At 39.9% G+C, this 57,671-nt stretch carries 50 protein-coding genes; 9 read left to right on the top strand and 41 right to left on the bottom strand.

The annotated features are described in order from the left end of the window. Nucleotides 1-573: 573 nt before the first annotated feature. Nucleotides 574-861: a helix-turn-helix domain-containing protein gene (locus BN35_RS07045; protein ID WP_028901254.1), complete on the bottom strand. Its 288-nt coding sequence runs from the start codon at nucleotides 859-861 to the stop codon at nucleotides 574-576. A gap of 12 nt (nucleotides 862-873) precedes the next feature. Next, nucleotides 874-1,176 carry a helix-turn-helix domain-containing protein gene (locus tag BN35_RS07040; protein ID WP_025072914.1) on the bottom strand — a complete coding sequence of 101 codons (303 nt, stop codon included), beginning with the start codon at nucleotides 1,174-1,176 and terminating at the stop codon, nucleotides 874-876. Between the two features lie 376 nt (nucleotides 1,177-1,552). On the opposite strand from BN35_RS07040, the gene BN35_RS07035 reads away from it, so the two are divergent. The 5 genes from BN35_RS07035 (at nucleotide 1,553) to BN35_RS07015 (ending at nucleotide 6,410) form a co-directional block, all read left to right on the top strand. Then, on the top strand, nucleotides 1,553-2,977 hold the full coding sequence (locus BN35_RS07035) for a virulence-associated E family protein (RefSeq protein WP_044071335.1): 1,425 nt from the start codon (nucleotides 1,553-1,555) through the stop codon (nucleotides 2,975-2,977). Nucleotides 2,978-3,159: 182 nt separating this feature from the next. Continuing rightward, nucleotides 3,160-4,134: a toprim domain-containing protein gene (locus tag BN35_RS07030; protein WP_025073231.1), complete on the top strand. Its 975-nt coding sequence runs from the start codon at nucleotides 3,160-3,162 to the stop codon at nucleotides 4,132-4,134. A 2-nt stretch (nucleotides 4,135-4,136) separates the two neighbouring features. After that, complete coding sequence (locus BN35_RS07025; RefSeq protein ID WP_025073230.1) at nucleotides 4,137-4,571, top strand: DUF3408 domain-containing protein; 435 nt, start codon at nucleotides 4,137-4,139, stop codon at nucleotides 4,569-4,571. A 362-nt stretch (nucleotides 4,572-4,933) separates the two neighbouring features. Then, on the top strand, nucleotides 4,934-5,359 hold the full coding sequence (locus BN35_RS07020) for a plasmid mobilization protein (protein WP_025073229.1): 426 nt from the start codon (nucleotides 4,934-4,936) through the stop codon (nucleotides 5,357-5,359). Then, nucleotides 5,349-6,410, top strand: a complete 1,062-nt coding sequence (locus BN35_RS07015) for a relaxase/mobilization nuclease domain-containing protein (protein ID WP_028901025.1) — start codon at nucleotides 5,349-5,351, stop codon at nucleotides 6,408-6,410. Before BN35_RS07020 ends, BN35_RS07015 begins: the two co-directional genes overlap by 11 nt. A gap of 474 nt (nucleotides 6,411-6,884) precedes the next feature. Here BN35_RS07015 and BN35_RS07010 read toward each other — a convergent pair whose 3' ends face one another. From BN35_RS07010 to gmd, 34 genes are all read right to left on the bottom strand, one after another. Then, the gene (locus tag BN35_RS07010) at nucleotides 6,885-9,041 is read right to left on the bottom strand and encodes a GDSL-type esterase/lipase family protein (protein ID WP_248616662.1); all 2,157 of its coding nucleotides are present in this window, start codon (nucleotides 9,039-9,041) and stop codon (nucleotides 6,885-6,887) included. A gap of 120 nt (nucleotides 9,042-9,161) precedes the next feature. After that, nucleotides 9,162-10,832, bottom strand: a complete 1,671-nt coding sequence (locus BN35_RS07005) for an alpha-amylase family glycosyl hydrolase (RefSeq protein WP_025072194.1) — start codon at nucleotides 10,830-10,832, stop codon at nucleotides 9,162-9,164. A gap of 139 nt (nucleotides 10,833-10,971) precedes the next feature. Continuing rightward, entirely contained in the window at nucleotides 10,972-11,856 is an 885-nt protein-coding gene (fabD, locus tag BN35_RS07000; protein WP_028901024.1) for an ACP S-malonyltransferase, read from the bottom strand. A 47-nt stretch (nucleotides 11,857-11,903) separates the two neighbouring features. Then, complete coding sequence (locus BN35_RS06995; protein ID WP_025072195.1) at nucleotides 11,904-13,073, bottom strand: glycosyltransferase family 4 protein; 1,170 nt, start codon at nucleotides 13,071-13,073, stop codon at nucleotides 11,904-11,906. Nucleotides 13,074-13,085: 12 nt separating this feature from the next. After that, complete coding sequence (locus BN35_RS06990) at nucleotides 13,086-14,204, bottom strand: nucleotidyltransferase domain-containing protein (protein WP_025072196.1); 1,119 nt, start codon at nucleotides 14,202-14,204, stop codon at nucleotides 13,086-13,088. Further along, nucleotides 14,201-15,256, bottom strand: a complete 1,056-nt coding sequence (locus BN35_RS06985; RefSeq protein ID WP_025072197.1) for a glycosyltransferase family 4 protein — start codon at nucleotides 15,254-15,256, stop codon at nucleotides 14,201-14,203. The genes BN35_RS06990 and BN35_RS06985 overlap by 4 nt, the downstream gene beginning before the upstream one ends. Beyond that, on the bottom strand, nucleotides 15,253-16,146 hold the full coding sequence (locus BN35_RS06980; protein WP_028901023.1) for a glucosamine inositolphosphorylceramide transferase family protein: 894 nt from the start codon (nucleotides 16,144-16,146) through the stop codon (nucleotides 15,253-15,255). The genes BN35_RS06985 and BN35_RS06980 overlap by 4 nt, the downstream gene beginning before the upstream one ends. A 22-nt stretch (nucleotides 16,147-16,168) precedes the next feature. Further along, nucleotides 16,169-16,993: a glycosyltransferase gene (locus BN35_RS06970; protein ID WP_028901022.1), complete on the bottom strand. Its 825-nt coding sequence runs from the start codon at nucleotides 16,991-16,993 to the stop codon at nucleotides 16,169-16,171. Between the two features lie 504 nt (nucleotides 16,994-17,497). Next, complete coding sequence (locus BN35_RS06960; protein ID WP_025072201.1) at nucleotides 17,498-18,010, bottom strand: acyltransferase family protein; 513 nt, start codon at nucleotides 18,008-18,010, stop codon at nucleotides 17,498-17,500. 659 nt (nucleotides 18,011-18,669) lie between these two features. Continuing rightward, nucleotides 18,670-19,986, bottom strand: coding sequence for a UDP-glucose dehydrogenase family protein (locus tag BN35_RS06955; RefSeq protein ID WP_025072202.1), 1,317 nt, complete (start codon nucleotides 19,984-19,986; stop codon nucleotides 18,670-18,672). A gap of 112 nt (nucleotides 19,987-20,098) precedes the next feature. Next, nucleotides 20,099-21,136 (bottom strand): NAD-dependent epimerase/dehydratase family protein, encoded by a 1,038-nt coding sequence (locus BN35_RS06950; protein ID WP_025072203.1) that lies wholly within the window; start codon nucleotides 21,134-21,136, stop codon nucleotides 20,099-20,101. 206 nt (nucleotides 21,137-21,342) lie between these two features. After that, nucleotides 21,343-22,479, bottom strand: a complete 1,137-nt coding sequence (locus BN35_RS06945) for a glycosyltransferase (protein ID WP_028901021.1) — start codon at nucleotides 22,477-22,479, stop codon at nucleotides 21,343-21,345. A gap of 119 nt (nucleotides 22,480-22,598) precedes the next feature. Beyond that, entirely contained in the window at nucleotides 22,599-23,393 is a 795-nt protein-coding gene (locus tag BN35_RS06940; RefSeq protein ID WP_025072207.1) for a hypothetical protein, read from the bottom strand. Between the two features lie 12 nt (nucleotides 23,394-23,405). Further along, nucleotides 23,406-24,821, bottom strand: coding sequence for an MBOAT family O-acyltransferase (locus BN35_RS06935; RefSeq protein WP_025072208.1), 1,416 nt, complete (start codon nucleotides 24,819-24,821; stop codon nucleotides 23,406-23,408). Nucleotides 24,822-25,009: 188 nt separating this feature from the next. After that, on the bottom strand, nucleotides 25,010-25,894 hold the full coding sequence (locus BN35_RS06930) for a glycosyltransferase family 2 protein (protein ID WP_025072209.1): 885 nt from the start codon (nucleotides 25,892-25,894) through the stop codon (nucleotides 25,010-25,012). 222 nt (nucleotides 25,895-26,116) lie between these two features. Further along, on the bottom strand, nucleotides 26,117-27,082 hold the full coding sequence (locus BN35_RS06925) for an ATP-grasp fold amidoligase family protein (protein ID WP_028901020.1): 966 nt from the start codon (nucleotides 27,080-27,082) through the stop codon (nucleotides 26,117-26,119). A gap of 112 nt (nucleotides 27,083-27,194) precedes the next feature. After that, nucleotides 27,195-27,320, bottom strand: a complete 126-nt coding sequence (locus BN35_RS14125) for a hypothetical protein (protein WP_257009486.1) — start codon at nucleotides 27,318-27,320, stop codon at nucleotides 27,195-27,197. Between the two features lie 31 nt (nucleotides 27,321-27,351). After that, the gene (locus tag BN35_RS06920) at nucleotides 27,352-28,428 is read right to left on the bottom strand and encodes a glycosyltransferase family 4 protein (RefSeq protein ID WP_025072211.1); all 1,077 of its coding nucleotides are present in this window, start codon (nucleotides 28,426-28,428) and stop codon (nucleotides 27,352-27,354) included. Nucleotides 28,429-28,459: 31 nt separating this feature from the next. Next, the gene (locus BN35_RS06915; protein ID WP_036893354.1) at nucleotides 28,460-29,530 is read right to left on the bottom strand and encodes an EpsG family protein; all 1,071 of its coding nucleotides are present in this window, start codon (nucleotides 29,528-29,530) and stop codon (nucleotides 28,460-28,462) included. Beyond that, nucleotides 29,530-30,507 (bottom strand): glycosyltransferase family 2 protein, encoded by a 978-nt coding sequence (locus BN35_RS06910; protein WP_025072212.1) that lies wholly within the window; start codon nucleotides 30,505-30,507, stop codon nucleotides 29,530-29,532. Before BN35_RS06910 ends, BN35_RS06915 begins: the two co-directional genes overlap by 1 nt. After that, a complete protein-coding gene (locus tag BN35_RS06905) occupies nucleotides 30,495-31,613 on the bottom strand; it encodes a polysaccharide pyruvyl transferase family protein (RefSeq protein WP_025072213.1) in 1,119 nt (372 codons plus the stop codon). The genes BN35_RS06910 and BN35_RS06905 overlap by 13 nt, the downstream gene beginning before the upstream one ends. After that, nucleotides 31,601-32,551, bottom strand: coding sequence for a glycosyltransferase family 2 protein (locus BN35_RS06900; RefSeq protein WP_025072214.1), 951 nt, complete (start codon nucleotides 32,549-32,551; stop codon nucleotides 31,601-31,603). Before BN35_RS06900 ends, BN35_RS06905 begins: the two co-directional genes overlap by 13 nt. Further along, complete coding sequence (locus BN35_RS12810) at nucleotides 32,541-33,605, bottom strand: acyltransferase family protein (protein ID WP_025072215.1); 1,065 nt, start codon at nucleotides 33,603-33,605, stop codon at nucleotides 32,541-32,543. Before BN35_RS12810 ends, BN35_RS06900 begins: the two co-directional genes overlap by 11 nt. Then, entirely contained in the window at nucleotides 33,605-34,672 is a 1,068-nt protein-coding gene (locus BN35_RS06890) for an acyltransferase family protein (RefSeq protein WP_036893352.1), read from the bottom strand. The genes BN35_RS12810 and BN35_RS06890 overlap by 1 nt, the downstream gene beginning before the upstream one ends. A 30-nt stretch (nucleotides 34,673-34,702) precedes the next feature. Further along, nucleotides 34,703-36,136 (bottom strand): lipopolysaccharide biosynthesis protein, encoded by a 1,434-nt coding sequence (locus tag BN35_RS06885; RefSeq protein ID WP_025072216.1) that lies wholly within the window; start codon nucleotides 36,134-36,136, stop codon nucleotides 34,703-34,705. Further along, a complete protein-coding gene (locus BN35_RS06880; RefSeq protein WP_051275183.1) occupies nucleotides 36,136-37,098 on the bottom strand; it encodes a glycosyltransferase in 963 nt (320 codons plus the stop codon). The genes BN35_RS06885 and BN35_RS06880 overlap by 1 nt, the downstream gene beginning before the upstream one ends. A gap of 20 nt (nucleotides 37,099-37,118) precedes the next feature. Beyond that, entirely contained in the window at nucleotides 37,119-38,507 is a 1,389-nt protein-coding gene (locus BN35_RS06875) for an ATP-grasp domain-containing protein (RefSeq protein WP_025072218.1), read from the bottom strand. After that, nucleotides 38,504-39,193: a WbqC family protein gene (locus BN35_RS06870; RefSeq protein WP_025072219.1), complete on the bottom strand. Its 690-nt coding sequence runs from the start codon at nucleotides 39,191-39,193 to the stop codon at nucleotides 38,504-38,506. Before BN35_RS06870 ends, BN35_RS06875 begins: the two co-directional genes overlap by 4 nt. A gap of 159 nt (nucleotides 39,194-39,352) precedes the next feature. After that, on the bottom strand, nucleotides 39,353-40,465 hold the full coding sequence (locus BN35_RS06865; RefSeq protein ID WP_025072220.1) for a DegT/DnrJ/EryC1/StrS family aminotransferase: 1,113 nt from the start codon (nucleotides 40,463-40,465) through the stop codon (nucleotides 39,353-39,355). 63 nt (nucleotides 40,466-40,528) lie between these two features. After that, nucleotides 40,529-41,083, bottom strand: a complete 555-nt coding sequence (locus tag BN35_RS06860) for a plasmid pRiA4b ORF-3 family protein (protein WP_081411432.1) — start codon at nucleotides 41,081-41,083, stop codon at nucleotides 40,529-40,531. Nucleotides 41,084-41,169: 86 nt separating this feature from the next. Beyond that, nucleotides 41,170-41,382, bottom strand: a complete 213-nt coding sequence (locus BN35_RS06855) for a hypothetical protein (protein ID WP_025072222.1) — start codon at nucleotides 41,380-41,382, stop codon at nucleotides 41,170-41,172. Between the two features lie 9 nt (nucleotides 41,383-41,391). Further along, nucleotides 41,392-42,624 (bottom strand): hypothetical protein, encoded by a 1,233-nt coding sequence (locus BN35_RS06850; RefSeq protein ID WP_025072223.1) that lies wholly within the window; start codon nucleotides 42,622-42,624, stop codon nucleotides 41,392-41,394. An 80-nt stretch (nucleotides 42,625-42,704) separates the two neighbouring features. Next, the gene (locus BN35_RS06845) at nucleotides 42,705-43,916 is read right to left on the bottom strand and encodes a GDP-L-fucose synthase family protein (protein ID WP_025072224.1); all 1,212 of its coding nucleotides are present in this window, start codon (nucleotides 43,914-43,916) and stop codon (nucleotides 42,705-42,707) included. 89 nt (nucleotides 43,917-44,005) lie between these two features. Next, nucleotides 44,006-45,064 carry a GDP-mannose 4,6-dehydratase gene (gene gmd / locus BN35_RS06840; protein ID WP_025072225.1) on the bottom strand — a complete coding sequence of 353 codons (1,059 nt, stop codon included), beginning with the start codon at nucleotides 45,062-45,064 and terminating at the stop codon, nucleotides 44,006-44,008. 1,186 nt (nucleotides 45,065-46,250) lie between these two features. Here gmd and xpt point away from each other — a divergent pair. The 3 genes from xpt (at nucleotide 46,251) to BN35_RS06825 (ending at nucleotide 49,313) form a co-directional block, all read left to right on the top strand. After that, on the top strand, nucleotides 46,251-46,826 hold the full coding sequence (xpt, locus tag BN35_RS06835; protein ID WP_025072226.1) for a xanthine phosphoribosyltransferase: 576 nt from the start codon (nucleotides 46,251-46,253) through the stop codon (nucleotides 46,824-46,826). A 19-nt stretch (nucleotides 46,827-46,845) separates the two neighbouring features. Continuing rightward, the gene (locus BN35_RS06830) at nucleotides 46,846-48,222 is read left to right on the top strand and encodes a nucleobase:cation symporter-2 family protein (protein ID WP_025072227.1); all 1,377 of its coding nucleotides are present in this window, start codon (nucleotides 46,846-46,848) and stop codon (nucleotides 48,220-48,222) included. 218 nt (nucleotides 48,223-48,440) lie between these two features. Further along, complete coding sequence (locus BN35_RS06825; protein ID WP_025072228.1) at nucleotides 48,441-49,313, top strand: sigma-70 family RNA polymerase sigma factor; 873 nt, start codon at nucleotides 48,441-48,443, stop codon at nucleotides 49,311-49,313. Nucleotides 49,314-49,398: 85 nt separating this feature from the next. Here the strand turns inward: BN35_RS06825 and BN35_RS06820 are convergent, their stop codons facing one another. The 5 genes from BN35_RS06820 to ileS all read right to left on the bottom strand — a co-directional run bounded on the left by BN35_RS06820 (nucleotide 49,399) and on the right by ileS (nucleotide 56,863). Further along, nucleotides 49,399-51,093: a dipeptidase gene (locus BN35_RS06820; RefSeq protein WP_025072229.1), complete on the bottom strand. Its 1,695-nt coding sequence runs from the start codon at nucleotides 51,091-51,093 to the stop codon at nucleotides 49,399-49,401. Nucleotides 51,094-51,132: 39 nt separating this feature from the next. Beyond that, nucleotides 51,133-52,056, bottom strand: coding sequence for a DUF4296 domain-containing protein (locus BN35_RS06815; protein ID WP_028901016.1), 924 nt, complete (start codon nucleotides 52,054-52,056; stop codon nucleotides 51,133-51,135). Beyond that, nucleotides 52,049-52,702: a lipoprotein signal peptidase gene (locus tag BN35_RS06810; protein ID WP_025072230.1), complete on the bottom strand. Its 654-nt coding sequence runs from the start codon at nucleotides 52,700-52,702 to the stop codon at nucleotides 52,049-52,051. Before BN35_RS06810 ends, BN35_RS06815 begins: the two co-directional genes overlap by 8 nt. A 37-nt stretch (nucleotides 52,703-52,739) precedes the next feature. Continuing rightward, entirely contained in the window at nucleotides 52,740-53,120 is a 381-nt protein-coding gene (locus tag BN35_RS06805; RefSeq protein ID WP_025072231.1) for a TraR/DksA family transcriptional regulator, read from the bottom strand. Nucleotides 53,121-53,182: 62 nt separating this feature from the next. After that, a complete protein-coding gene (gene ileS / locus BN35_RS06800) occupies nucleotides 53,183-56,863 on the bottom strand; it encodes an isoleucine--tRNA ligase (RefSeq protein WP_028901015.1) in 3,681 nt (1,226 codons plus the stop codon). Nucleotides 56,864-57,316: 453 nt separating this feature from the next. On the opposite strand from ileS, the gene BN35_RS06795 reads away from it, so the two are divergent. Continuing rightward, nucleotides 57,317-57,671: transposase (locus tag BN35_RS06795; RefSeq protein ID WP_044071334.1), on the top strand; the 355-nt coding region annotated here is incomplete at its 3' end.

Here is a 57,671-nt window from a genome sequence, read left to right as displayed (position 1 = left end):
TTGAATTGCAATTATTGCTGTCCGGTAAAACTCAAAAGAGCATAAATATCCTCCCCGAAGCCAGTAAAATTGGACTTTGGGGTTTAGTACACTCGGCATGAGATTATCTAACGGGTGGAAGTCCCGAGTAAGCCCTAATAGCGGGAATTACATAGCCAAGAGCAAGTGTGTTCATCGTGAGTTGGAATCTGAAGGAAGCTGGCGGCAAACATCTGACCTAATGAACAGAAACTTTATACAAGGCATATGCCCATGGATGAGATTGCATGACAAATCAAAATCCCATAGCTATTCGGAATGGTTGGTGGAGTATACTTGAGCTTAGCGAAAAAATGAAGTAGGTATAAGATGGAAAGATAATGTTCTTATCCGAGGATGTCTCACGGACGTCTCAAATAGTTGTTTTTACGAAAGAAGCGGAGTAAAGCTTGTCGTGAGAAGTCAACAGACGCCATAGTAGGGAGTACTCGATAACGCTCCATGAAGGGCTGAACCTATATATTAAACGATAGTAATTGAAACATACCTTATGAAGGCAAGAATGCAGAAAACATTATCCCAAGTTAATGGTTATCACTTATAATTCTCCTCTAACAGCCTTTCCAAATCCGACTCCTTATAAAGTATCTTCCCTGCAAACTGCATATAGGGGATAATTCCTTTGTCCCGATAATCCTGCAAGGTACGAGGGCTGATATACAGCCGCTCACATACTTCCTTGCTCGTTAGGAAATGCTCACCTCCAAACAGCGGTTTATGTGTCTGTGCCACTTCCTTAATCCGTCTGTTCACTCTTTCAAGTGTGGACAGCACCACCTGCATATCATTCGCTTCCATATTCAAGTCCTTTATTGACTCCATTGTCATCTTGTTTTATGTGTTATTCTTAGATTTAACTGTTTTAGGCTTCTCCGATTTAGTCTGCAGCAGCCGCTCCACGTCCTCACGCTTGTAATAGCACTTATGCCCGATTTGGGCAAAGGGCAACACACCCGTATCACGATAGTGTTGCAAGGTGCGCTTGCTGATGTTGAGCAACCTGCACACATCACCATTGTGCAGCCAGTCCGTGTGTCTGCTTCGTTCCCCGAATGCCTTGTGGCAGGTCTCGGCAAGGCTGAGAATCTCGTTCCTCAGCTTTGCCCAGTTTGAATCCGTAATGATAAAATATCCCATAGTTTTATTATTGTTTTGTTTGTATTTCTGTCTTGTTGGTTTAATAAAACCTTTGTCCGTTTTGCGTTTCACCGCATATTTCTGCCTGCAAAAGTAGGGAGTGTTTGTCATACTTCAAAGCACAAGGGAACAGTAGGGAAATACAAGGAAAAACAATGAAAGGATAAAATGATTGTCGCTCTCTTTCTTTGTCTCTTTACTCCATTTTATCATATCCTTTTAGCCAACGCAATACGATGCGTATTGTAGCAAATTAGCACCTGCCTTTCTTGCATTCTTTACACACTTGTCCTCTTGTTTGGGGCTTAAATCCATACTTTCCAACAGTTTCTTGTCAAAAATCCGTGAGAAATTCATTGCCAATTTGCGCAACATTATGCAAGCACTCTTTGAATGCTTGGAACTTTCCAGTTCTCTTCATAACTTCACTCTCGGAAACCAAACCAAGCATATAATGAAAAGGAACGCAGATAAAGGCAATTCAGTGGACGAAAATAATACGCCCAAGCAAAGGAAGACTTCCTCCAAAAATGGTGAGATAGAAACCTATCTCTCCTCTTATTATGAGTTTAGGTACAACACGGTGTTGGGAAGAACTGAATACAGGGGCAAGAGCGATGCTCACTTCTTAAAAGTGGGTCGCTATGAAATCAACACGCTCCGCAGGGAACTTGACAACGATGTGGGGATTATCACATCTTCCGACAACCTCTATTCCATTATAGAGAGCAGCTTCTCTCCACGTATCAACCCTATACAGGAGTATTTCAAGGGATTGCCCTTGAGGGATATTGGTAATATCTGTGGTAATAATAGTGGCAATAGCGATAGTTGTAATCATGACAGTAGTGGCAATAATGAAAACAATTGCTGTTGTGATATTTCTTCCCTTTCACTGAAAGCCATTCCTGACTTGGCAAGTTGCGTTGTGGTGCGTAACTCTGACAAGTGGCTGCCGTACCTCACCAAATGGCTCGTGGCAGTGGTCGCCAATGCCATGGACGACCGTGAGTGCCGAAACCACACCTGTCTCGTGCTGACGGGCGAGCAGGGAAAGTTCAAAACCACGTTTTTGGATTTGCTCTGTCCGCCAGCCTTGCACGGTTACAGCTACACGGACAAGATATATCCGCAGGAGAAGGATACGCTGACTTATATCGGGCAGAATCTTATCGTGAACATTGATGACCAGCTCAAAGCCCTCAACAAGCGTGACGAAAACGAACTCAAAAACCTTATTACCTGCCCGATGGTCAAGTACCGTATGCCCTACGACAAGTATGTGGAGGAACACCCCCACTTGGCGAGCTTCGTTGCATCGGTAAATGGCAATGACTTCCTTACCGACCCCACAGGCAGCAGGCGCTTCTTGCCCTTTGAAGTGCTTTCCATAAATATTGAGAGAGCAAAAGCTATCTCGATGGACAATGTTTATGCGGAAGCCAAAGCCCTGTTAAAGTCAGGTTTTCGCTATTGGTTTGATGATGACGAGATTGCCGAACTATATAGAGAGAGTGAAGACTTTCAAGTACAAACTGCAGAGATGGAGCTTTTGTTGCGTTGTTTTGAAAAGCCAACGGAGAATGAAAGTTATTCGTTAATGACCACTACGGAGATACTCACTTATTTGGGTATTTATACTCACCAGCCACTTGTTGCCAAGCGTATGGGTGAAGCCTTGAAGAAAGCAGGATACATAAAGGTGAGCAAACGAAGAAACGGTGGTAGCCCCATCTATGTCTACAAAATTAGGAAAATCTTGCCCTGCCCGCTCCTTCAAACTTGTAGTAGCCAAATGTAGTAGAATGTGTAGTGTTGTCTTATACTACAAAGTAACACTGATTATCAATCACTTATCACAAAATAGTATGTAGTAAGAAGAAAGATGAAAAAGTTTGGAGGGGGAAAACTTTGGAAACAGTAAAACCATAAAAACAGACAAATATAAATAATTATCATTCAACCCATTAAAGTATCAAAGCAATGAAAGAAGAAGATTTATCACGCATCAAGCAATACCCCATCGTGGAGTATCTTGAAAGGAAAGGCATCAAGCCTGTACGTAGGACACCTTCCTATGCGCTGTACCGCTCACCACTCAGAGAGGAAACGCATCCGAGTTTTAAGGTGGACACACAGAAGAACCTCTGGATAGACTATGCCGAAGGTAGGGGCGGAAGTATCATTGACCTCTGTATGCGTTTGGAGAGCTGCACGCTATCGGAAGCCATTTGCCGTTTGGAACAAAACGCTTCCGATAATATAACATATAGTTCTCGTAAAGACTTCGTGCCAAATAATTCCCAGCCTGTGATGGCTGTAAATGGAGCAAGGAGACTGATAGAAATATCAGACACCCTGCCACCACATTTACAGGAATATCTTACGAAGGAACGCTGCATTGACATGGAAAAGGCTATACCTTTCCTCAAATGTATCAGCTATGAGGTAAGGAGCAGACTCTATCAAGCCATCGGCTATGCTAATCTCTCTGGCGGCTATGAGCTTCGTGACGACAAGACGTTCAAGGGAACGATTGCCCCGAAGGACATTACTCCGATATTCACGGACAGAGCGGAGCCAGTATGTATCTTTGAAGGCTTCATGGACTTCCTCTCCTTCCTTTCAATGAAAGAAGAGATTACCAACCACTGCCTTGTGATGAACTCCGTGAGCAACGTGTCAAGGACTATCCGCTATTTGAATGACCAACATCTCACCCATATCCGTGCCTTCCTTGACAATGATGAAGCAGGACGGAGGGCTGTTCAAGATTTCATAAAGGCAGGCTTCCATGTTGAGGACATGAACATACATTACAAAGACTTCAAGGATCTCAACGAATATCATGTCAGCCGTGTCAGTGAGCAGCAGAAACGGAAAGCGCAGAAACAGACACACATATCAATTACAGGACAAAACAAGAAATCAAAACAAGTCAAACTTAAAATGAAATAGAAATGGAAAAGGAAACTATGATGGGCGACAAAGACCTTTCATGGTTCTTGGGTATGGAAGATGAAACAGAGAACGAATCTACTTCACAAGAAGCAACTGCGGTTCCTGAAAGAGAAAGACGAACAAACAAGCAGGACACAGAGAATACTGCGCACTCTGAGCCTGCACAGCATACAGAGAACGCAACCGTTCAAAGACGCATCAGTGCCAGGATGAGAAAGGAGACGCTCGAAGCCTACAAGCAGGCCTACCTTGTTCCAACAAAACTAAGCAACCGAAAAGCGGTCTATCTGAGCAGGGAAACGCAGGAACGTGCCGACTTCATCGTGCGCAGGTTAGGCGACAGGGGCAGCAACCTTTCAAGTTTCGTGGAGAACATCGTGCGCATTCATTTGGAGGAGTATGGTGAGGACATAGAGAAGTGGAGAAAGCTGTGAGGCACAGGAAAAGGGGGCGAGGACTTTTGGGAAAAGGGGATATTATTCCACTCAAAACCCTCAACCCTTTTTTAGAGAACATAACAACAGACATTTGTCAAACATACTGAATGATGGGAACACCACGAACGCAGTTAAACACAGAATGCACGGCATTCACTTTTCAACTACAAAACGCCTTGTGCGTAAACGTTTCGTTAGCTGATATTGCAAGACGTCAGTTTGTACCCACAAACTGCCCTTGCTCCCCTCGTCAGACTATCGGGGAGATAAGACCGTAATCACTCCGTTCTCATCGGTCAGTATTTAGGAATTAAGAGATAATAAATCATCTACAATGATAAACTTTCAAGGAAACTTATATGAACAGATATAAAGGAAAAGCTGCCCGATGGCAGCAACAGGATAAAGAAGAACAGCGGATGAACAAAACGGAGTTCATCAAGGTAAGATGTACCAGTGAAGAGAAGAAGCGTATCAAATCAAGAGCGGAAAGCACGGGACGGAAATTCTCCGATTATTGTCGGGAAATACTCCTTAACGGAGAAGTAACAGCCGTTCCCAAGATGACAGACAATGAGAGGGAAGCCATTGTCATTCTCCAACATACAGGAAGGTTCTATGGGCAGATTTCCAATCTCATCAAGCTCAAGGACGAAGATTGGCTACATATCACAAAGAACCTATCGCTATGTGCCAAAGAAGCATTTAAGCGGTTTTACGACCCGCATTTTCGGGTGGATGATGAAATATATAAGGTCTTAAATCTGACAAGAAATGATAGGTAAATGTAAGGCGATAGCGCACGGCAGCACGGCTTTGGACTATATTTTCAGAGAAGGCAAGCTCGGTTATCGGCTTGTCTTCCACAATCTTTGCAGCAGGGAGCCAAAGAGCATCTATGAGGAAATGAAGGTGGTCAGCGACTACAACAGCCGTTGCAGGAACAAGTTTCTCCGTATCGAAATCGGTATTGCACCGCAGGACGAAAAAAAGCTGCCTGTGTCCGAACTTATGCGGATAGCCCATTTGTTTGCCAAGCGAATGGGACTTGACAACCACCAATGGGTGGCAGTAACGCACAAGGACACCGACAACAGACACATTCACATCATCGCCAACCGTATCAGCCTGTACGGAGAGGTCTATGATACCACCTTTGTGAGCAATAGGGCTGCAAGGGTGGCAGAGGAAATCAGCAGGGAGAAAGGCTTGACCATTGCAAAAGAGGTCAAGGCAGAAAGGAAACACCAAAAGGAAAAAGCCAGCCCTACAAGAGAGCAAACAAAGCAGCAGGTGCAGAAGATTTGCTACACCTTGCTTGACAAGTACAAAGGAACAGGCGTCACGGGGCATTCCATGTTCCTTTATGAATTGAACAAAAACGGCATTACCATAGAGCGTATGAAGAACAAGCAGGGCAAGGTATATGGCTTGAAGTTCTCATACGCAGGGCAATCCTTCAAGGCTTCCGAAATCGGCAGGGAGTTCGGCTACCATTCCTTGCAGAAGAACTTTGAAACAACCAACAAGGAAGAATCAAGGAAACCACATCTAACAGTACAAGAGCCTACAGAAAAGAAAGAACAATCAGATACAGGCTACCAACTTGTACCTCCAAGCCGCTCCTCTATCTCACGAGACAATGATACCTCACAAGGGCAGAATCCCATTGGTGCAGTGGCAGACACCATCGTTAGCGCAGCCGATGAAGCGGTGGAAGGGTTAGGCGATTTAATTACACCAAGTACACAAGGCAATGACTTAACCGAAGCTGCATGGCAGCGCAAACTCAGATACCAAGCTAACAGAAAGAAGAAACGTGGAAGGGGAATATAAACATAGCATACAAAAAGTGCATAATAAAGAATATCTCATCAAAAACGCTTGCTATTCGGTAACAAAGTATTATCTTTGCAAACAGAATAACAAGCGTTCTTTGTTAGGCAGAAAACAGCGAAGCCAAGTAGTTCGCTCGTTTCCAAATCGTTACCAGTTTAGTTGTACAAACAAGGTAACTTCTTTATTCTCAACGAGTTGTGTTTTAAGAATTATCTAGAGGCACTATTGCATGCGAATAACGCCTCTGATACATGTTTCCAAGCTCATTAAGGCAATGTTTTGACTTAAAGAGACGTCTATTTTGTTAAAATCAGCGCAATTTTGTCCATTGCTTGCCTATTAAAATTTTCTATTTTGAAGATTTTCGATGGCCGTTTTTTGGTAAAATGATAGGACAAAAACAACGAATCTTCTTACCAAGAAAGGTAAAACTTTTTACTTTCACAGGCTCGTTTGCTGAAACTGTTGCTGTTATTTCATTCGAGACCTGCAAGGCTGTGTAGTCACCTCACCTCGGAAAGTAGAGGCAGGAAGCCCGTCACCATTGACAAGATTGGCACGAGTGTACGGCTGCCAACCGTAACGCACAAAACGAGGTTCCCTGACCTTGTCGGATTGAAGAATCACTAACTTTCCCTTAATCTCTGCATGAGCAGGATAAAACAAACCATCGTATTGGGCTATCTCAAAACCATCAACAGGCTTACCGTCAGAGGTAGACAGTTTGTCAGCATCACTAAACGAGACAGCGACCTTGTTTCCCATCTCACGCCAAGCACACTTAAACAGCGGACCACACGGCATGAGTGGGCGATGATAGGTGTCACCCAATGCCCACCGAGCCAGTCGCTCGCCTATCTCCTGTTTATGGGTTGGATGCACATTGAGCGAATCACCAAGGTCGGAAGATACTGCCATGCCCGTATTGGGAATTTGCTGCATCAACCTTCGCTGACTGTCACGAAACCAAGTCCACGACGGTCGGTCAAGACTTGATAGCTGCACAAAATAAAACGGCATGCTGGCATTGTTCCAATACTGCCGCCAAGAATCGACCAACAGCTTGAACAGCGTTTCGTGTGCCTCTATGTTATGGGCGTTCGACTCGCCTTGATACCAAGTCACCCCCTTAACAGTATATCGCTGCAAGGGCAAGATACCGCTCTCGAACAAGTAACAAGGTTCGTACGGATGCCTTACGCCTACTCCCTTTGCTTGTGCGATGTTCTTGGCAGCCCGCTGTCGCACCCACGGTTGAATGAAGTCGTTGTGCAGCCAGTTGTTGAGAATAGCAGGAAAACGTGACTCCAATGTATGCCGATCAATCCAAGACTCGGTAGGCGAACCACCCACTGCATTGCAGATAATCCCTACAGGTACTTGCAAACTGTCGCGCAACATACGACCGAAATAATAAGCCACAGCCGAAAAATTTCGCACCGCATCGGGTGACGCAACTGTCCATGACGAGGAACGATAATACTGCAAATGGTTCAACGAATCAAGTACCAACTTGTTCCACTCCACATCAACCGTTTCCCAATTGGGCTTCATGTCGTAGAGACGCAAATCCTCATCATCAGAAAGGGGAATATCCCGCTGGGCTGTGGCGGCTTGGTGCATCATGAAAGCCATGTTCGACTGTCCCGAACAAAGCCACACTTCGCCTATCGCCACATCGTGGAAGATACGCTTTTGCTTACCAGCACTTACGGTGAGTGTCGTGCTCCGTTCGGCTTTCTGAGGCGCAAAGGTAACCTGCCAGTTGCCCAGTTGATTGGCACGAGTTGCTTGGTACAGACTTCCTAATTTAACTTTGACTGTCGCTCCTGCATTGGCTATACCATGAATCGTTATGGGTACATCTCGCTGCAATACCATATTGTCGGTATAAATGGCTGGCAGGTGCAAGCCACCATAATTGCCTGTAATGCTGCCATAAACCACTTTTGCCATGATACCAGCACCTTCCGCATTGGGATGTAAGGCATCGGGCAACAAAAAAGGATAAGGATATAAAGGCGCATGAAAATCAATCAGTTCGCTGCCACTGATTGCTGCCACAGTCTCAATGCTTGCCTGTATCTGCTCGTGCCATTGTTGCGTTCCTGAGATAAAACGCGGATGTCTGTGTGCAATAGGCGACAATCTTGCCAAAATGATGCGCACCTTTGGGTTGGCTTGACGAAGTGAGTCGATAAGAGCCAAATAATCGGTCACAAATTCGTCACGATAGTTGGGCCAATTTCGTGGGTCGGTGTCATTGATGCCTAAATGAATAACGGCAATATCGGCGTGAAATGCCATGGCGTCGCGGAACTCTTGCTGCTTGAAATAAGGGCGATGACCATGTCGAAGTAAGGTAGCTCCGGGTTTTCCAAAATTCCCAACGAGATATTTATTGCCCAACATCGCCTGTAGCTGTGCGGGATAAGAGTCTTTATCACGATTGGCGATGCCCGTTCCGTATGTAATGCTATTGCCCACGCAAGCCACACGAACTGGTGGCACTGTTGGCTTTGCATCTGTGTGAAGGACTACGAAGCACGAAAATAAAAGCAAACATGCTAAAAGTAGCTTTGACTGATGATTTTGAAGATGCATGGTGATGAATAGTTGTGTACGCATTTTGTTAGGTTGATGAAGTTTGTAGGAATGCCACAAAACGACAGTAGGTGCTCAAAATGAAACGTTTAGTTTTCATCTTGAACACCTACACACTCGAATGATTGATGGCAAGCGCCTATATTATACTTGTTGGATTTCATAGATTCTGCCACCATAGCCAGGAATTTGTGCTACAAACGGCACGGAAGCTGACCACTCTGCACGCTGTTCTTGGTGCGTCAATAGGTCCACCGCCTTGCATGTAGCCTGCCGCATGTGCAGAAAGTCGAAAGCATGTTGGGGTATGTTGACATGCACCCGCTGTTGATTGGGCGAAAAGTTCACGACAATCAACAAGAGTTGCTCTGCCGATTTACGCAAGAAGACATACTGCTCATCGGGATTGAACAATGCCGAGTGCTGAGTGTTGGCATACATCAAATCGAAGAACTGTCCTTGCGCAATGGCTGGCTGATGACACAATTGCAGTATTTTCTGATACATTTCGGAAAGGCGTTGACTGCGCTTGTCCATTTTTTCTCTTTGATAATATCCTTCGATGATAGACTTTACCGCCCAGTAGTCGAATATGGTTGTCCTACCATCAAGTCCACTGAATCCCTCTGCATCCATGCCTCGCTCGCCAAGCTCCTGTCCAGCATACACCATGACAGGATTGGTGTGCAACCATGCGCAAACCATGAAAGCCGGCAAGGCACGCTCGGCACTACCACAAAAGAAGTCGCTGGCAATGCGTTGCTCGTCATGGTTTTCCAAGAAATAGAGCATCTTTGGCAAAATATTATCTACGGATTGCCATTGGCGGGTAATGTGATGGGCGGGACGTTTGCCACACACGATGTCGCGCAAACAGTCGTACATGCCCACCTTATCGTACAGATAGTCAAATCCTGAAGCGATATACCCCCGATAAAGCGTGGGATTGTACACCTCACCAATGATGATGACGTGAGGATAGGTTGACTTGAGCTTATCAATACCGTAATGCCAAAATGCCGTTGGCACCATCTCTGCCATGTCACAGCGGAAGCCGTCTACTCCCCTGGAAGCCCAAAACAGCAAGATGTCCGTCATCTGTCGCCATGTGTCGGGCATGGGGTCGAAATGTTCACTGCGTCCTCCAGCATCGGTGTAATCAATGCCATAGTTCAGCTTGATGGTCTCGTACCAATCATTAGCTGAGGGCGAAGCATTAAAACAATCGTTACCCGTGCATTTGGCAGGATACTCACAATAAGGTTCGCTGGCATCTTTGCACAAATCAATGGCAGGTTCAAAGGGATAGCCTGGGCAATAATAAAAATTGTTGTGAATGTCAAAGTGCTTGTTTACATCATCGTTCTCCCCCAAGTCTCTCACTCCCTTAGGTTTGCAAATGGAGTGGTATTGTCGTGCCACATGATTGGGGACGAAATCGATAATCACCTTCATGCCTGCCTCGTGCGTACGCTTCACCAATGCTTCAAACTCGTTCATACGCTTCGACACCTGCACGGCAAGGTCGGGGTCGACATCATAATAATCGGTAATAGCGTATGGCGACCCAGCCTTCCCCTTGACAATGGCTGAATGTTGACGAGGGATACCGTAGGTAGAATAATCGGTTGTCGTTGCATGGCGAACAATACCCGTGAACCACACGTGCGTGAACCCCATGTCGTAAATACGATTGAGTACGGTCGTAGAGATGTCGTTCATCTTCCCTACTCCATTCTCTTCCATCGAACCATGTGGCATGCGGGTCATGTTTTGATTACCAAAAAGGCGAGTAAAGATTTGATAAATTTGCATGTAATCTTTCCTTATCCCTCCCTGTGAGGAGAGTTGTTTTTCGATAATGTTAACGTTGTTGAGAGGTAAGAATAGAGCTTTGTCATCCAGCCAAATGGCAAGATGACAAAGCTCAATATAGTTTAGACACTCCTTTCGTTTAGATGCCGTGGACTGTCACTTCCTTGCTGATGCGTCCTATCATGCCCTGTAAAGCCTTGCCAGGTCCACACTCGGTAAAGTCGGTAGCACCATCGGCAATCATGTTCTGCACCGTTGTTGTCCAACGAACGCTACTGGTCAGTTGTGCGATGAGGTTTGCCTTAATCTTGGCTGCATCGGTATAAGGTTTCCCGTCTACATTCTGGTACACAGGACATTGAGGCGTATTTACTGTGGTAGCCTCTATCGCCTTTTGCAACTCGTCCTTGGCAGGCTGCATCAATGGCGAGTGGAATGCACCTCCCACCTTCAAAGGCAACGCACGCTTGGCTCCCGCAGCTTTTAGTTTTTCGCAAGCCTCCTCAATACCTTCCTTATCTCCAGAGATAACCAATTGCCCTGGACAGTTATAATTAGCTGGAATGACAACTTTGCCTTCTTTGCTCACCTCTTGACATATCTCTTCTACCTTTTCATCTGGCAAACCAATGATAGCAGCCATGGTACCAGGATTAGCCTCACATGCCTTCTGCATTGCCATGGCACGAGCATAGACCAATTTGAGACCGTCTTCAAAACTCAAAGCACCAGCTGCCACCAATGCAGAGAACTCACCCAAAGAGTGACCTGCCACCATATCGGGCTTGAACGCATCACCCATACAGAGTGCTGAAATGACACTGTGCAAGAATACCGCAGGTTGTGTCACCTTGGTTTCCTTGAGTTGCTCATCAGTACCAGCAAACATGATATCGGTAATGCGATAGCCCAACACCTCATTGGCTTTATCAAACAACTCCTTTGCTGTTTGGTTATTTTCATAAAGTTCTTTTCCCATTCCTACGAACTGGGATCCCTGACCGGGAAATACAAATGCTTTCATACTTGTTTTTTTGTTTGATTAAATCTGATGTAAGCAGATGCGCCAAGCTAATGGCGGTCTACAAATTTTCTAATACTCATAAAGAAACAACCTGCCTCAATGTGAGACATGGATGCAATTCGTTTTAATATTTTATAGGGCATGCGTTGGTGATTCAACCCTCGCACAATGTAATAAAAACCTACCGTATTGAACACACCTATCACGACTACTACCAACAATTGGACAGTGGCAGAAGCTCCTAACTGATAAGAGATAAACCAACACAACACATTAAAGGCATTGAGTGCTAATACCGACACGGTTGTACCGATATGCGAGAAGCCTATTTCTATAAACAAATGGTGAAGATGCGACTTGTCTGGATGGAATGGAGAGCCTCCCCTCAACATGCGCAGAAACATGACGCGCAAGGTGTCGAAAACTGGAATGGACAGAGCGGAAAGCGTAAAAGCCACTACCCCCATGTTAGGATAATTATAGGCCACCATGGATTTGGTTTCCAAAATATGAAAAACAAAAATACTCATGAGAGTGCCCAGCATGAGCGTTCCACTGTCGCCAATGAACATCTTTGACGTTTTGCCGAAAACGTTGTGCAGGAAAAAAGGAAGCAAGGAAGCCACACATATCCAAGCCAGCACGGTCATCGAGCCGTAACCCGATGTCATAAAAGCATAACCGAAGAGGGCGCAAACGAACATGCAAAATCCAGAAGAAAGTCCGTCTACACCATCAATCAAGTTAATGGAATTGATGATACCGACACCCACAAACGAAGAAAGCGCAATGCCAACATATTCATTCAGCTGGTGTATGCCTAAGGCACCATGAAAATCGTCAATAAATTTATGCTCGGTAGATATCAAAAACAAGATTACACAGAACTCGACTATCAGTCTTAACCATGCGCTCAATCCTATAAGATCATCAAACGTGCCTAAATACATCATCACCGTAATGGCAACGAACGCAGGAAAAAAGATGTAACTGTCAAAGACTGCACTCGTCAAGCCCACCCCCAATACAACTCCCCAAAAGACAGCAATACCGCCCAATACGGGAACAGGTGCTTTCTGCAGCTTGCGAGCATCGGGATTGTCAACCATTCCTTTTTGTTTGGCAAGTTTAACGATTAGGGGATGAATCCAAGTCACCAACGCAAATGCACTGATAAAAGGAATGACAATGCCTAAAAGAAGAAACTTCAAATTCATAATGTTCTCTACTTAAAATCTTGTTCGCTTGATGCCACTTTTCAAATAACCTGGAATGTTGTAGATGGTCTCGTGAGGAAACATGAAGAAGTTACGCAGGATTTTACTCATATTTCCAGTAAAAGCCTTACATCGGCGCACATAATAATTCTTGGATTTACTTTTTGTGCGTACATCGTGATAACCAAAGTTTCCCGAGTCCAACACATAGCGCAGCACCTGTTTGCCCATGTCCGCATACCTCTCATTATAAAGTGGCATCTTGTCTTTGGGGTATCCCAAGAAGTCAACAGCCATGGCGGCAAACACGTTCCAAATCTTCTCTATGCCCAAATACTTTACGTCATGCGCCAACCGCTCTTGGTCAATATCTGTATGGTGTGCATAAAGCAGGCGCATCCAGTCTGCTATCTGCCTCAAACCTATTCCGCCACCAAAATAATGTCTTGTCAAGTGTACAAAGACAAAAACAAGGTCCAACCGCAAGGGAGGCAGCACGGCAAAGCCACCCCCAATACAGACCTTTCTTTCCTTCTCCTTACGAAATACCACATCACACCAAGCGGGGAAACGCTGTTCCAAGGTTTTATTCACATACGGATTGATGCGACCATGCAGCTCCACCACTACATGGCGATACTGAAAGACAGCCTCCATTGTATCGGTGGTGAGAGGCTCTATCATCTTCATTTTTTGTTGAAACAACTTGTAAGCCTCGGCTATCTGTCGCGTGTCGGGAATATATAGGTCGACATCTCCCGACTGTCTTGAAAGTGGATCACGATAGTTTTGTGCCACCCCTTGTCCTTTCAATAAGACAGGAACGACACCAATATCTTCCAGCAAATGATATATCTCGGGGATGGCAGCATTCATCGTTTCGTTGTTTTTCCTAACGGTGAGCACATACGTTATCAGCTTCATCTTCAATGGCTGTGGCATCTCTGTCACTCTCAATAGCGAAATGCCATCAGACACATTGCCTACAACAGCTTGTTTCCCTGCCATGCCCAGCACGGCTTTCCAGTCTATATGCTTACCTACAAGGACGTCTTTGTGGGCAATCTCTCCCCACACTCCTGCTTTGTACAGTTCAAGGAAAACTTTTTCTGTATCCGTAAATGTCGTCATTTGCGATTCTTATTTTGCACAAGCTGCAGATACAAGGCGTGATACGCCTCGTACATACTCACAGAAGGGAACTGCTCGCATGCCTTTCGTTTGGCACGAAGTGGCTTTTCTTCCTCCATTTCTGCTTGTAGGATTTTCTGTACCAAATCATCCGAACGTCCTGATTGATAATAGGTAATCTCATCATCCGCATATTTTTCTTTCATTCCTCGAATGTCTGCACACACTATCTTCTTTCCGTACATGGCTGCTTCTGTCAGTGCCAAGCAAAAGCCCTCGCTCAAACTTGTCTGCACATACACGTCCATAAGTGACATGTATCGATGTCCTTCGGGGACAAAACCCGTGAACATTACCCTTTTGGAAATGCCCAATTCAGCACACTGCCGTAGAAGAGGTAAGCGCAAGTTTCCTTCACCAATCACCAACAGGCGAAACCTGTCTGGCAACTGTGCAAGGGCTTGTATCAACTGTTCCACTCCCTTTATCTTCACCAAAGAGGCACATGTACCTATGAGCGTGTGCCCTGCCTTGAATTGCTGCACCTGTTCTTCTTCCATGACGGACAGCCTACCCTGTGGCATGTCAATACCATTGTAGCAACGAGTCAGTTTCTGTGCGTTCACCCAGCGTGAATAATAACCAACGGCATCATTGCTGAGCACCACTACCTTATCCAACGTCCTGACAGAAGCCAAGAACAACAGACTGAAAAGAGAACCTGCCATTCTACCAAATCCGACCCGAAACTCTTCCCATATATAACAATGTACCGTGGTTACAAATGTTGTTTTCTTGCCAAACCACGGCTTGTAAAAGGTAAGATACAAATTGGGACGAATACCATGGGCATGAACAATATCGTAGTGGGCAAAGTTGATGGGACGGTATCCGTCTATCTTCTCCGTGGGGAAAAGAGGTTCAAAGATGTTTTCATCAAAGTAAAACACCTTGCACTCATGACCATGCTCAACCATTTGCTTCGCCAGTTGCATGACCACCGACACAGGACCTGCGTGCCTCAGCGCAGAAACCACATAAGCTATCCTCACCTCTTGATAACGCAGAAATGCTTTTTTAATTGTACAGCCACCCGAGCAATATGCGGATGTTGGCACGCAGCCATGTCTACCACCGTCACGCCTTTATATCTATTGAGCGTGTGCATGCGCGACAGCTGGTTGGCTGCTGGCGATGAAAGTCGGCATACTTCATGAAATGCGAGTCTGCCAGTCTCATCTCTTGTTACCTGTTGTATGACGATGCCCTGCCAATAATAGAGCTTTCCGTCTTGTGCAGGACGATATAGTCTACCGTCACATTCAAAAAAAGTCCCCGCATTGCGAGCCGTCTTGTCTGCAAAAACGTATGACTCTCGTCGCACCTCCTCTTCTTTGGCATTATAAACAAACGTATGCAATACAGGATTGTCATACGGCAGGAAAGTTCCCAACAGCATCTCCTCCCCAAACACATCCGTAAGGACGGCATCCGCCAAAGGTTGTGTCGACACTACTTTCTCTTTACGGCAACTGTACGTCTTCTGATCAAACTCATACAACGTAAGTCCTTCGCCAAAAAGATTCTCGGGCATGATGTACACTTTGCCATTCTTGTGCACGATGCAGGGAAAGCTAAGATGTCGTGCCACATCCAAAACAGGCGTGAGCGTCTTCAGTTCGAGTGTGTTGCGCTCCACTATCAACAACGATATACGACCACGTCTCAAGTGTATGTCATAATCCTCTGCCAAAAGCAAGATTTCGTCATCCGTTACCTCCAACACAAAGGGGTCGGCAAACCATCGGTCGGTGTAGGAATGCCGAAGCATACGAACAGAGAAAGATGCACCATGTACCAACTCCTCCAACGACTTGTCGGGAAATCCGATGTTCCATTGTTTCTCTCTGACAAGATGGTTGTATATACGTCCCAAAAGCATCCGTAGAAGCGAATATTTAGCTTTATTTTCGCAGAAAGCGTTGATACACCCAAGTTCTCACACTGTTGGGCAGAAGGAACTGTACGGTGCCACGCACCATATCATTGTATATCATCTTGGGAAGGGATATGAGTCCGTGTTGCCACATCCACTTGTTCAAGGCAAGCACATCCTTGTAATACGCCATGCCGCCTCTTCGTGCAAACTGGTCTCTGCCCGAACGCACGTTCACCACAATGTCGGGAATGTTGCGAAACTTGCATCCAGCCTCAATCATGCGCGCCCAAAGATAATAATCTTCTTGCTTGAAATCCTGCTGATAATTGCCGGCACGCAGCAGTTCGCTTTTCTTCATGACAACCGTAACATGATTCACGCCGCACCGCGACTGCATAAACCGCTTGATGCCGCTGTCATCCAAAGGCAATATGCGCTTGCTCACCACATGCTCGGGCGAGTCGACAAACTCGGTTATCATCCCCCCTACTACCGCCAACTCATGGTCTTCCTCAAAACATCTCATCTGCTTCTCAAAACGGTCGGGCAACGAAATGTCATCGCTGTCCATGCGAGCAAGATAATCATACTGTGCCTTTTCCACGGCAATGCGCAACGCTCCACCCAATCCTCTGTTCTTTTCCTGATAATAAGCATGCAAGTCCGCAAACCGAGCTTTCGTATTCTCCACCACATCTATCAATGATTGTGGTACAGGACCGTCGGCTATCAGCACAATCTCGTCTGGCACCAGCGTTTGATGAATGATGCTGTCCAAAGCCACCTGCAAATATTCAGGGTTGTCGTTCTTATAAATCGACATGATGACAGAAAACTTCAACTTACTCATGCTCTTTTATTTTTTTTAGTCCCAGCGTTCATCATTATCTACCAAAAACAAATCCTAACCGCATTGCATACAATGCCTTTGAGATGTACACACAAAGGATAGCTATTATCACGGACAACAAAGGACTTATTAAATACTCCAACGCTACTAAGTTATTTTCTACCATATAATTGCCAAACATTTTAAGATTGAAAGGCATTATCAAGAAATAATGAATTACATAAATCTGCAATGTGCTCGTCCCTATCAAAGTTCCAGTCCACTTCAGTACACTTTTTGCCCGTGAAGTCTTACCCTTGTATTGTTGTTCTAACCAAACAAACAAAAACAAAAAGAATAAGCACAAAGGTAAACCAGTTAAAATCGTGCACACCTTCAACAATATTTCATTCTCCCCACCTATTCTATTAAGGGTTATTAACGAAGCAATACTTAATATTGCAAACACAGGTATCAGCTTATTGACATGCCAATGCTGCCATTCCTTGTTTTTCAAAAACACACCTAATGAAAAGAAAGGCACAAAGCCCACAAATGGTCGGTGGATAAGGTGGTACCCACCTCAGTACGCCTGAAATAGAAATGAAGTACCATCAGCAACACTTGCACCACGACAGCTCCGCCAATGAAAGGCAGGTGTAACTTTCGTGTCACATGCAACAGCAAAAAGTAAAGAGGTAATACCCACAAGAACCAATAACCCGCCTTTGCCTCATTAATAATGAAATATATGGCATTGCCACTCCCCATGGTATAAGTAAACAGCAGTCCAAACACAAAGAAAGGAATCAGCAACTTTGTTTTCTTTACCAATGAAAACCGTTGTACATTTGTTACAAGTCCACTGAGCAGCATGAATAAAGGCATGTGGAACAAACTCACGAATGCCGCTAAACTGCTGGGATTGGGTTCAATATTCCAACCATAGTAACAATAAGATGGCAAATGACCTGTTATCACTGCAAGTATTGCAAATGCTTTGAGCGCATCAATATAGAAAATACGTGTCTTCTCCATGAGAGATTATCTATCTATTCGAGTTTCAGAAAATGTTTTTATTAAAAGGTACAACCAAAGTTTGTTTATTTAAGAAGGATTTATCTTCAAAATACGCTCACAAAACAGTGTATATAAAATTGGAGATATGATATATTTGAGACTCATAAATACTGAATTATCTTTACAAAGTGCCTCTCATAACTTGCGTAAAAACAACCAACGGCAAAGTTGGTCGCAAATACGCGAGATATGAGCAATGTTTGTAATTTGCTGTTATTGAGCATGTTAAAACAAAACTATCTCTTTTCTTTCCTAATTTTATCAGTTTTTTGCGGCTAAAGCATTGAGATAAGCCTGCAATTTGCATGCTTTAATGCGGTTATTACATGTAGATAACACCCCTAATGCGTGTTTTCAAGAGCGTTAAATCAATACTTCAGCTTGAAAAGACATTTATTTTGTTAAAATCAGCCCGTTTTTGTTGTGTGTTTGCCTATTAAATTTTTCTATTTTGGAGATTTAAGATGGTCGTTTTTTTGTAAAATAACAGGACAAAAAACACTAATTTCTTTATCAGAAAAAAACCAAGCTAAGAACTCGTGACCTCATTACGGTAGGGACGCACAGTTCGTGCGTTCGTTCAGCAAATATTACCAAATCTAAATCCAAAACTTGAGTTACTTCCTTCCTATGCTGTGATACTCAAATCCGAGAGCCTTCATGTCGCTTGGAACATAGATGTTTCTTCCGTCAACAACCAAAGGCGTGTTCATAGATTTCTTCACAACTCCCCAGCTTGGCAGACGGAATTGTTTCCATTCAGTAAGCACCAACAATGCATCGGCATCAAGAACGGCATCATACATATCTGTAGCGTAAACTACAGCATCACCTACCCTACGCTGACATTCCTCCATGGCAACAGGATCGAAGACACAAATATTAGCACCTGCCTGTTTCAACAACTCAATAGTTACAAGCGAGGTTGCCTCTCGCATATCGTCTGTCTCTGCCTTGAAGGAAAGTCCCCACATTGCTATTTTCTTTCCTCTCAACTTGCCTTGATAGTAATTGTTCAGTTTATTGAAAACAACTTCTTTCTGCGATGCGTTCACAGCCTCTACCGCCTTTAGCACTTTCATGTCGTAACCATTCTTCTCGGCTGTCTTTATCAGTGCTTTCACATCTTTTGGAAAACAACTCCCTCCATATCCACAACCTGGATACAAGAATTTATTTCCAATGCGTGTATCAGCACCTATTCCTTTGCGAACCATATTGACATCGGCACCAATCAGCTCACATAAGTTGGCGATATCGTTCATAAAGCTGATACGAGTGGCGAGCATTGAATTGGCTGCGTATTTAATCATCTCCGCCGAAGGTATGTCTGTAAAGATGACACGAAAATTATTCATCATAAATGGACGATACAACTTCACCAACAGTTCTTTGGCTCTTTCGCTTTCCACTCCTACGACGACGCGGTCAGGACTCATGAAGTCCTTGATGGCTGCTCCCTCTTTCAGAAACTCGGGGTTGCTTGCCACATCAAAGGGTATATCCACACCACGTTTGTCAAGTTCTTCCTGTATAGCGGCCTTGACTTTCTTAGCAGTTCCGACAGGAACGGTAGACTTGGTCACCAACACTGTATATTTGTTGATATTGGCTCCAACAGTATGCGCCACTTGCAACACATAATGAAGATCGGCACTTCCATCTTCGTCGGGAGGTGTGCCTACGGCAGAAAAAACGACCTCCACATCTTCCAATACAGATGTTAAATCTGTGGTGAAATGTAGTCTTCCTTCTTTTACATTTCTCTGCACCATTTCATCCAAGCCCGGTTCGTAAATGGGTACAATGCCCTTCAAAAGCATGTCTACTTTCTTTTGATCTACATCTACGCAGGTTACGTTGGCACCCATTTCTGCAAAACAGGTTCCACTAACCAAACCTACATATCCTGTTCCTACTATTGCTATGTTCATGTTGTGAGTTTTTAAGTTGATGAGTTGGTAAGTTATTAAGTTATTAAGTTGACAAGTTGACAAGTTAACGAGTTGACAAATTGACAAGTTGACAAGTTGATAAGTTGACGAATTAATCTCTCAATGGGTTCTGATCTGATTGATACCATTCCACAAACTTGCCAATTCCTTCGTGCAAACTAACATGCGGCTGATAACCTAACTCTGTCTGCAGTCGTGTGGTGTCTGCATTGGTCTGATACACATCCCCTGGCTGCATAGGCAAATATATTTTTTCGGCTTTCTTACCCAAAGCCTGCTCTATCTCCGCAATGAAATCCATGAGTTTTACGGGATGCGAACAGCCTATGTTATAAATTTTATAAGGCACATGGTGAGGACAGTCCTCTGCGTTCAAAGTAGAATCTATCACTCGTATCGTTCCATTGACTATATCATCAATGTAGGTAAAGTCGCGTATCATGTCGCCATGGTTGAACACCTTGATAGGTTCTCCCTTGGATATGGCGTTGGCAAACAACATTGGCGACATATCGGGACGTCCCCAAGGGCCGTAAACGGTAAAATACCTAAGTCCCGTTACACTGAATCCGTACAATTTGCCATACGCATGAGCCATCAGCTCGTTAGACTTCTTACTGGCGGCATACATGCTCACTGGTGAGTCAACCTTGTCGTCCTCATGATATGGCACATGTTCGTTAAGCCCGTACACTGAACTCGAAGAGGCAAAAACCAAATGGCTTACTTCATGGTTTCTACAACACTCCAACACATTCAGGAATCCAATAAGATTGCTGTGCAGGTAGGCAAAGGGATTTTGTATGGAATATCTCACCCCTGCTTGAGCCGCCAGGTTCATCACCTTATCGAAGTGATAACGCAAGAACAGTTGTTCCATCGCTTCCTTGTCTGCAATATCCATGCGCACAAACAAGCAGTTCTCAAATTTTGAACTCTGTACGATATTCTGATGCCAAGAAACGTCATATTCATTGAAACCACACATTTGCAGACGCCCATACTTCATGCGGACATCATAATAATCGTTGATGCAATCAACGCCCACAACAAAGTCACCTCGCTGTGCAAGTTCATACATTAGCTTCGAGCCAATGAAACCTGCCGCACCCGTTATAAGAATTTTCATATCTTGATAGGTTATGGGCGGTTCTATAAATTACCGCCGTAAAGTTTTTACATGTTAGTCTTTTTACATTTTGTCATCTTGCGGTCTCTTTTTGGTTCAATTTACTTGTTCTTTCAGTCGTATAGCTCGCTATACTCCTTCACTCACAAGTAAATTGAACCAAAAATAGCTCCGCAATCTGTCAAAGCTAATTTATAGAACCGCCCTTATTTGACTATATTTTCTATTATCTGCATCCATTGTGCAGCTATGTTTTCTATTCGGAATTGTTCTCTCATCTTCCTGCTGTTCTGCCCAAATTGTTGGAGCAGAGACTCGTTGTCTAACAAGCTATCCAGACTCTCTGCCATTTGGTCAATGTCCCCACATGGCACTACATATCCATTTTCGCCCTCATGAACCAGTTCTTTAACTCCCGACACCCGTGTCGTCACGATAGGCAGCCCCACGCACACAGCCTCTATCATGGCATTACTCATACCTTCTGAGTCGCTGCTCAGCGCAAAGACAGCACTTTCTCGGAGTCGTTCTACCACTTCCGCTGTCTTACCTGGCAGCATTATTCGCTTCGACAATCCTGGCACCATGTCTTCCATCTCATTAATATAATTGGTAAGCCGTCCTCGTTCGGGCCCCTCTCCATAGATGACCAGTCTCCAAGCTTGATGCTTGGCGGCTATCTTGGCAAACGCTCCTATCAATACTTCATGCCGTTTTTGTGGATAGAGACGTGCCACAGAGATGATGGCCTTGGTTTTATGCACCTTTGTACTATCCACCTCTTTAAGGGCTTCTTCCCTTACGGGATTGAAAACAATATGAGTTTTTTTACGTATCCAATGCGGAAAGTAATCCTTAATGGCTTGTGTTTGTACCACAAAGACATTTGTAAAGGGCAAGACAAAGACTTTTAGCAATCGACGCACCAACGGTTGTGTGCGTGGGTCTATCCTCTCCGAGGATATGATGGGCGTATGCGTTCCAAGCAATGCCAATATGGTAAACAGGTAGACACCTTCTGTAAAGGCAATCACGACATCGGGCTTTTCCTCGCAAACATGGTTTCTAAGCCAAGCCCTTCGTCTGTTCATACCTTGTAGGTTCTCTACAAATCTTACATTACTGTCTTCTTCTGTAACTTGTTCATCCGTGCCCTTGGCAGACTTTTCGTTTGCGGTCATTACAACCTTCACTCGCTTGTTCACCTTATAATAATAGTCACTGTACCGCAAACATACTATCTCCACCTGATGACCTCTATCTACAAAGTCGCCAGAGAGCAGACTTACCACACGTTCTGCACCACCACTGCCCAAAGAAGCTAAAGTAAATATAATTTTCATTGACTTGCTTTTTTCATTGACTGACAAATATGGTCAACGATGATTTGTGAAAACAATACCGCACCTTGACAATTAAGGTGTGTATAGTCATAGAATAATGTTGGATGTTTTAAGAAACGTTAGTCATCTTGCAAATCCAACAAGTCTACACCATGCCGTGCTGCATAATTTCTTATCCAGCGCTCAAACTCGCTGCGCTTGGTGACAACCAACGATGGCGAAACACTGAAGATAATTTTTATTCCTCTCTGTTTACATTTGTTGACTATTTCGTCTAAATACCGTAAGTTGACGCTGTCTACACGGAACTGTTCATACGGCATGTGCTTTACTCTGAATTGGTTGGATGAAACAACATCCAAAGGTCGATAGCCGTCTGTCGTGCTTTCACCATGTTGCAAATACGCATGCAACAACCACTGCCAACTATTGTTGCATTGGTACAAATTTGAACACAGCTTTATTTTTTGCACGCTTGTCGCTCTCTCATTGATGATATGGTGAACAACTGGCGACATATTATAAAAAATGTTCATCTCGCCTATCGATCCATTCCATTCATCGCTCAACATAGATGGTCCCAAATCCAAGCATACTATTTTGGGCTTGCATCGCTGGAGAAACGAGTAAAACACCATGGCACTGTATTGAATGTTTTTACCATCAAAGCCTGCATTGTAGACAGACATACGCAGACTGTCACGCAGCAATCGGGTGTCATAATGGTGATTTGCGGTTGACGGTCCCAAAACAAGGACATCTGCTTTTCGATGAAAGAGGGCTTGCACACTGTTAGTTTGGTTGACACCTACATCGGGTACATTTAGTATAACCTTTCTTGTAATGCCACCGACGCAAATATCTGACAAAACAACTAACAACAAAAACAGAGAGCCAATGAATACCTTCTTCATAAAACCGTGTCTTTAGAACTGGAAATAAATAAACTTCGCTCCCTCTAACTCACCTGTATAAATAATATACACCAGTAACAATGCCATGCTCACCGTTTGTAAATAAGGATTAGAAGCATGCAAAAAATGCACGTTCCATCCCTCTTCGTCTTTCAACTCCTTGAAAAACAAAATGCAGATTGGCAAGACGGCAGTGAGTGCCCAACTAAAAAACAAGCCACCAGAGGCATTCACACGCAATAGCATGCCCCAGAATTGGTCTAACGAATTTGCCCTGAACAGCATCCAGCCTAAAGTCATCAAAAAGAATGTGAGGGCTATACGACTATATTTTACAATAAACGGTGGTATGCCAACAGCCCTTGTACTTATTCGTCCTACATGCTTAGTCCAAATTCTTTTCATGAAGACCAATATGCCATGATACAATCCCCAAAAAATAAATGTCCAATTGGCACCATGCCACAAACCACTCACGGCAAACACCGCCAACGTATTCCTGCCCGTCTTTACTTCGGAACACCTACTGCCTCCCAAAGGGATGTAGATATAATCCTTGAACCAAGACATCAAACTCATGTGCCATCTGCGCCAAACTTCACCTACATTAGTGGAAAAATAGGGACGCAGAAAGTTCTCGGGAACTTTAACGCCTAATATCTTAGCAACCCCTATAGCCATCTCGGAATAACCACAGAAGTCGGCATATATCTGAAAAGAATATAGAAAAGCGGCAACGACTATCGTCAATCCAGAGTGAAAGCCATAATTGTTGAACACGGCATCAGTATAGGGTGCAACTTTGTCAGCAATGCACATCTTCAAGAACATTCCCCAAAGTATGCGTTTAAGTCCCTCAATCAAGTTTGCATCACACCATTTTCGTCTCTCTTCGAGCTGCGGAACAGTGTCTATAGCCCTGTCTATAGGTCCCGACATAATAGTTGGGAAAAAAGACACCCACGCTGCAAACGTCACCATGTTGTCTACAGGCATCATCTTGCCCTTGTAGACATCAACGAGATAGGATATCAGCTTAAACGTGAAAAATGAAATTCCTACTGGCACGAGTATTTTGAGCGTCATGGAATGAAACGGCACGCCTATACTTGTAAAAGCCGCAGCTACTTGCGTTAACAGAAAATTGGCATACTTGAAATATGCCAAAAGTCCAACACCCAATGACACCCCTATGCCACACCATAACGAAGAGCTTTTACCTTTTGCTACACCATGTCCCAAAACATAATAAACAAGGGTTACAACAGCCAACAGTACTGCCATGCCCACATGAATGTATCCATAGAAGAAATAGGATGCGCCAAGAAGACACAAATTCTGCCACTGACTTTTTCGCCCCGCAACGGGATAGTACAACAGCAACACGGTTATAAAGAATAACCAAAAAATGAAAGAATTTACTAACATGATTCTAATAAAAATGCTATCATACGTTTATAAGTAGTTTTCGCAACGGGCAAATATTCTTTTCGCAACAGATAGATATTTTTATTTGCAACGGATGAACACGGAAATTCACTGATTTTATATTATTCCGTGTCAGTCTGTGATACTCCGATGCTACGCACACAGTATAACAACGGGCAAGCACGGGGTTAATTCTCCTCAGCATTCTCGTGCTTCAGAACATCGTACAGGTAAAAAAGGTAACCTACAGATTTAAGAAGGTAGCACCACCAAGGAAGCCGTGACTTCTTGCCATGATAACAAACAAGATATCTCCAAAAGCTAATGGCATCAAGCACATGCCGTTGCACACCAAAGCGTTCATCACATATCTGATGTGAATAATACAGCATGGTTCCTTGTGGCGACTGACGATGTAGCTGTCGAAGATGATGTGATAATCCGTCCTCTAAATACTGGCAAATATAAATGTTGGCATTAAAATGTCTCAACAAATACGTTTTGGCTATCTCATTAAACACCACATCCTCGGTAACGAACTTCTCGCCAATAAATTCTGGAAAAGGATACTTACGCAGTACATTCGTCTTGAAAGCTTCGGCAATATCGCCACGCATTTTATGTTTCTGCCGAAATGTTACACTGTCAGCATCCAATACATCGGTAGTGAATCGTTTACAAATTCGTTCGCCATGAGGGTATGCCCGCATACCTGCAACACCAGCAAACCTGCTGTTGTCTTTTATTTGCTGATAATAGATAACCAACAAGGCAAGGCTGTCGGTGGGAAGGTAGTCATCACTATCAACGATAAAGAACAACTCACCATGTGCCAGCTCTACTCCACGATTGATTGCTCTGTGCTTGCCACCATTCGCCTGATAATAATACCGTATCGTTATCTTCTGCTCCTGTGCCCACTGCTGTACCAATCTTTTTGTATCGTCTATACTGCCGTCGTCAATAACCAGCCATTCAAAATCTGTGTAGGTCTGATGTATTAAACTCTCATACAATCTTGGCAATGAATAAGCACGATTATATGTGGAAGTAAAAACTGTAACAAGGGGCATGTTGTAAAAAGCAAGTACTTAAAAGCACATCAACTTATTTTTGCAACGGACAAGCACGAGCACAAAGATTTATTTTATTCTGTGACAGTCCGTGATACTCCGATGCTACACACACATTATTGTAAGAGATTGTTTTTTTCAGCGGACAAGCATGGATGTATGCGGTTTATTTTTATATCCGTATCAGAATTTACTACAACAAATTCACCTATTTATTATATATTACGAAGTAAGTTTTAAGAATGCTTTTTCAACTTCTTCCAACCCATATTTTATAGGATAACTTTTATCTAAAGGTATCCAGCTTCCAATTTCCAAATCCGCCTTATGTGGCTCAATATGATTATAACCAGACCCATGAAAAAACGTAATTTCTCCAAAATACACTTTTCCATCTACATTATACAAATCTACTCTACAGTGTGGAAATGGCTTTGAAAGAATTTTTGCACATTCTATCATATAATCAAAATTCTTAGGCTTTTGAATTGAATCATCAAGAAAGTTATCACGTGTTTCTTTTATTTCAAGCAAATTAAATCGCATATCATACACATCTCTATAATAATGCTCTGAATGTCCTCCGTCTTTGTCACAAGCGCCAATATCCAAGAATAAAAGTCTTGGAACGCCTGCGAAACACATAAACTTATAATCCAAAAGAGAACTTCCGTCAAGAGGTCTTAAGATTTTTTCAATTACGATTTGAGGCTTTATATACTTATAATTATATTCAAAACCATAATAATAAAAGTTATTACGAAGTAAAGGTCTAAATATTTTTTTTATTTTTTCTTTATCGAAATTATCTTTCGTACAAATTATATTCCCACCTGAAAGATGATTGCACTTCAAAAAGAATTCATTCGGTAGCTTTTCTATGTCTATATCATCTACACTTGTAAAACTCGCATAACACTCATTTAAGATATCGCGTAAGCCACATTTCTCAACATATTTTCTTACCAAATATTTATCCGTACAAATGGTCATAAGGGGATTGAAATAATGAAGTTTCAACCACCAAATTTTCTCGTCAAACGTTTGTGGCTTGTCAATACTTAATTTCTTATGATATAGGACATAATATTTAATATATGCATATATTTTTTTGGGTATAAGAAAAGCTCTCATACGGAAATAACAACGCTTTAAGTTGTTATAAAATAACGTCTCTTTTATTTTCATTCTAAATCTATTTAAATGCTCTGTTATAATTATATACTCTTTTATTAGAAATGTGTGTTATCAATAAAATTGTTGCGTGATTAAATAAAAAACCTATATATGCTTTAAGTAGTTAGGCTACGAGAAATAATTGGCGGAAAGATTCCACCATATTCTCCGCTACCGCAGTATTGTTTTTTACGGCCTTAATTCCCTCACCGATAGAAACAAAGTCGCCTAAGATGTGAATTCGTATCATAAGATATTATATAGTGTCTTTCTAAAAATGTTTAACTACTTTTTTTCAACAATTCCTCCCATCTTTTTATCGTCTTATCCATTGTATAATATTTAGAACGTTCAATGGCAGCTTCTTGAACTTTTTGTCGATAAACATCATCATCTATCATTTTTTTGATTGCTAAAGCTAATGCATCCACATCGTTTGGAACACAAATTAACCCTTCAGAATCATTACGAATAATCTCCCGTTGCCGCCCTTTGAAATCGCAAGCCACACAAGCACATCCCTGAGACATAGCTTCAATGAGAACCAATCCAAAGCCTTCGTATCTACTACTTAAAACAAAGATAGCCGATTGCTTGTATCTATCAACAATATTTTTTTTATATCCCAAGAATTTTACTTGATTTTCAACTTCTGATTTCCGAACAATATCCTGCAACAACTCTAAATCTTCTTTTTTCCCTTCTCCAGCAATTTCCAAAATCCAATCAGGATATTGTTTGGCTATTGTTCCCCAAGCCTTTAACAAGATGTCAAAACCTTTTACAAACCAGGCTTCAAGTCTTCCAGCTGCCAAGATTGTTTTCTCTTTAATGGGGACATCATTAACAGGCTCTAAAAAAAGAGGATTGGGCATAACAACCACATTTGTTAATCGGTTCCCAATAACCTGTTTGTCAGCTTTTGTTAGTATAGTCACGCAATCATATAATTTATTTAAACGAAATTTAGAGAACCGTTCTATCCTATTTAGTTCGGCATCATTTGGTCGGTCAAAGGCATAATGCTCCGTCATGATAACAGGAATGCTCAATCCTATCGTAGCCAATTTTGCAACCAAGCTGCATGTTTCCATAATACCAATAATTACATCTGGTCGATAAGTTTTGGCGTATTTACGAATATTTGGCAACGTACTTGCCCACTTATCAATTTTAGAAGATATACTTGAAAATAAAGGCAAGAGCTGTACACTACTCTCAACTTCATACGTTGACTCTTCAAAAGTATTAGATATGAGATATACGCTATGAGAAACGGACAAGCCATTAGCGAGCATTACGCCCACACGCTCGGCACCCCCATACGACAATCTGCTACAGACAATAAATATCTTCATGAGTTTATTTTTCGAAACAAGAAAAAGATGCCTATAATTGCTGCAATATCTGTTCACCTCTCATCATTATCATGGCACTGCTATACTTATCATGGAAGAAATAGATAAACACGACTCCACAAGCCAGTAAAAAAATCGTGCGCCATTTCTTTGAAAGAGATTTCGCCATAAGTGGGAGCATAAAGATTTCCAGGGTGGCAAACATGGTTGAGGTGCGGCCAGAAAGAGCAGTATAGTTGCAGAAGATGATTAGAAACAATGTAGAATAAAAATAGCCCGTGCGGAATATGCCATAATACGATGAACAGCACCGTAACCTATCTTCCATAAATGTAAACATCAACAAAATGAAAACTTGAAAATAAATCATAGGATTTGCAAGTCCTTTCGCATCATCCACATACATTCCCTCTGTATAAGTAGAATATTGCAAGTCTTCACTATACGCCTCAACAAAATTGGCAATTGAAGAGAACATTACCTGAGAAACAATAAAAGCCAGAACCAATCCAATAACGATGTGGCTCTTTTTCAATTTTAACAGACAAAGGAAATAAAGTGGTAACCCGATAATAGCCATATGATGGAATTGGTAAGCCACAAAAACCAACAAGAGGTAGTGCCACATCTTTCGTTCTTTGATAAGGTATATTCCAAGCAAAACCAACAATATTGCTAACGAAGAACGCATCTGTATAAAATCACGATTAAGCAAAAAGCGACCTATATAGACACAAAGTCCTATCAAAGGAAACACAGAATATCTTTGTAGATTCTTATACAATAAAAACATAGATAATCCACCCATGACGTACAAATAAAATCGATTATCATCAACTATTACCTTGACACATGATGCCAAAAACCAATATCCCGATTCGGCATAGCCAAATGGTTTAGCATTGAAAGAGAAATCCCATGGCAGTGGCGCCATATCAAAAGCTATCTGATACACCAACTCATCTGGCCATGCCGTCCGAACACCAATGGCGTATGTAAGTACACACAGAGCCAGAATCAGAACCTTATGCTGGTATTTTACTTTATTCTGAATAACCAGTACAAAGCAAAATAAATAAAATAAAGCAAAAAGAACAACCATCACGACAAAAGTTTATGCTTGAAATGAATAAGAGCAGATACTATTTTTATGGTAGGTTGATAAAAACCAAGCATCGAGACATACAAAAGTATCTTTTCAAAAAGAGAATATGGCGAAGTCCAAATAATATTTTTGTACCTATAAAATATTTTATGAAATTCTGCTGAAGTAAATACTTCTTTGCCAAAAATGAAGGCTCTTGAAACCATGGCAGCAGACTTACGTTGATAAGCATGCTCCTCAACACCAGTTCCTTGTAAAAGAATTGCGTAGAGTTCTCTTAATTGCAGATCTTTGTGAAGTGAATTCTTGTCATAGTGTTTGGAAAGCGTTCCTTGCGCAGAATCTTTGACATAATGATAAAAAGCTTTGGGTAAATAATCCACTTTGATATCATTCGTAAGAAGTGAACAAATAACATATTCATCTTCACAAAAAGACACTTCATTTGGAAACGAAATATTATATTTACGATAGCATGCTGTCCTAATGAGTTTATTACAACAAGATCCCATAAGATGATCAAATATTTCTTTAAGTACAACCCTACTTTCCAATGATGACGGTTTCTGCCTAATATAGCTCTGCTTAACAGGACTATTAATATAGAAATCACAAATCACCATATCTGCATCATGTCTTTTGGCACACCTATAAAGTTCTTGTAACATCTCTGGTTCTACCCAATCATCAGGATCCACATGTATGGAATACTCACCTTTTGCACGTTCTATACCGCATTGTCGTGCGGCAGAAACACCCTTGTTGGATTGATGAACAACCTTTACCCGCTTGTCCGTGCGTACATATTCATCACAAATATATCTTGAATTATCAGTACTCCCGTCATCTATCAGGATAACCTCAAACTCGGTAAGAGTCTGACCTAACACACTATCCAAAGCCTTACATAGTGTTTTCTCTGCCTGATATATAGGAATAATAACAGAGACTAAAGGGGTTGTTAGTTGATCCATTTGTCAATAAATTCAATTGAATGTGACCTATAAGCCTTCAACTTTTCAAAAACACTTTCATAGTTTGTTATTTTATGAGGAATTCCAATTTGAGGTTTTATAAGACTGATAATTCTGCTCTCTAAACCTAATTTAGTTAATAAATTATTTGTCCGACTATCTTGATCCACATTGATACAATAGAAATCTTTCTTGAACAATATTGAAAAGACTTGAAGATGAAAAGAACCTCCACAGACGTATTTGGCATTTTTTACTAAATTAAGAAATTCACAAGGTCCAACTGCGGGAAAATTCTTAATGTTAGCAAATTTCCGCAAATCATGAGGATAATATGCCCGTTCTGTATAAACAGGTATACTTAGTTTCTCAGCCAAGTTATTTACTATAACAAAATACTCTTTAGGCAAACCCACAGGAGTATAAAAAAATATATACTCCCCTTTTATCAAAGGTTCATCTTGTATAAGTTTTTCATACTCATGAGCTGACAGCAATAGTGTTGGATCACATACAACATCAACATCTGAAGCTATATTATTGTCCTGCAAGAATTTCCTTGCTCGTTCTTCCCTCACAGAAATTGCTTTAAAACCTTTTAGAAAGTTCCGAATTACATCAACGTTATTATTCTCTGGCGTTTGCCCAAACGAAGGTCCATAAGCCACCTTTTCGACACTGCTTGGCAAGAAACCTGCAAAATAAGCCTCACCTGAATCTGATGCATTGCTATTCCATATTTGATCACTGCCTACAACAACAATGTCATAATTAAAATGTGCCTGTTTCAACTCATCAATAGAATTATATTCAGAAGAGGAGACACGAAGATCATGTGAAAGAAATTCATCAAATAGATACCATTTTTTTGTTAGCTCTTTGATAGATGATGGGTAAAGCAACAATCTCTTTAAACTAGACAATAAAGAATATTTTGAGTGGACATCAAATGGTTTATAATAAATTTGCTTTTGAAAATGAGACCTATAATTTATAAATTCAACATCATGCCCTTTCATTTGAAGGAATGTTTGCAGAGCATACGCCTGAAGCATTGATCCATAATTAAATGACGCATGAAATGTTATGATTCCTACTTTTGACATTTGTTTTTAATAAAATTAAAAATACCTCTACAAAAACACTTTAACACGAAAACAAAACTCAATCCATATGAAGAAGAATTAGTCAGCCAAAACCTTGTCTGTTTTAAAGGACTAATAGAAATACCATACACAATATCTCTTGCAAACATTTGTTGAAAATGTTCGTCTAATTCGTTCCTTAATAAACAAAGAATTTTTCTATCTTCTTCATTATCTGGAACCTTACTAAAAAAGTTTTCAAACCATTTTCGTTGTAGCGTTAGAGCCCGAACCTTTCCTGCTATGTTATCAACTTTTCTACTTATACTGTATCTATTAGTTCTATATTGAAAGCCCACCTGACGAGTATTTGCGATTCCCGCTTTTTCACCACCTTGATATGCTGATATGGCATCCGATCCCCAAGCAAACGGTAAATTATAAAAGCCACCACGTTTCCTTAAAGCGTCAGCGCGATAACAATAATTACCTATAAGCATACTTCCTCCGTGCCAACGGTTATAAATCATTTCATAGACCGTTTCACGTTCGGGACGGGTATCATAAACAACATAAGTTTGCGAATGTTCATCGATTAATTCTGTTCTGGAATAATAAACATCCAACATGGGATATTTTTCAATCAACTCAAAAAGATCGCTGAGACAGTTAGGTCTTAATCGATCGTCGTCACCCATGCAAATAACGTATTCACCATGAGCATATTCCAAACATTTGTTCCAATTTTCAACCACATGCTCTGCACCAAATCCTACTTCGTTTCTAAAATATCTCAGTCTCTTATCATCAAACTTGCAAAGAATGCTATCAATATCTTCTGGTGAATTATCATTAACAACTATTATCTCAAAATCATCGAACGTTTGGGCAATAATACTTTCAATACACTCCTGCAAATAAGCTGCTTTAAATGCTGGTATAGTTACGCTAAATTTCATTATGTATAATTTCTTTCTTTATATGGAGATTCCCATTAAAAAATGAAATGGGCAGAATAACACCAACAATAGAATAGAATAGCCATAGAAAACTATTATTTGCATCAATAGTTGGGAATGAAGAGAGTTGTTCTATTTCTAAACCGTTCATATAAATATACAATAAAGTTACTATCTTAAAAGATAGAAAATGTAGAGCCAAAATTATATACGTTTTTTCACCAATGATATATAATAAAAGAGGTGGATTCAGCTTATTTATTCGCTTAGAGAAATAGAAAGAAAAAGTTATTCCAGAAATAGATAACAAGATATAAACTGGTAAATCATGTAATTGACAAAACATTGATATGCTTTTACCCCAAATAGCCACAAGTATCAATGTAATAAATGCTATTAGATTAATTCCACCATGATAAAAATAATGAGGAAACTTTTTTATATAGTTGCCAATTATATAATAAAAACAGCCCATAAAAATAATAGAAGTATTTCCAAATATTGGTAAATTAATATCGTAGTTTTTAGATACAAGCATGCCTATAATGATAAATAACCAGATGTAGAATTCGTTAAAACTCAATTTATATCTAAGGAACTCTAAAGAAGATACTAGAATAGATGATAAGAACAGGGTTTTCAAAAACCAAAACCCACCTAATAATGGCTCATGCTTATCCATTGTGAATAGGATTAAAACTGCTCGTTTTACAATTTGTATAAAATCATACTTTTCAAAAGCTATACCGTCATATCCCCAAAGCTGATTATAAATATTTAATTCAAAAAATAAATTGTGTGCTATTAAAAACAATAAAGACCATTTCACATAAGGCATATATAAGCCAGAAACTCTTTTTTTTATAAACGTTAACAAGTCTACTCTATTTTTAATGATTCCGAAAAAATATCCACTACAAGCAAAGAACAAAGGCATATGAAAATAGTAAATGAATCTATGTAAAAAGACAGGACATCCACTATGACCAATAACCATTAGTATAATTCCTAATGCCTTTACAAGAGTTAAATAATTTTTTCTAACGGTGAGCATCAAGGTAAAAATTTACATTTAACACTTTTCAAAGCATTTAATATTGGTTTTTCGATCCACATAATCCGTCCCATATCTATAACAGAACAAATACTAAATACACCTAATGCAGAAATAAATGCATGTAGATATAATGAATCCGCATGATAGAACTCAGGAGTTTTAAGAAGATCATTCCATATAAAATGTCTCATTGCATCGCCACTTGTATGTATTAAGAAAACACCAAATACAGTAGCTGCTATTTTATTAATCGCTTTACTGTATCCTACGTTTATGTTCTTAAAGAAACAAAACAATAAAACTGACATCGTTACAGCGAATACTTTATTAGAATCGCTTACAAAATAATAAATATCCCATTGAATGATTTGATGTTTCTGTAATCCAAAATAAAACATTGTCAAAATACTGGCTACAACCAACAGGTAGTTTATCACTAAAATAACAACTACTTTCTTTTGATTAGTCATCCATTCCTGGGGATATAATCGTATCCAACTTCCAATCAAATAAACTGTTATATACCACCCAAGATATTCGTACACATGCGTAACTAAGAAAGTAGGAATAAGTGTAAAAATTATAAGAAGAATAATCAAAAGGAAAGAATGCTGCTTCTTTGTCATCTGATTGATACACATATTAATATATGGTATTAATAAATAAAGAGCTATGAAACTTCCTGTAAATCCATGCCCTATATCTCTTGGCAATATCAACACAGACTTAGATAATTCAATAAAGTTAAAGTTGGTCACACCACATAATGATAAGACCAAATAAATACCTATACTATAAAACTCTACTTCTAAAACAAGCTTCAAAAATTTAAACCACGAAAAAGACTGCCTGCACATGAAATAGCCAGTAATCAAAATGAAACAATTGATACCACATTTACCTCCCCAACCCCATAATTCCAAAAATATTGTATTTGCAGAAATTTCATCGTATCTGAACAAATCTGTAATCCCACTGTTTACAACATAATGGTGAGATATAATCATCAACATCAAGAATATGCGAAACAATTCAATATTAGAATCTCTCTTTTTGATAGCCATAAAATATGAATGTTTTTCCCTAAATCAGAATCACCTTCTATATATTACATTTCTAAACTCTAAAACTTCATCCTTTGCCAACAGCAATGCTCCAAAAGCATAGGAAATGACTCCTATCAAAATACCAATTAACAAGTTGATGAAATTATTGTCAAATAATCTCACTGAATAGAAAACTATTCCAGCCATAAGGAACGAATTTAAGAGTATTGGTAAGAGGTCTCTCAGTTGTACTACAAAACCTACATTTATCATTTTCCCTGTATAATATGTATTAATGAAAAGACTTATCAGAGAAGAAATTACTGATGCCAAACACATTCCTATCACACCAAATGAAATTGCACAGAACAAAACCACAACAGTAATGAACCTCTTAATTATATCTATTTTTAGGAAAATATCAGTACGACCTTTTACCTGAAGAAGATTGAGATTTATCGCATGAATAGGATACCACATCATACCAAAACAGATAATCTGTAAGTAAATGATAGACTGCGACCATTTAGCTGTCAACAATACTAAAATTAAAGGCTTTGCAACAGCGGCTAACCCAACCATCAATGGGAAAATGATAAAAGCCGTCATTTTGAGAAGTTTTCTATAATTTGCTGACAATCTCTCTTCGTCATCTTGAATCTGACTCAAGACAGGGAAAGTTACACGCTGGATAACACCTGTAAGAGTTTCAGACGGTAGCTTAGCTAAAGTTTCTGCACGAGTATAAAATCCAAGACTTGAAGCTGAAAAGAATTTACCTATTAGTATAGGATATAGATTTCTAAAGATAACATCAAGAATACCTGTTGCCAACAACTTAGATCCGAAACCAAATAAATACTTAAACGAATTATACGAAAAAACAAGAGTTGGATACCAATCTGTCATCAGCCAAAACAAAAATGCGGATATTAAACTTGCTAATATGTGCATACCTACCAAAGCCCAAACGCCATACCCACAATACGCAAGAAATATACCAAATGCTCCAGATATCACATTAGAAATAAGACTTATTTTCGTAGTTTTCTTAAAATCAACCTTTTTATTGATAAGGGTAATCTGCACAATAACAAAAGCGTTAATTATCATACAAACTGCCTCTGCGCGAAGAAGCGAAGTTAATATAGGTCTATGATAAAACGATGCAATCAATGGCGCGAGAAGAAACAGAACCAAATAAAAAAATAATGAAACGACAACATTAAATATAAACGCTGTGGAACAATCGTGGTCTGTCATGTCCTGCTTACGAATCAATGCATTTCCAAAACCGCTATCAATAAAAGAACGAGAAATGGCCAAAAACACATTTATCATTGCCAAAAGACCGTAATCATCTGGCGATAGCAACCTTGCTAAAATAATACCAATAATAAAAGAAACTCCCAAATTAGAGAAATTATCAACAACACTCCAAAGAAGTCCTTTTATTGTCTTTTGTTTTAATTCTGAAGCCATTAATAAAACTTTGAAATGATGTGTAATTTCTTTAACACTCTAACTATAAAATGCTCTATTGAACAGGGAATTTGGTATAAACGCAAATAAGGAAAATCTGTATATAGCTTGTGCAAATTTGACTTATCAAATAAAAAGCCTTTCACAATATTGTACTCAATGATTCTATTTCTTCTCCATGAACGTTTGAAGCCTTCACCTTTCAAAAAACATTGTGCAAAATAAAGCCTTACTTGCGAAAGTTTTTTATTAACTTCGCTTTTATGCGAAGTAATTAAACTTCCTGGAGTCTGTCTATAATTTCCCATAATCTCTGGAAAATATTTTATTTTACTATGAATAGACGCAGCAAGAAATAATCCATAATCGTAAAAAGGAACAGGATTGTTGATATATGTATTTCTCATTCGTATGTCTGAACGAAAACAGACCGTCAAGGTCATAATAAAGTTTCGATAAATCAACTGATGAAAAATATCTCCACTTTTAGAGTGTTTCCTAAGAAATTCATAATAAGGTCGAACAATAGGAACACTGTTCTCATTTACATTATTAAATTCTGTATAGACTAAACTTACTTCAGGATGACCCTCTAAATAATCTACCTGTTTTTGAAGTTTCAAGGGATCTGTCCAATAATCATCACCTTCACAAATAGCAATATATTTAGCATCCGTACTACGAACAGCATTCAACATAATTCTGGAAAGACTTTCATCATGCTTGGAATATTGATTTTGTGTTTCATAAATAGCATGTATAATATTAGGATAACGCTGTTCATATTCCCTTATAATTGATGCTGAGTTGTCTGTTGACGCATCATCGTGTACGATAGCGACAAAACGAAAGTTTGTCTTTTGCATGATAAAACCTTCAAGACATTGTCTTATATACGGCTCATGATTAAAAACCATACACTCTATGGCAACCACTATACGACTATTGTCTTTCATCCCCATAACAACAAAAATTCAAGATTTTACATATAAGAGGTTTCAAACAACTTCTTTGCATTGCGCATTTCTTCAAAAACATGGTTGGAGACACAAGGTAATGCAAATTCCTGATTTGTTTTTTCATTCATTACCATGCACGATATTATTTTATCTGCTTCAAAATAAGCAAGCACAGAATTCTCTTTCCACATCTTGTCATGAGTACCTCCCCAAAACCCTGTACGCCCCTTTACTTCTATATGCTGCATAAAATCTATAAACATCTGCTTACCTAAATTAAAATCCTTCAGAGAGAAAACATGCCTTGTTATTGCACCAATCTTGTGATCTGATTGATAAATCAGATATGTACTTCTATCATTATTCGTAATACTTTCTGTTATTTGATTGGATGTCATTTTCTTTTCAACTATCCACGACTCATCAGTGGTATTTGTAAAAAGAGGAAGATTTTGTTCACTTTGTTTGCATAAAAAATAAACTCCAGAAAAAGATTCATTTTTGTCTTTTAGTGACTGCACACCTTGAAATGTGTTAAGTGCTACTTTGATAATCGCTGCCAAATAGTCTATTCCTGAGCTTAAATATGTCAATACTTGCGAAATATAACCTCCGCCACCCCTTGGATTGACTTCAATTACAAATATCTCACTCCCTGCATATTTCATCTCTATATGAGAGGCGCCATTCGTAAATCCTATAACGGTTAAAATAGCAGGTACAATCTTTTTTATTCTACAACTTAAGTCTTTAGGCAAATCTGCAGGTTGATGATGCCCAGTCTCTGCAAAATGAGGTGGCATACAAGCATCCTTATCCGTAATCTGCACAATTTCATGTTGTCCGTGAAATGAGATGGTTTCTACCGAAATTTCCTTTCCATCAACAAACTCTTCAATCAAGATATCATTGCAATCTACTTTTTTTGCATAATCAATAGCCTTGCGAAAATTCTTCGGGGAATCAACATAAGTTATGCCATATTTTGAACTTCCTACACATGGTTTTACTACACATGGATAAATTTGCAAGTCATTTCCTTGGTATTTGTAATAACGGGGCTGGCTCAATCCTTCTACTGTATCAAGGCATCGCCTTATGTAATACTTATCCCGCAAGGAATGAAAAACATGATAAGGAGTGCCATTCAACCCCAAAATATCTGAAACCTTGGCTTGAACCTCTGCAGTTATGTCCGATCCGTTTGACACAACTCCTTGTATACCTTGTTCTTTACAAATACCGATGATACGCTCTGTATCGAAAATATCGATAGGATAGAAATGGTCTACGATTGTTTTACATACGGCATCCTTATCCCAAGCAAAACAAAAAGTTTCCATTCCCAACTCTCTCGCCTTTAAGCACAACGAATATTGACCTTTTGAGGCTCCTATAACAGCTAATTTCATACTAATTCAAAACTTGATAACATTTCCCTAATTTGTTCTGGAGTATTAAACATCATGATATCTATCATTGAAAGTCCACCCACAAACTCACCACTTAACTGCTTGTATTTCGTGATTGTAGGTTCCAAAAAAAATAAATTCAAACCTTTTTCATGAAATTTTTGTTTTTCGTAAAGTTCTTTTCCGCCAATTGCATTAATATATGTATCAGCTTTTAACTCTCTACAAATTGCTAAGATTTTATCTTGTCCTTTCAAAAAAATATCTTTGTCTAATTTGGATGACAAAATAAGCTCTGTTTTTATTTCTAAATAGTCAACAACCTTCTTAATACTATTGGCAACAAACAAAGCAAGGTTATCTTTTGGATACGCATAAATTTCATGAAGCAAGGCATTTACTTGTTTAAAATACGGTGCCTTAGAATACGCCATTATTATAGTTTTATCAAACTTTTCGAAATCGTCAGCAATCGCTATTTCATTAATCAGTTTATTTTGACTTGCATTGTGCAAAGAGATGGTAAATAACTTTTTATTGCCATTCACTAAAATATTATTACGATTAATCCAACCCTTTTTTATGTAATTGACATCATCAAAAATCACATATTTATCTACAGCTTTTATTAACTGCCAATACCCTATGTAAGGCATAAAATAAGGCTGCATAATTCCCAATTTCATTTTCTTCCCTGTTTAATATAACACAAAAAGAGGAATATTAAGTAGATATTATTTTACTTATAAAAAAAGGATGCCAGTAATTGACTATATTTACAAATCCTGATAATATCCTATTAATATTCCAATCAACAATCTCACTTCAAAATTTTATTATTTCTTTCAAATTATTTTAATCACCTGAATGACCTTATTACATTCTTCTTGAGTCAAAGCGTGATGCATGGGCAGACATATTACGGTGTTGGCCAATTTAATAGCTTCTGGTAAATTATCTATTCGCGCACTCTCTAAAGCACGATAAGTAGAAAAGGTACTTATTAGTGGATAGAAATAGCGACGTCCTAATATATTGTGTGCTTTTAATTTGTTATAAAGTTCATCACGTGTCATGCCATACTGTTGTGCATTAACAAAAATAGGGAAATAGGAATAGTTGTGCTTCACGCCTGGCATGTCTTTCCAAAATGTTATTCCTGGTACATCTCGTAGGGCATTACGATAAGTAAGGGCAACCTTCTTTCTCGCATTAATGGCATCATCAACCTGCTGAAGATTTAGTAATCCATACGCTGAACGTATTTCATCCATCTTGCTATTGATTCCTGGAGCAACAACTTCTGTCTCTCCTGCAAAGCCAAAGTTTTTGAGATAATCAATCCGTTTTTTCATCTTTTCATCGTGCATCACTAAAGCTCCTCCTTCAACAGTGTTAAAAACTTTAGTGGCATGAAAACTTAACGTACTCATATCGCCAGCATTCAGAATACTCTTTCCGTTTACTTCCACTCCAAAAGCATGAGCAGCATCATAGATAACACGCAGTCCATACTTGTCTGCTATCATCTGAATGTCATCAACATTGCAAGGCTTTCCATAGACATGAACAGGTAAAATTGCTGTTGTTCGCGGAGTTATGGCTGCCTCTATTTTATTTGGGTCAAGATTACCTGTATAAGGATCTACATCTACAAACACAGGCTTGATACCATTCCACCACAAAGCATGAGTGGTAGCTACAAAGCTATACGGAGTTGTAATTACCTCTCCAGTAATATGTAATGCCTGTAATGCGGTTATTAGCGGTAAGGTACCATTGGTAAATAAACTAATATATGGTACTTTTAGATACTCACACAACGCTGCTTCGAGTTTCTTATGAAAAGAGCCGTTGTTGGTTATCCACTTACTGTCCCAGATTTCCTTTAACAATCCATGAAAATCATCAAGGTCTGGGAGCAACGGTGACGTGACGGTAATTATATTTTTATCCATATTATAGTACTGTAATTTCTTAAGATAGAGAGTATTATAATGATTAAAGTATTTTTAACACCCTTACCACGGTTCAAACCCTGTTGGTTTTACGGCTTCCACATATTTGTTTATCTCTTCCAAATCAATGACTGCAGAATCCTCAATCTCTCCGTCCTCTTTCATATCTTCGTATTCCCATACACCGCCACTGTCTTCTTCGGGACAGGCTCCCTTACCTTTGATGCAGGTGGCATGGTCAGAATACTCGTCGAATACCTTCTCAAGAGTGATGTCGTGAATCCAGTCATCGCCGAAATCATAGACATAGCAAAGTTTCTTTACGATGCCTCCGTCACCGAACAACTCTCCTAGTGTGAACTTTCGGGCATCATAGTCGGGTCGACACCAATCCTCTTTATTCTCCTCTGCAATATACAGCGACTGACTGTATGGCTTATCTCCAAAACAATACAGATGTTCGTTCCACCAACCGAATGCTTCTTGAATCACGGCGTGGAATCCTGAGAAAGTGAAGTTGGCAGGTACCAACACGCGCCGCCATACGGGTGGATTGGTGATGCCTCTCAATTTAATCTTGAACTGATAGGTTATCTTTGCTTTCGTATTTGATTTCATGATGTTATCTGACTTAAGGCTTGTTCTATAAATCGTCACCTATTATTATAAGAGAGAGATACTAACTGTAGAAAATAGCCTATGTCTTATTCCCAACAATGATCGTCCCAAGAAGAGTCTTCGTCTTCAAACTCAAAAAGTTTGGAGTGCGCACCACCAGCATCACCCTCATTAGGGCTTCCTGTAGTATCTACATTACCTTCTTTGTTTACTCCTGACTTGCCCGATTCTTCTAACAGATGAATTGTGCTATCGACGCATAAAACATCTATATGTGGAGTTATATAAATTTGACGCACGACAATATCTTATTTACTTACACATATCTTCTTTCCATTCTTGAAATAAATACCTGGTGGCAGAGGTCGACTATCATCCACTATCATTCCCTGTATGTTGTAAATACGAGAGTTATGTGATTTCAATTCAGGAAGAATATCCATGATAGCGGTGGTTTCGTCATCAAACCGTATGGCGTATTTACCATTTGATAATGTGTTTGAATTTTTGTTTATTCTAAAGAATGCACGCATACCATTCATTCTGTTATGCGATGAAGAGGGTTTATACAGTTTGTCACCATTTCCAAGAAATAGTTCTGTACCGTCTGTTTGTAGCTCCGTGGGGTTAAAAGCACCCACTAAAGAGAAAGCTCCCGTTGGATCGCTCACTACAGTAGGTTCAGCATTGGTGTAAATGACATTTGTAAAAATAGGACTCTCTACTGTCTTTGCAGGTTTTAATAGATAGGGAACACCTGCTTTTATTTCCTTTGCTTCTGCAAAAATCATCGTACCATTCGCATCTACATTCCCCTTAAAAGTTCTTAATCTATGGGTATTTCCGAATAGTTCCTGCACCTGACTCTCCTCCACATCGAACGGCAAACAAATAGTATTCCAATAGTCTTTGGAGAAAATACGCTGCACTTGATATGAATAAATCTCTCCAGATTTGATGTGTTGGCTTTGTAGCTCGTGCTGATCGGATAAAACGGAAGCAACTTCTATAAAATATAAAAATAGAGCCCCTTTTTCATAATTGTCCCCTTTCATTTCAACCTTAAGAGTTCCACTATTTATTTTACCCTTCGTGATAAGAAAATTACTTAGGTCATCATTTGAATTACCTTTCTCTCTCTTGAAACTATGTGTATCACTAAAATTGCCTTTATTTGAACTGAGAGTCATACCTACTGTGTAAATTCCTCGTTTATCTGCTATATTGGTGGACACTCTTACTAAATCCACATTCTTAAACTGTGTTGTGGTTTCTAAACAAATAATTTGAGATTTTTTGTCTGTTGTCCCCACATGCAGGCAATCCGCAGTGCTATGAGCAAGCGCTCCATCTACTGTCAATTTCCATTGATGACCATAAGATTTATCAGCTGCGTAAAATGTTTGCGGAATACGATTTCTATTACTATACACGCAATTTTTGAACAACTCTTTAAAATAAAACCTTTGTGCATGAGTTTCTACAGTCCCAAGAAATAACAGCATAAAACATAATAGCCAAAGAGTTAAATATGTTTTCATAAGTAAGGATTTGAATGGAAGTGTTCCTCTTTTTTTATGTAGATAAACGAATAAGACCCGCTAAAATCTATCCCTTATCTTTATCCTTGCAGCGACTGCCTGTACCAATCGTATAACTTCTGCACACCCTGCTGTATTTCCACCTTGTGCGTCCAACCTAAAGAGTGAAGCTTTGACACATCGATGAGTTTGCGTAGAGTTCCGTCGGGTTTGCTTTCATCCCACACAACGGTTCCTGTAAAGCCAACAGTTTGCACAATGAGTTCGGAGAGTTGCTTGATAGTTAGCTCCTTGCCCGTACCTATGTTGATATGACAGTTACGTATCTCGCCAAGCGAGGGAATAGCACCGCCACGTCCCTCGCTGTTGTTGCGGTTTACCTCACCATCGGTAGCTGTACCATAAAACACGCTCGAATACTTGTCTATGCCGATGATGTCCTTAAAGTCTACATTTAGAAGGATGTGTACCGAAGCATCTGCCATATCCTCACTCCAAAGGAACTCACGCAATGGCGAGCCTGTTCCCCAAAGGGTTACCTTATTGTTTTCTATGCCATAAAACTTCAATGCCTGCAAGATGCGTTCTTTACTACACTCGCCGTCAACATTGTCTTTTCCTATCTGCTCTGCCAAAGCCTTAACAGGATTAATCGGTCGCTTGTTCATGTCCACCCGAATGGCTTCCCAGTTATCCTCATGAATCAGTTTAGCCAAATAGATCTTGCGCATCATGGCAGGCATCACATGACTGTTCTCCAAGTGGAAGTTGTCATTGGGACCATATAGATTAGTGGGCATCACCGCAATATAGTTCGTGCCATATTGTAGGTTATAACTCTCGCACATCTTCAGTCCGGCAATCTTGGCAATGGCATATTCTTCGTTGGTATATTCCAATGGCGAAGTAAGCAGCACGTCTTCTTTCATGGGCTGTGGTGCATTCTTTGGATAGATGCAGGTGGAACCCAAGAAGAGTAGTTTTTTCACACCATATTTATAAGCTGACGAAATCACGTTGCATTGCATCATCATGTTTTGCATGATGAAGTCGGCTCGGTACAGACTGTTCGCCATGATACCTCCCACGAAGGCAGCGGCTAACACCACTGCATCAGGACGTTCTGTCTTGAAAAAGTCGTCAACGGCTTGCTGATTGGTTAAATCTAATTCGCTATGACTGCGCCCTATCAGCTGGCTGTATCCTCTTGCTTCAAGATTCTTCCATATCGCTGAACCCACTAAGCCGTGATGCCCAGCAACGTATATCTTAGATGTTTTTGATAATGCCATGATTGATGAATAGGTCTTCTAAATTTTCTAGGGATACTAGGAAACCTAGGAATACTAGGTAATCTGGAAAGAAAAAACTATTTTCCTTACTATTTCACATTTTCCAAATCATACTCTGTCATCTTTTTAACCAGTTCTTCAAAGCTGGTTTGGCGAGGATTCCAGCCTAACTGTTCTTTCGCCTTTGTTGGATCACCGAGCAATTGTTCGACATCTGCGGGTCGGAAATATTTGGGATCCACCTCTACCAGCACTTTGCCAGTGGCCTTGTCAATGCCTTTTTCATTCATCCCCTTATCACGCCATTCAAGTTCAATGCCAGCATGATGAAATGCCAAGGTAGCGAAATCGCGCACACTATAATATTCGCCTGTGGCAATGACGAAATCGTCAGGCTGCTCTTGCTGCAGCATCAACCACATACATTGTACATAATCGGGCGCATATCCCCAGTCGCGTCGAGCGTCCAAGTTACCTAAATACAGTTTGTCTTGCAACCCATGCGCTATACGTGCAGCTGCCAAGGTAATCTTGCGGGTCACGAAATTCTCACCCCTCCGCTCGCTTTCATGATTGAACAAAATGCCGTTGCAACAATACATGCCGTAACTCTCGCGATAATTCTTCATAATCCAAAAGCCATAGAGTTTTGCCACAGCGTAGGGCGAACGTGGATAGAAGGGGGTGGTTTCTTTCTGTGGCACCTCTTGAACTTTTCCAAAAAGTTCGGAAGTGCTGGCTTGGTAGATGCGACAACTCTTTTCTAAGCCGCAAATACGCACTGCTTCCAACAGTCTGAGTACACCTATGGCATCCGTATCTGCCGTATATTCAGGAACATCAAAACTCACTTTGACATGACTCTGTGCTGCAAGATTATAGATTTCGGTAGGTTTAATCTCACCAATGATACGAATGAGAGAGGACGAATCGGTCATGTCAGCCCAGTGCAAATTCACTAAGCGAGACTGTTTCATATCCCGCACCCATTCATCTAAATACAAGTGTTCTATACGTCCTGTGTTGAAAGATGAGCTACGGCGAAGAAGACCATGTACATCATATCCCTTATCAATCAAAAACTCTGCAAGATAACTTCCATCTTGTCCGGTAATACCAGTAATAAGAGCCACTTTGCGATTTGTCATAAATATAAAATTAAATCATGAATATTATAGGTGAGATTTCATCTCATGTTGAACGAAGTGAGCGATTCTGGATTTCAATAAACAGAAAAAAGTAACTTGATAGCGAAAAAACTTATCCCTCGTCGCACAAGAAAAAACCTGAATTGAAACATCAACACACCCATGAATGCTCCTCCAAAGGGTTAAAAAACAGAGACACCCTCCTCTCCTTGTCAGTCGTTACTAACAAGCGATATAGGGTATCATCTCCATTTTTCACCTCCACTGTAGGGTTGTTCAAGCCCGCAGAGCTTTCATTATGAAGTGTATTTGTTCAGTTTGCAAAGATAATTATTTTTATTTACATCGCAAATGTTTGTATCTCTTATTTCACACCAAAGAAACTGCAGATTTCGCTAAAGAAAGGGGTTTATTGTAAAGAACAATCTGCTTTTGGCTTCTGTTATAGCCATTATCATTCAATGAAATCCAATCATAAAAAAGCGTTGGTAAAATTGGTGATGCACTGCCTTGTTCAAAGAAAATAAATGCTGAATTTTCTTTACAAAGTATCTCTCATAACTCGCGTGAAAACATCCAACGGCAAAGTTGGTCGCAAATACGCGAATTATGAGAGACTTTTATAACACGTTGATATTGAACATATTATACATAAAGAACATATTTTCACTCCCTTTTTTACCGTTCATTAGCGGCTAAAGCATTAAGATAAGCCTGCAATTTGCATGCTTTAAGGCTGTTATGTCATGTAAATAACACCTCTAATGAGTGTTTCCAAGGCTGTTAAGTTAATGTTCTAACTTGAAAAGGCGTTTATTTTTGTAAAATCAGCGTAATTTTATATATCGTTTGCCTATTAAATTTTTCTATTTTGAAGATTTTAGATGGTCGTTTTTTGGTAAAATTACAGGACAAAAACGTCTGATGTTTTTAGCAAAAATAACAAGAAAAAACGCAACTCTTTTATTGATGTGTAATTACTATTGCAGCAAACGAGGGAAGCAATGTGATGCAGTTTATTCGTTAGACACGGTGCTGAAATAAAAGAAAAAAGATTATTTTTTACGATAAGCCACCCTATCTTAAATAAAAAAGTCGTGCATTATCCATACAAAATACTAAGCTTTTTTGCTTAGCTCTTGCATCTTTTTAGTAACTTTGCACGCATTACAAAAATGCAGCTCAAATGAAAACATTAATTGACCGTATCTTGAAAGACGGGCGTTGTTATCCTGGTGGGATTCTAAAAGTAGACAAGTTTATCAATCACCAAATGGATCCCAACTTAATGAAAGCTATTGCCATTGAGTTTATTAAAAGATACAGTTCTACTGAAATCAATAAAATATTAACCATCGAAGCTTCAGGTATTGCACCCGCCATTGTAATGGGACTCTTGTTGGATCTTCCTGTTGTGTTTGCGAAGAAAAAGAAAGCTTCGACCATGGACAACATCTTATCCACTACAGTATTCTCATTTACCAAGCAACGGGAATATAATGTAGTTATTAGCAAAGACTACCTGACCCCACAAGACAAGGTTGTGTTTATTGATGATTTCCTTGCTTACGGTAATGCAGCAAAAGGAATCATCGACCTTTGTCAACAAGCAGGAGCAGAATTGGTAGGCATGGGGTTTATTATTGAGAAGACTTTTCAGCATGGTCGTGAAGTGATTGAAGCGGCAGGCGTTAGATGCGAATCATTGGCGATGATTGAATCACTCGATGACTGTAAAATCAAATTGAAAGGAATTGATTAACTCACAACACCAGCGACAAATGACGACTTCAACAAAACCACAAGAGCCTATCCTTCATCATCAAACCGATTTAATTTATGGTCTACATGATAAGCCGCAACTTAGAGAAGCCTTGTTTGCAGCGCTGCAACATCTTTTGGCTATTTTTGTGGCAATTATCACACCGCCTTTAATCATTTCAAACGCACTGAGCTTTGACCTTCATACAACAGGCTTTCTTGTATCTATGTCATTATTTGTTTCTGGCGTTGCCACCTTTATACAGTGTCATCGCATTGGTCCGATAGGAACAGGACTGCTTTGTATTCAAGGAACAAGCTTTTCATTTATTGGGCCCATTATTGGTGCTGGCATGTTAGGCATGATTGGTGGAAAAATAGATACAGAATTGGCATTAGCCTACATATTCACAGCTTGTATGTTTGCTTCAGTGGTGGAAATGTTTGTAAGTCGAATTTTGAAATACACTCAAAAAATTATCACTCCGCTGGTTTCTGGAATTGTGGTTACGCTCATAGGTATGTCTCTCATCAAAGCAGGCATTAACGCTTGTGGTGGCGGAGCAGCGGCTGAAGCTAACGGAACCTTTGGGTCGTTAATGAATTTGGGATTGGCTGCGTTGGTTTTGTTTGCCATCATTTTCTTTAATCGTTCGTCAAACAAAATCTTAAGAATGAGTTCTATCGTCTTAGGATTAGCCATTGGCTGCGTTGTAGCGTATTTTTTAGATATGATACCATTCGATGCGACACAAGATTATGGTGGGTTCAACATTCCTATACCGTTCAAATATGGTTTTAGGTTTGATATTTCGGCAATCATCTCTTTAGGATTAGTATATCTCATCACAGCAATTGAGGCGTATGGTGACATCACAGCAAACTCCCTTATCTCGGGTGAACCCATTCAAGGGCGTACGTTTGAAAAGCGAGCCGCTGGTGGTATTCTTGCCGATGGTTTTAACTCAATGTTGGCTGCCATATTTAATTCATTCCCAAATTCCATTTTTGCTCAAAACAATGGCATGATTCAACTCACAGGAATAGCAAGTAGATATGTGGGTTATTACATTGCAGGAGCTTTAATATTGCTGGGGCTGTTCCCTGCAGTAGGCATTGTTTTCTCTTTAATTCCTGCTCCCGTTTTAGGAGGTGCTACCCTCTTGATGTTTGGTACCGTTGCCGCAGCTGGCATTAAGATTATTGCCGCTACCAAAATTAACCGAAAAGCCATACTTGTTATGGCGATTAGTTTTTCCTTAGGATTAAGTGTTGAAATGGTACCTGACATTCTTAATCAAATGCCTGAGACCATTCGGAATATATTTTCCTCTGGTATTACAACAGGTGGATTAGCGGCTATTCTCACGAACTCACTTATCCACATCAAAGACTAATCGATAGATGAAATGGTCCGCAAATACAGCCATTAGGAACAACAACCCTGTTATATTTACCAGATAACAGCTCTTTTTATAATTATTTAAATATTTTACAAACAACATCATTCGTTATTCTCGTTATTTTTCCTTACCTTTGTACAGATTTTCTGCACACATTTTTCGTGCGTATATAAATATATTGTAATCAAAAGTTAGAAGTAAGGATATCAAAGATGAGACAATTAAAAATTCAGAAGAGTATTACCAATCGTTCAAGTGAAGCATTAGATAAGTATTTAGTGGAGATTGGTCGTGCCCCTTTGATTTCTATCGACGAAGAAATAGAACTCGCTCAAAAGATTAAAAAGGGCGGACCAGAAGGCGAAAGAGCAAAGGATAAGCTTGTTACAGCCAACTTAAGATTCGTCGTATCTGTAGCAAAACAATACCAACATCAAGGACTTACCCTGACAGACTTAATTGATGAAGGCAATATAGGGCTTATTAAAGCCGCTCAAAAGTTTGATGAGACACGTGGTTTCAAGTTTATTTCGTACGCTGTTTGGTGGATTCGACAAAGTATTTTACAAGCCATTGCGGAACAAAGTCGCATTGTGAGACTTCCATTGAATCAAGTAGGATCACTTAATAAGATTAATCACGAAATCAACCGATTCGAACAAGAACATCATAGACGCCCTTCTATCTCTGAATTATCTGATGCAACAAACATCGACGAAGAGAAGATTGGACAGAGTATGATGGCAGATGGGCATCACGTAAGCATTGATGCGCCATTTCAAGACGGTGAAGATAACACCATGTTGGATGTCATGCCAAGTGGAGATGACAGTAGGACGGACAGACAGGTTGACCATGAATCAATGGCACAAGAGCTTAACACCGTATTAAATAAGGTGCTGAAAGATCGCGAAATAATCATTATAAAAGAATGTTTCGGCATCGGACGTCCCGAAAAGGGACTCGAAGAAATTGGCGATCAATTAGGGTTAACCCGCGAACGTGTTCGACAAATTAGAGAAAAGAGTATTGCCAAGCTCCGTGACAGTGGTAATGCAAAAATTCTCATGAAGTATTTAGGATAAGAAATCTAACGAGTAGGAGATAAATACCAATAGTGTATTTATCTCCTACTTGTTTAGTTGCATATAGAGTTCTATCTTATAAATGCTATTTTTCCGAAGGAACTAAATATTTATCGCCAGTTCGTCTAACAATTTCTTTAGCATAGGAAGCGGGGAAACCAGGACGCTTTACTCGTGAACCTAATCCTGTTTTGGTTCTTGTGAATTGTCCGTTCTTCACAGGTTTAACAGCCATGTCGTTGTATCTCACGATTAAGAAGATAGCCAGTTGTTTCCAACGACTTAGCATCTGTTGGGCTGTCTCATTAGAATATTGGTTGAGATACTGGATTGCTTCTGTCTTGTTGTTTTTATACAGACGCAAAGCTTCTTCTTCCACTGCCTGTTGTTTTTTGAAATATGATAATTCTAACGAGTCACGGACAGCCTTCACATCTGGAAACATTTGTTGATAACGAGGATAAACCATATTGCTTACCCAATTACATACCCAATAGGCATTTTTATCAGAAAATGTTACAGCATCTGCTCCCGGCGTGTGATAGCATTCAGGCTGCGATGTGTTTCCACAATAAATAGGCGTATATGCTATCATATTTCCATCGTCATTGCCAAACCAAAGCAATCCTCCTATTTCACGAGGCAACCAACTTCGCATTTGACTTACATAAGTAAATCCTGACTGCTGGGTGGATGTAGGTCTTTCATTAAAATAGGTCTGCTCACCAACTTTATACTTCAGAGGTGTTGGACGATAGGGCATTTGCCAAATACCTCCCCCGATATCAACATTATCTATTGCCAAGGGTGTTCCTTCATAGTGGTCGCGCATGCAAGCCTGAACATCTTGAATACTTACTTTCTTTTCAGGGATAATCCATAGCGGCATGTCTTCTGCATTTGGATCTTTACCTAACGCCCATGGCAAATACTTGGACATATCTTGAAAGTGATTGAAGAAGCTCCAAACTCGCGCATCACAAAACCTACGTCCAGAGAAATCAGGTTTTGCATAAGCTTCCTTCCATGAGAAGTCTGCATCTTTACCAGTGTACCAACCTTTCTTCCTTGCAAACTCAACAACGTCTTTGGAGTAAAGAACATTCTTCTTGTCCTTCATATTAAATTTACCAATTCTGCTTTGGTTGGCATGACCACACACCGCATTATCGGGAATACGTATCGCTACCCATACGGTACCTTTGCTTCCAGGACCTTTTCCCATCATCTCCATAATCCAAGCCTCATTTGGATCACAAATGGTGAAAGTTTCCCCCTCACTATTATATCCATATTGATTTGTCAGAGTTGTCATGATACGAATCGCTTCTCTGGCGGTCTTAGATCTTTGCAACGCAATGTAAATCAGTGAACCATAATCAATAATACCTGTTGTATCTACCATTTCTTCACGACCTCCATAAGTTGTTTCGCCTATGGTTACTTGGTATTCATTGATGTTTCCAATCACGTTATAGGTTTCGGCTGCTTCTGGTATCTGCCCATGATATACATTGGAATCCCAATCATAAATATCACGCATTGTACCTGCTTGATGCTTTCCTGCAGGAAAATGATTAAGTCCGATAAATAGCCCGTAGTCATCGGCATTGTACGTACAAATGACAGAACCATCAACAGAAGCATTTTTACCGACAATAAAGTTGGTACATGCGTTTGTTGTTTGAGAACTAAAAAGGAGAGCGACGAATAAAGCTATAAAAGCGATAGCTCGTGTCTGGTGCTCATGGATTTGAAAAACTTGCTTCGTTCTTTTCATAGATATAAAGTTTAAGTATTTTTTGATGATTATAATTTGTTATTGAGACACACTTTGTACTGGACGAGAAGCGTCAGCTTCTCTTCTTTTTGGTTGCATTCCTCGACTCGGTGCAGTTCTCAGAGAGTCATGTATGAGCGTGCTATCCACATTTAGTGAATCAGATTGTTGATTCGTCTTTTTCTTTTGTGCATGTATCTTCACCAAAGAGATGTTGGTCAATATCATGAGCTTGAATGTAGTACTATAAGCATCTGCTGGATTGTTATTATTCAATAAGAAATAACCCCGTATCTCTTTAATGCCAATATTATTGTCATCTGAAATTTGCGTAGTATAGTGGTTCGGCGTAGATACATAAAGAGTTTGAGTAGCCACACTGTCATTTTTGAATTTTACTGCCATGATAGCCACCGCATCGCGTGTACCATCTTGATAAATGAACTGAGCATCGAAATTAAGAAAAAGTCGATCGCCAGGCTTAAATGTTGAATCTGCCTGAATAGTGTAAGAACTTACATTAAATGGTCTGTAAGGACTAAGAACCATTGACCGATTATCTCGCCAAACATTAGCGGTATCTCCGCTTGCAGAGTTCAATTGATATCTATTGATTTGGCTTGCTGAAGCACCCAAAGAAAGAGCATCTTTACTCATTCTATTTGATAAAGACTCATAAATATGTTGCAGGAGTCGGGTGTGACGCGTATAGTAAACCATTGATGAATCAAATTCTGCTTCTGAAACACCATGTTTTTTTAAGACAGCAGCCTTGTATTTTAACATTAAAGAAGCATCTTCATAATTTGCTTTGTACATCGCATCTGCCAAATGGTAATCGTATAAAATATCCTCCATTTTATCCTCTTGAATGTATTGTTTCGGAACAGAGGGCTTACACGATATCAATGCCAGCAAATAGAATATCGAACATAAACAATATGCAAGAAGTTTCTTACTCATTTTTGCTAATCGATGTTTCTTTATCTTGAATGGTACTGCCAATATGCTCTAAATCTTTGCGATAAAAAAGCAAGAGGATTATCACCCCAACACTGATGCAAGCATCGGCAAAATTAAAAATTGGAGAAAAGAAAATAAAGTCTTGTCCTCCAAAATGGGGAACCCAATCAGGCCATGTAGACACAATAAGAGGGAAATAAAACATATCAACCACCTTGCCATGTAAGAAAGACGAGTATCCCGAACCAAAAGGAACAAGCTCTGCAACTTGATAAGGAGTTGAAGGTGTGAAGATTAACCCATAGAACATAGAGTCGATAATATTTCCCATAGCCCCTGCAAGAATCATAGAAAGGCAGATAATATACCCTTTCGTATGTGGTCGCTTCAAGAGTTTGGTCATATAGAAGATAATCACGCCAATAGCTACTAATCTGAATAGGCTCAAGACTAATTTGTTGATAAAGGTTATGCCATAAGCCATTCCGTTATTTTCTATAAATCGAATATAGAACCAATTGGTAATCCGAATGGAATCATCCAACGCCATATTGGTTTTGACCGCTATCTTAATGACTTGGTCTATCAACAGTATCAATACGACAATAATGACAGCCAGTTTTCCGTCTGTGATGTATCTTTTCATACTCCGTTGAGTTAATTAGAATGCAATAGAGAAAATATTAATGTTTCCTTGCATTCTTAGATGCAACGCTTAAAGTAGCATGAGGTACCACTCTTAAACGTTCTTTTGGTATCAACTCGCCCGTGATACGATCAATTCCGTAGGTTTTATTCTTTATTCGAACCAATGCTGCTTCCAAACCTTGAATGAATTTTTGTTGACGAGCCGCCATCTGAACCAAATCTTCTTTAGTTTGTGTTGTGCTTCCTTCTTCCAATGCTTTATAGGTAGGAGACGTATCATCAGTGTCATTACCATCTTCATTCATGATTTGCTTCATCATGCTGGTATAATCTCTACGAGCCAAAGCTAATTTCTCGTTTATAATAGCCTGGAACTCTTCAAGTTCCGCATCGCTATAACGTTTTTTCTGTTCCATACAGATAAATTTTATCAATCTAATTAATCAATTGAGTTCTTCAAACTCTATTCTCTTTTATATTACATTCTTTTTTCAATAAGGATATGAAGTTGGAAATCATCGAAATCAGTCTCTACTCCATCGTTCTCGTTGATTTTAATTTGATTAGCAAGAACTTGACTTTTGATGTAATCACTGTAATCTTGAATTGCAGCATCACTGTTTTCATTTGGTGAAATGACCACATCAATCCTATCGGTAATTTCAAAATTGTTTTCTTTTCGTAAGTTTTGAATACGATTGATGAGTTCACGAGCTATTCCTTCTTTCTTCAATGCTGGAGTTAATTCAACCTCTAAAGCAACGGTTAGGTTTCCCTCATTAGCAACCAGCCATCCTGGAATGTCTTCACTCACTATCTCAACATCCTCCCGACTAACAGTTACCTCTTGCTGGTCTACAGAGAAAGTTAGCTGACCGTTCTTTTCAAGCATTGCAATATCATCTTGTGAGACATTATTCATATAGTTTGCAATGCCTTTCATAAGTTTGCCAAACTTCTTTCCCATGGTGCGGAAATTACACTTTATTTTTTTGACAAGCATACCTTGTCCCTCAATAAAGTTCACTTCTTTGATATTCACTTCATTTTTCACCAAGTCGGCAACTGCTTCAATTCTGCGCTTTTGTTCTTCGCTTGTTGCAGGAATCATGATTTGCTGGAGCGGTTGTCGCACTTTGATATTTACTTTTCTTCGTAGTGCCAAAACCATACTGGTTAGCTTCTGCGCAATCTCCATTCTTGCTTCCAAGTCCTCATCAATGAGCGACTGGTCTACTTTGGGGAATTTATCCAAGTGAACACTTGCTAAGGTTCCACCTAAATCTGCATACAATTGGTCGGCAAAGAAAGGTATAAACGGAGCTGCAAGTTTGCTAATGGTCAACAAACACTCATACAGGATGTTATAGGCAGACAACTTATCTTCACTCATTTCTTTACCCCAGAACCGTTTGCGGTTAAGGCGTACATACCAGTTACTCAAGTCGTCATTCACAAAGGTATCTATCAATCTGCCAGCTCGAGTTGGGTCAAAGTTATTCAAATCATCTTCAACTCCTTTGATGAGAGAATGCAATTTCGAAATAATCCATCTATCAATTTCTGGCGCATCTTTTAACTTTGTCTTATCAAAACAGCCTGTCGGTTGAAAATCATCAACATTTGCATACAGTGCGAAGAATGAATAAGTGTTATAGAGTGTACCAAAGAACTTCCTACGAACCTCATCCACACCTTCTTCATCAAATTTCAAATTATCCCATGGACTTGAGTTTGTCATCATATAGAACCGAACAGCATCAGCTCCATACCGTTCAATCATATCAAACGGATTCTTGACATTCCCCAGATGTTTGCTCATCTTATTACCTTTAGCATCGAGAACCAAACCTGTTGAAATCACATTCTTAAAGGCTACGGAATCAAATACCATGGTGGCAATAGCATGGAGCGTAAAAAACCATCCACGTGTTTGGTCCACACCCTCGTTAATGAAGTCTGCGGGGAAGAAAGCTGGTGGAATCGGTGTACCGATATAATTACTCTGTACCATCGCCTGACGAGCGTCGTCGCCTGTCTGTGTCTGTCCTTCTGCATTCTTCAGGGAAAGTCCTTCTGCCATTTCTCCTTCAAATGGATAGTGCAATTGGGCATAAGGCATAGAACCGCTATCAAACCACACATCTATCAAGTCTGATTGGCGATACATTGGTTTCCCTTCGTCATTGACAAGTACTATCTGATCGACATAGGGACGATGCAAATCTACCTTATCATAATTTTCTTTAGAGAAATCACCTGGCACAAATCCTTTTTCCTTCATTGGATTTGAACTCATTTGTCCTGCAGCAACACTTTTCTCTATTTCATCGTACAATTCGGCTAAGCTACCTATACACTTCTCCCCTTTTTCGTCATCTCGCCAAATTGGCAAAGGCGTTCCCCAAAAACGACTACGACTCAGATTCCAGTCGTTCAGGCTCTCTAACCAGTTACCAAATCTTCCTGTTCCTGTTGACTCTGGTTGCCAACGGATGGTATTATTGAGTTCTACCATACGCTCTTTCTTCGCAGTATCCTTGATAAACCAGCTATCCAACGGATAATATAAGATAGGTTTATCCGTTCTCCAACAGTGAGGATAGTTATGTACATGCTTCTCAATCTTGTAGGCAGAACCTTCCATTTTCATTTCCAATGACATCACGATGTTTAAATCATCAGCTTTTTCCGAAGCTTTTACATCCCAAATACCATTTGGATTAAATTGAGGATCGTAAGCATTCTTTACATAGTCACCTTCATGCTTGTGGTATTCGACAACATCAACACATTTATCCACAAAATTTTGATCCAGCTCTACAAGGTTGTAGTATTTTCCTTGAAGATCGACCATCGGGCGAGTTTCTCCCTTTTTATTGATGAGATAAAGTGCTGGTATATGTGCATCTTTTGCCACTTTTGCATCATCTGCACCAAAGGTAGGTGCGATATGTACGATGCCTGTTCCATCGTCAGTGGTAACATAATCTCCAAGAATCACTCTGAAAGCTTCATTTTCCATTTCAACAAAGTGATCTTTGTTGTTTTCTGCCACAAATACTTTATCTGGGTGAGCCTGAGCATAGTTGGTGATGAATGGTGCAGCATTGCTGTCCACCTTTTCCGTGGGTTTTACCCAAGGCATAAGTTGCTCGTAATGAAGTCCTTCAAGCTTCTCTCCTTTATGGTGATTGATAATCTTGTAGGGTACTACTTTGTCTCCCTTGCTAAAAGCAGGCAGGTCGACATCCTTCGCCACTTCACCCTCTGCGGAAAGATATGCACTCACTCTTTCGTACGCCATGATGATGTTTATTGGCTGGGCAGAATATGGATTGTAGGTCTGTATCGAAACATAATCAAACTTTGGACCCACACACAGTGCTGTATTAGAAGGAAGTGTCCATGGTGTGGTAGTCCATGCGATGAAATAGGTATCTCCCCATGAGTTTAATTCTTGCGCCTCATCCAACTGTGCCACACTGTCAGGAGTAAGTTTGAACAGCCCTGTGACGGTCGTATCTTTCACATCACGATAACATCCAGGCTGATTAAGTTCATGTGAACTCAATCCCGTTCCTGCAGCAGGTGAATAGGGTTGTATGGTATAACCTTTATATAATAGACCTTGGTTATATAATTGTTTTAGAAGCCACCAAAGGGTTTCTATGTATTTATTATCATAAGTGATATATGGGTGGTCTAAGTCTACGAAATAGCCCATTTCTTCTGTCAAGCGACGCCATTCCTCCGTGAATTTCATGACGTTTTCCCGACATTTTCTGTTGTAATCCTCTACAGAGATGTAGTGTTCAGATGCTTTGTTGTCAATATCCTTTTTAGTAATACCCAACTCCTTCTCAACGCCTAACTCAACAGGCAGTCCATGGGTATCCCATCCTGCTTTTCGCAAGACATGATACCCCTGCATCGTCTTGTATCTATTGAAAGTATCTTTAATCGCACGTGCCAACACGTGATGAATACCAGGGTGACCATTTGCCGAGGGAGGACCTTCAAAGAATATAAATTGTGGACATCCTTCCCTTTCTTTGATGGAGCGATTAAAAATGTCGTTCTTTTCCCATTTCGCCAATATCTCTTCGTTAGTTTTCTTCAAATTCAAACCTTGATGTTCGGCAAATCTTTTACCCATAAATATACTTTGTTAGATATGTGTTGTTATTTAGAGCGCAAAGGTAACAAAAAAACTTATCATTAACAAACTTATATCTTCTTTTTCAGTTTGCTGTTTGTTTACTAATTTTAGGGTCTAAAAGAATTCATATTGGTAGCCCCACAATTGCTATACGCACTAACAACAAGTACCAAGATTCTAATCAACTCGGTAGAAAATTCCAAACGATTTGTAAGCATTTCACCTTTTTTGACGAATATAAGAGACACGAAAATTTCTGCTTTTTCTTATTTTTTATGCGTTTTTTATTTGTGTAATTTGTCCTAAAAAATGACAATAAAATGAGCGTTGAAAAAAGACAAAATAGAAAAAATCAAGCCACAAATCCTATGCTATTATGCACAAAAACGACCAAGTGTCTTATACTGAAATAGCTTGACATATTATTAACCTCATAAAAAGTAAAATAATATGACAAAAGAACTTAAAAGAAGAACCTTTAGTGATTTATTTAAGCTTGAAGTATTAAGCGAGTATTATTCAGAAGGCGTATCTCAATTGTCCATAACTCGTAAATATGGACTTACAAATGGAGCTTTATTAAGCTGGATAAAAAAGTGGCCGGTTGATTCGAAAGTATTATCTTTGCCTTCAGAAATCATAAGTTCCTATCAAATGGCTCATCCTAAAAAAGAAATCTCCTCAGAAGAAGCACTTCATAAACGGATATCGGATTTGGAAAAATCTCTTGAATATGAGCGACTTCGTAATCTTGCTTATAAGAAATTGATAGAAATTGCAGAAGCAGAAGAAGGAATTTCAATAT

The organism is Hoylesella timonensis 4401737 = DSM 22865 = JCM 15640, assembly GCF_000455445.1.
In the GTDB taxonomy this organism is placed as follows: domain Bacteria; phylum Bacteroidota; class Bacteroidia; order Bacteroidales; family Bacteroidaceae; genus Prevotella; species Prevotella timonensis.
The sequence above is the reverse complement of the archived record's forward strand: the minus strand, read 5'-3'. Positions and strand labels throughout refer to the sequence as shown.

Excerpts from the sequence above, each read along its gene's own strand:
- BN35_RS07045 (WP_028901254.1), bottom strand. The coding sequence starts at position 861 with ATGGAGTCAATAAAGGACTTGAATATGGAAGCGAATGATATGCAGGTG.
- BN35_RS07040 (WP_025072914.1), bottom strand. The coding sequence starts at position 1,176 with ATGGGATATTTTATCATTACGGATTCAAACTGGGCAAAGCTGAGGAAC.
- BN35_RS07035 (WP_044071335.1), top strand. The coding sequence starts at position 1,553 with ATGCAAGCACTCTTTGAATGCTTGGAACTTTCCAGTTCTCTTCATAAC.
- BN35_RS07030 (WP_025073231.1), top strand. The coding sequence starts at position 3,160 with ATGAAAGAAGAAGATTTATCACGCATCAAGCAATACCCCATCGTGGAG.
- BN35_RS07025 (WP_025073230.1), top strand. The coding sequence starts at position 4,137 with ATGGAAAAGGAAACTATGATGGGCGACAAAGACCTTTCATGGTTCTTG.
- BN35_RS07020 (WP_025073229.1), top strand. The coding sequence starts at position 4,934 with ATGAACAGATATAAAGGAAAAGCTGCCCGATGGCAGCAACAGGATAAA.
- BN35_RS07015 (WP_028901025.1), top strand. The coding sequence starts at position 5,349 with ATGATAGGTAAATGTAAGGCGATAGCGCACGGCAGCACGGCTTTGGAC.
- BN35_RS07010 (WP_248616662.1), bottom strand. The coding sequence starts at position 9,041 with ATGCGTACACAACTATTCATCACCATGCATCTTCAAAATCATCAGTCA.
- BN35_RS07005 (WP_025072194.1), bottom strand. The coding sequence starts at position 10,832 with ATGCAAATTTATCAAATCTTTACTCGCCTTTTTGGTAATCAAAACATG.
- fabD (WP_028901024.1), bottom strand. The coding sequence starts at position 11,856 with ATGAAAGCATTTGTATTTCCCGGTCAGGGATCCCAGTTCGTAGGAATG.
- BN35_RS06995 (WP_025072195.1), bottom strand. The coding sequence starts at position 13,073 with ATGAATTTGAAGTTTCTTCTTTTAGGCATTGTCATTCCTTTTATCAGT.
- BN35_RS06990 (WP_025072196.1), bottom strand. The coding sequence starts at position 14,204 with ATGACGACATTTACGGATACAGAAAAAGTTTTCCTTGAACTGTACAAA.
- BN35_RS06980 (WP_028901023.1), bottom strand. The coding sequence starts at position 16,146 with ATGCTTTTGGGACGTATATACAACCATCTTGTCAGAGAGAAACAATGG.
- BN35_RS06970 (WP_028901022.1), bottom strand. The coding sequence starts at position 16,993 with ATGAGTAAGTTGAAGTTTTCTGTCATCATGTCGATTTATAAGAACGAC.
- BN35_RS06960 (WP_025072201.1), bottom strand. The coding sequence starts at position 18,010 with ATGGAGAAGACACGTATTTTCTATATTGATGCGCTCAAAGCATTTGCA.
- BN35_RS06955 (WP_025072202.1), bottom strand. The coding sequence starts at position 19,986 with ATGAACATAGCAATAGTAGGAACAGGATATGTAGGTTTGGTTAGTGGA.
- BN35_RS06950 (WP_025072203.1), bottom strand. The coding sequence starts at position 21,136 with ATGAAAATTCTTATAACGGGTGCGGCAGGTTTCATTGGCTCGAAGCTA.
- BN35_RS06945 (WP_028901021.1), bottom strand. The coding sequence starts at position 22,479 with ATGAAAATTATATTTACTTTAGCTTCTTTGGGCAGTGGTGGTGCAGAA.
- BN35_RS06940 (WP_025072207.1), bottom strand. The coding sequence starts at position 23,393 with ATGAAGAAGGTATTCATTGGCTCTCTGTTTTTGTTGTTAGTTGTTTTG.
- BN35_RS06935 (WP_025072208.1), bottom strand. The coding sequence starts at position 24,821 with ATGTTAGTAAATTCTTTCATTTTTTGGTTATTCTTTATAACCGTGTTG.
- BN35_RS06930 (WP_025072209.1), bottom strand. The coding sequence starts at position 25,894 with ATGCCCCTTGTTACAGTTTTTACTTCCACATATAATCGTGCTTATTCA.
- BN35_RS06925 (WP_028901020.1), bottom strand. The coding sequence starts at position 27,082 with ATGAAAATAAAAGAGACGTTATTTTATAACAACTTAAAGCGTTGTTAT.
- BN35_RS14125 (WP_257009486.1), bottom strand. The coding sequence starts at position 27,320 with ATGATACGAATTCACATCTTAGGCGACTTTGTTTCTATCGGTGAGGGA.
- BN35_RS06920 (WP_025072211.1), bottom strand. The coding sequence starts at position 28,428 with ATGAAGATATTTATTGTCTGTAGCAGATTGTCGTATGGGGGTGCCGAG.
- BN35_RS06915 (WP_036893354.1), bottom strand. The coding sequence starts at position 29,530 with ATGGTTGTTCTTTTTGCTTTATTTTATTTATTTTGCTTTGTACTGGTT.
- BN35_RS06910 (WP_025072212.1), bottom strand. The coding sequence starts at position 30,507 with ATGGATCAACTAACAACCCCTTTAGTCTCTGTTATTATTCCTATATAT.
- BN35_RS06905 (WP_025072213.1), bottom strand. The coding sequence starts at position 31,613 with ATGTCAAAAGTAGGAATCATAACATTTCATGCGTCATTTAATTATGGA.
- BN35_RS06900 (WP_025072214.1), bottom strand. The coding sequence starts at position 32,551 with ATGAAATTTAGCGTAACTATACCAGCATTTAAAGCAGCTTATTTGCAG.
- BN35_RS12810 (WP_025072215.1), bottom strand. The coding sequence starts at position 33,605 with ATGCTCACCGTTAGAAAAAATTATTTAACTCTTGTAAAGGCATTAGGA.
- BN35_RS06890 (WP_036893352.1), bottom strand. The coding sequence starts at position 34,672 with ATGGCTATCAAAAAGAGAGATTCTAATATTGAATTGTTTCGCATATTC.
- BN35_RS06885 (WP_025072216.1), bottom strand. The coding sequence starts at position 36,136 with ATGGCTTCAGAATTAAAACAAAAGACAATAAAAGGACTTCTTTGGAGT.
- BN35_RS06880 (WP_051275183.1), bottom strand. The coding sequence starts at position 37,098 with ATGGGGATGAAAGACAATAGTCGTATAGTGGTTGCCATAGAGTGTATG.
- BN35_RS06875 (WP_025072218.1), bottom strand. The coding sequence starts at position 38,507 with ATGAAATTAGCTGTTATAGGAGCCTCAAAAGGTCAATATTCGTTGTGC.
- BN35_RS06870 (WP_025072219.1), bottom strand. The coding sequence starts at position 39,193 with ATGAAATTGGGAATTATGCAGCCTTATTTTATGCCTTACATAGGGTAT.
- BN35_RS06865 (WP_025072220.1), bottom strand. The coding sequence starts at position 40,465 with ATGGATAAAAATATAATTACCGTCACGTCACCGTTGCTCCCAGACCTT.
- BN35_RS06860 (WP_081411432.1), bottom strand. The coding sequence starts at position 41,083 with ATGAAATCAAATACGAAAGCAAAGATAACCTATCAGTTCAAGATTAAA.
- BN35_RS06850 (WP_025072223.1), bottom strand. The coding sequence starts at position 42,624 with ATGAAAACATATTTAACTCTTTGGCTATTATGTTTTATGCTGTTATTT.
- BN35_RS06845 (WP_025072224.1), bottom strand. The coding sequence starts at position 43,916 with ATGGCATTATCAAAAACATCTAAGATATACGTTGCTGGGCATCACGGC.
- gmd (WP_025072225.1), bottom strand. The coding sequence starts at position 45,064 with ATGACAAATCGCAAAGTGGCTCTTATTACTGGTATTACCGGACAAGAT.
- xpt (WP_025072226.1), top strand. The coding sequence starts at position 46,251 with ATGAAAACATTAATTGACCGTATCTTGAAAGACGGGCGTTGTTATCCT.
- BN35_RS06830 (WP_025072227.1), top strand. The coding sequence starts at position 46,846 with ATGACGACTTCAACAAAACCACAAGAGCCTATCCTTCATCATCAAACC.
- BN35_RS06825 (WP_025072228.1), top strand. The coding sequence starts at position 48,441 with ATGAGACAATTAAAAATTCAGAAGAGTATTACCAATCGTTCAAGTGAA.
- BN35_RS06820 (WP_025072229.1), bottom strand. The coding sequence starts at position 51,093 with ATGAAAAGAACGAAGCAAGTTTTTCAAATCCATGAGCACCAGACACGA.
- BN35_RS06815 (WP_028901016.1), bottom strand. The coding sequence starts at position 52,056 with ATGAGTAAGAAACTTCTTGCATATTGTTTATGTTCGATATTCTATTTG.
- BN35_RS06810 (WP_025072230.1), bottom strand. The coding sequence starts at position 52,702 with ATGAAAAGATACATCACAGACGGAAAACTGGCTGTCATTATTGTCGTA.
- BN35_RS06805 (WP_025072231.1), bottom strand. The coding sequence starts at position 53,120 with ATGGAACAGAAAAAACGTTATAGCGATGCGGAACTTGAAGAGTTCCAG.
- ileS (WP_028901015.1), bottom strand. The coding sequence starts at position 56,863 with ATGGGTAAAAGATTTGCCGAACATCAAGGTTTGAATTTGAAGAAAACT.